Below are 57,671 nucleotides of genomic sequence, written 5' to 3'. Positions count from 1 at the left end.
CAACCTGGGCGCGTTTGCCGTGACCCACGCACTCCATTTCGTGCTCGTGGCTCTGCTGCTCACCGTGCTTTACCGGCTTGTGCGTCGCTTTCCCCCCAAAAGGCACGAGAGGGAGAAGTCTGCGCGCCTACCGGCCCTTTTCTCCGTCATTCAGCTCGTGTTGGCAAGCATCATGATCATTTTGCCGATGGGCTATATCGAGAATTCCCTGCGGTATTATGCGGTGGGCGTAGCACTGTCTTTGATGGGCTTCGCGGCTGATGCGCTGTTGTTCGCGGCGATGAGCCGCTACACTCAGAAACGCCGCGACGATGAGCGCGCGACATTGCTTGAAGAGCAGCTCGACGGCTACCTCGCGCAATGCGGAGAGTTGGTTGAAGACATCGAGCGCACGTTGAAGATGCGCCATGATGTGGGGAATCAGGTGCAGGTGGTGCTCGCGTTGTCGAATCGGGGAAGGTTTCACGAGGCGTATGAGCACCTCGGCCGGGTGAGCGAGATGCTTGCCGGTTCCAGCGCAGGCGAGGAGGTTGTTCGGTCATGAGAAACGCCATAGCGATAGGCGCGCTTCTGCTGATGTGCGCGTTCATGGTGATGCTCGCGCGCAGGCTCCGCGGCATCGCCCCTGCGCGCCTGCTCATCAACCTGCTGTTTCCCTTCAGCCAGCTGTGCATTGCGGCGTTTCTGCTCTACTACGCGATTGCGTACGATCTGCCCCTTTGGATGTTCGTCCTGATCGTAGCCGTGAGCATTCTGTGCGGTCCGGTTGATCTGGTTTTGTTCAAGATGCTGGGGGAGTCGGAGGAGCGCGAGCTGTCGCGCGAGCGCGTACGTCTTCTCGAAGAGCAGCTGCACGCGCAGGAGGATTACCTGCGGCGGCTGTCTGCAGACATCGAGGAGGCCTGCCGCGTACGCGAGGACGTTGCCCGCGAACTGTCGGCTGTGGAAAAGCTGCTGGATCAACGCGAAGCCGAGCAGGCATCGCGCGGGCTGATGAGGGCAGTGGGTCTTATGGACGCAACATGCAAGCGCACGTGCGAGCATCGCGTGGTGGACGCGCTCGTTTCGATGAAGGCCGCCGAATGCGACAAAAATGATATCCGCCTGACGCTCAACCTGGCGGTTGCCGACGATATAGGGCTTTCCAGCGTGGAGTTGTGCGCGGTGTTCTCGAATATGCTGGACAACGCCATCAACGCCTGCGTCAAGGTGCCCGAGGGAGAGCGGTTCGTGGAGCTGAGCGCGCGCGAAAACACGGGGTATTTGGTGGTTCACATGAAGAACAGCTGCGTGACGTCTGAATCGGTTGCCCATCGTGCGCCGCGCAGAAGGGGAGCCGCTCTGCCTCGGCACGGTTGGGGTCTCAGCATCCTTCAGTCCCTCGCCGATCGCCACGATGGCAAACTTGAAACCGCCCAGGCAGCCGGCGTGTTCACTACAACGGTGTTGCTTCGGGTGGATTCTGCGGCAGATGATCAATTATACTTGGGCAGCATCAAAAGCGCATCGTAGTGAAAAGCTCTCGAGAGTTGGAATGTTGTCATGTATCGCTTGCTCATTGTCGAGGATAATCCCGACCATAGGGAGGTTCTCCAAAAATTGGCAGAGTCGCATCCTTGCGCCTCTGAGTTGCGCGTCGATTATGTCGCCGATGCTGCAAGCTTGGAAGCGCGCAGCGCGGATGATCCGATTGACATTTTGCTTATCGACATCGATTTGGGCCCCCATGAACCCAATGGCATCGAAGTAGTCCAAAGCCTCTTTCCTGCGGGAAGCGGGACGCAGGTAGTCTATGTGACGGGCCATCTGGAATTCTGCACACGCGTGTACCGAACCGAGCATGTGTACTTCCTGGCGAAGCCCGTGAGCAAAGACGATTTCGATGATGCGATTGACAAAGCGCTTGCCAAATTGAATGAACTTCGCGCCTTAACGCTCGCCATCCGTTCGGGTGGCATGGTGAAGCTTGTGCGTCCCCATGCCATCGATTTTGTCGAAAGCGACCGACGCAAAGTGCGCATCCATCTGGGTGGCGAGGTTTTGGAAACGTATTCGACGCTCGGCGATTTGGTTGAGCAGCTGCCTGGTTCGTTCGTCCAGTGCCATAAGAGCTTTCTCGTCAACATGGACCGCGTTGTGGAGTCGCGCAAAGATTGCTTTGTCCTGCGTTCCGGCGAGATTGTTCCCATCAGCCAAAAGAGGCGCAAGGCGACCCGCGAAGCCTTCTTTCGCCATTTGGGTAGGCAGTAAAAGAAAATGTCGGAGGATGCGGCTGGCGGGATTTCGCCAGCGTGTTCTTTCATGCGCCCCTTTTCCCTGCGCACTGCTGCCCACAAAGTATCCTCTTATTGTAATGCGAAGAGGCGCAGCGTGCTGGCGACGCCGCTTAGATTTACGTGCCGTTAGTCAGTTTTGACAGGAATGCGATCGGTCGTGACGAACGTCTGCCGCTCCGTGCAGAGGTGTTGCACAATACCCTCGATGCGCGCCTCGCTTTCTCCTTCTGAGCGGTTTTTGCCGGGTGCGCTGGTATCGGCCCCGAGAACCGGGAGGAAAAATGGCTTTGACTCATCTCCCGCCCAGGGGTCTGCGAGATCCATCGCAGAAGGGCTTCGTCCTCGTATCGCGCAGTTTGCGTTCCTCAGTGTTCCGCATCGCCGCGCCAGCTGCAAAACGCGCTGATGCGGCGGCACACTGCGTGAAGGTGACGAGAGGCAGCGAAAAAGCGATACTCCGGCAATTCGATGTTTTGAAACGATTGTCACGGTGCGAAGACGGCTGTTCGGGAGCTCTCGCGGTTCCGCGTCCGCTGCCGGACCTCGTATCGTTCGGGATGGGACATGCAGAATCGGGAAAAGGAACAGCCTTCTTATGGATTGCGACTCCGTGGGTGCGCGGCATGTCTCTCGACCGCCACATGGCGACTGCTGCGTGCGAAAAGCGCGAAAGCCTTCTTGTCGATGCGCTTGAGCTTGCGCTCGCGCTCGCCGAGGCGATCAACGGCCTGAGCCTCATGACGGAGCGCGGGCGAAAACTCGTCCATGGCGACATCAAGCCCTCGAATATCATCGTGTCGACCGGCGGGACCAAGCGGATATCCCTCGTCGATTTCGACACGCTGTTCTTCCAGGGCGATGAAGGGGCGCCCCCTTGCGGAACATACGGTTACTCGGCTCCGGAGATCGTTGCGGCGGAGGAGGAGGGCTGGGCTTGCGGAGGCGATTCTGCCGACGTTTACTCGTTCGGCGTTGTGGCGCACGAGATGCTGACGGGGGCATGGCCCTATCCTTTTCCGGCGGGACTGATAGCCGGTCGATCGCATTGGATATCCTGGTTCAGGCGCTCTTCGATTATTCGGATCGAAGAGCGCCTTCCTCCGGACGTTCACGCTCTTTTGCTTGCATGCCTCGCGCGTGATCCCTGCTCGCGTCCGCGTTGCGACGAGGTGGTCGCCATCCTGAAACGCATGGCGAACCGTTATAGAGACTCGAGCATTCTATGCTCGCGGCGCACTTGCGAGCCCGCGCCGCCTACTCCGGCATCGTCGGCTGAGTCGGCGGCTTGTTTGGAGCCATGGATCGATCCGGAAGTGTTGCGCAACAGCTTGCGCGCGAGTTTGCGCATACTCTAGATGCATGACTTCCAAGAGCAGAGAACGAGAGGCGGGAGAGGGGGTAGCGATGGCGAAGCAGTCAGAGAAAGCGGCTCTCAACTATGCGGTTGGCTGTGAAGGGTGGCGCACGGCCCTGTTCTGCTTCGCCGAGCGAATAAGAGCGCTTTCCCATGGGTGCATCAACCATAAGGTGCTGTATTCGTATGTCGGCTTGAAGGGCCATTACATCAACCATGCCAACCCTTCCATTAGGAAGCGCACGGCGACCATGCTGTCAAGGTTGATCCACTCGCTGCGATACGTCGATGATTTCAAGGAGAGCTGCGTGAAGAACTCCCAGGTGTTCGCAGAAGGAGCCCAGTCCCTTTGCCGTGATTTGGAAAAGGCAGGAATCGATCCAGGAAACGCGATCCGTGAGATTTCATATCCGACCTGGAAAGACGTCAGCTGTGGCTTCGCAAACGAATGGAGGGCTGGGAGAACAGATCTCAACCTCGCGCGCATCAACAACGAGATGCAGCTCTTGTTTTCAGTCTGCGCTATTGGGCAAGGCGACGCTGAAGAGCGCTTGAACATGCTCGTCTCCTCCTACTTCCATCTGCTGACGTTCGGGCATCTTGACGAGGAGCTTGCCCGGAGGCTTGCGGAGGCCACGCCGGACGAGATACCCGATGCTGCGAAAGCGTCAATGCCCTCCGAAGATCGGGCGTGCCTTGTCAAGTACGACGCGAACGCCCCGGGTGTCGTTGCCGACTGGTGGTTGGTCGATTCGATGCAGCCGTTCTTCATCGGGCGCTACACCGACAGCGATGTCATCGAGGGCGATCCCTCCGCCTCTCGGCAGCACTGCCGTATCGTGCGCGATGAAAGATGCTGGCGGCTGGAAGACCTGGGTTCGAAGCACGGCACCCGGGTCGTCCGCGGGAAGGATAACCGCGTCGCCTACGACAGCTTAGCCGAGGGTTCGGGATGCTCGTGCGACCTGCAAGCGGGGGATCGCATCGTGCTCGCCGGAAGCTCGTGGTACTGGTTTGGAATCATGGACGATCGAGGTGAACGATGAGCGGTCCGAAGTCGGGAGAGCTGACGCTCGAGCAGATCATGGCGCAACGGCTGCAAGCGGAAAGGGAGAGGAACGCATCCATCCTCAAGGAAGCGCTGCGCGAGGTTCGCAAGCGGGCGGCGAAGCTGAACGCGCAATGCGCGGATGCGGGAAAGTTCGGACAGCTGGCTTCGGAGGATTGCAGGAAGCTTGTAGCAGAATGCGAGAACCGCCTTGTTGAAACCGCCACTCGCGGCTACCCTGCGCAGCTTGCAGAGGCCCAGGCCTTCAATAGGCGGCTCGAAGCCTCATGCGATCAGGCGATAACGAAGCTTGCCGCAAGCTTGAAGGACATCGAGGGCCGTGTGGGCCGCGATGCCGAAGCGCTCGCCCGGCTCGACAGGCTCGATTCCTTTGCAGAGAAATTCAGTGCAAACGCGTCGGTCAAGCGCTTCGATTTCGGGGAGGCCATCGAGCGCGCCGAGAGGCTCCGCGCCGAAACGTCGTCTGCCAAGAGCGCCAGCGCGCCGAGGGCTGCGCAGATGGCGAGCGCATCTCCGTTTGAAGTGCTCGACGAGGTTCGCAATCTGTTCTCCACCATCTCCGCGCTGTCCATGGACGAGGCGCTCGTCGCTCAGCAAAGGGCGACGCTCCTCGCTTCGGCGCGCGATCTTCGCGCCGCGTTGGAAGAGTATCAACTCGATCATGATCGCATTGTGGCTTTGGAAAACGCTGCTGCAGTGTGCCGCACGATCGCCCGCGGCGCTGCGCGCGCGGCTGACGACATGGGCGACGTTTACACGGAATGCCGGCTGCTCCAAAGAAGGTGCCGCGAGCTCTCGGTCGGTTTCGCGGAGCTGCCTCCGCTGCAGAGTTTCAAGGGCATTGCCGAGGTTCAGCGGTTGGAGGCGGATCTTGCCAAGCGCTATCGAGAGCTGGCGAACGACGCGTATTTCGCCGACGCTCTCGACCGGGTCATGGAAAAGCACGGCTACGGGGTGAAGCGCGCGGTTTGCTTGTCTGAGCAGGCCATTCCAGGCCATGTGCTGTATGCGAACACCGAAAGCGACGTCGGGATCCATGCATACGTCTCGCCGTCCGGCATGGTGATGATGGAGACGGCTTCCATCAGCGGGGCGGTTCTCGACGACGAGGACGGGGTTCAGGTGGAACGAGCGCAGGCGGCTTCGGCTTACGATCGGTTGCGCCTCGTCGACGAGCAGCGTCGTTTCTGCAATGTGTTCGCGGAGTTTGCCGACGACCTGAAGGCTTACGGCATCTGCCTAGCCAAGAAGTCGGACATGCCGCCTTCCGAGGAATGCTCCGTCGTGTTCACGTCGGTCGGGCGCGCGCGTATGCAGGAAGCCGATGAGTTGCAAAGCCGCAAGAAGAAGAGCCGCGCCGATGAGGTGCTCGTCGAGAGGGAGATGAGCTGATATGTGGATCTGCTCGAACTGCGGAATGGCAAACGAAGATGCGTTTGACGTTTGCCCCGCCTGCGCTGCGGGAACTTCCCAAGCCGGGGAGCGCGCGCATGATGCATCTCCGACACCGCTGCCCGACTCCCCAAGAAGCGTCGACGCGGAGTCGTTCGTCGATGGGCGCGCCTCGCAGAGCGCGGGCGACCTCCTCGTGCTTGAGGAGGTACGCACGAGAACCGAGATAGAGATCGGGGGCAGCGGCGGATTTCTCGGCAGGGAGGGTGATTACAAAAACGATCTGTTCAGCCCTAAAGTCTCACGCTTGCATCTTGAAGTGCGGAAGGAACAAGCCGGTTGGTCGATCACTCCGATGAACACCGTCAATTCGACGTATGTGTACAAGAATGGCGAAAGCGCGGAGCTGGTCGAGGGGGTGCCGCATCCCCTCTACGGCGGCGAAACAGTGCGCATGGCCGACATGACGTTCCGCGTCTCATTGAAGAGCGGGGCCGAAGGGGAGGAAGGCGTCTCGGAGGTTTCCCCCGAAGCCGCGCGGGAAGAGTCGCTTCCTGCTTCTGCGGAGGAGCCCCAAGCGATCAGGGACGACGGCCAAATCGAAGGTTGGTTCATCGATTGCCCGCCGGGCGGATGCGGTTGGAGCTTCCAAGTGGCAGGCGAGGCCGCACATCTCTCCGAATGTCCTCGCTGCGCCGACGCGTTCGACAAGCGCAAGATCGCACAGGTCAAACCGTGTTACGGGAAGCGCGACAGACGGGTTGTCGACGATGTTCGTTGATCGCTTGCTCTGCCCTGTGGAAACGCTTGGCCCGGGACGCCGGCTGGTGATGTGGACGAGCGGCTGCTCCAAGCGATGCCCTGGTTGCGCGAATCCCGAGCTTTGGGCGCATCGGCCGGAGCACGAGGTGGAGGTGGAAGGATTCGCCGATTGCGTCGTGCGCACCGCCCGTGCGCAGGGCGTGGATCGGCTGACGTTGACCGGCGGCGATCCGCTGGAGCAGCCGGACGAGCTCCTGCGTTTCCTCGGGATCGTGCGACCGGCGTTCCGCGACATCCTCGTGTACACGGGGTACACGTACGAGGAGGCGCAGGAGAGCTTGGGGGTCGAGCGGATGGGACGCCTCTGCGGGTTGATGGACGCGCTCGTGGACGGACGATACGTCGAAAAGCTCAACGACGGCAGCTGCGCGCTGCGCGGATCCACCAACCAGCGCGTGATGATGTTCAACGAGGAACTTGCCGGCGAGTACGAGCGCTGCCTTGAACAGGGCCGGGCAGTGCAGAACTTCGTGTACGGGGGAAGGGCGATCTCCGTGGGTATCCACGGCGCGCGCGACTAAGAAGGGACGGTTTGAGCGATGCAACTGCCATCATGGGAGCGAGAGCTGCTGAACTTCAAAGGCATCAAAAGCTTATTCGTGCTCGAGAAGAACATCGATGATCTTTATCCCGTTTGCGAGGAGGCGGCAGAGGAGTTGACGCCATCGAGCGCGCGGTTTTTCGACATGCGGCAACTTGCGAAGATGCTGTTCGCCGACTATGAGGCGGGTGGCCGCTATCAGATGGTGTGCTACAACCCCTTCAGTCGTTTCTCCGACCCTTTCCACGACAACCGGCTTGAGCGCTACCTCGCCGCCGCCGAGCGGGCAGCTGCGCAAATACGGATCGAAGACGAGCGCGTGAACGCGTTCTCGGCGGGCGCGGGAGAAGGGGCGCAGCCGAAGGAGAGTGCGCTCGTCCACGACTCGCAGCTGATAAAGGCGTTGTTGACGCGCAACCTCGCGATTGAGCCCGCTGAGGGCGAGGAGCCGATGCCCGCGCAGCCCGTCGCCATCGTCGTGGACATGGCCTCCCGACTGCTCTCTTCGCCGACGAATCTCGACGAGGAGGAGACGGCGTTCTTTTCCAACATGCTCATGGCGGTGACCGACGCGCTGCGCATAGGCGAAAGCCGCAACACGCTCATCCTTCTCGCGAATAACTTGCGCGACCTTCCCGAATGGTTCATCGCGACGAATCCCAACCTGCGCGCCATTGTGGTTCCCTCGCCCGATCGCGAGGCGAGAGACCTCTATGTGCAACACGCGTTCGAGATCACCGATACGTCGGTCGACTCGAACGGGAAGACCGTAGCCGAACGGTTCGTGGACGTCACCGACGGCATGAGCATTCGCGAGCTCGACGAGCTGAGGCGGATGCACGGAAGAAGCAGCGCTCCCGACGCGGAGTTATGCGGGCTCGTCGACGTGTACAAGTTCGGAGTGCGCGAGAACAAGTGGCGGATGATCGCAGACAAACTTGAACGCGATCCCGAGGGCGTCATTAAACGCAGGGTGAAAGGACAGGATCAAGCCGTTAGCGCTGTTATCTCGATCCTCAAGCGTTCCTCGCTCGGCTTGAGCGGGGCCACGCATTCCTCGTCGAGCAAACCCAAGGGTATCCTGTTTCTCAGCGGTCCTACCGGCACCGGCAAAACGGAGATAGTCAAAGCGGTGACCGAGCTTTTGTTCGGCGATGAGCGAAGCTGCATCCGTTTGGACATGTCGGAATATCAAGGCGACAACTCCGATCAAAAGCTGTTCGGCGCACCTCCCGGGTACGTGGGGTACGCGCAGGGAGGCCAGCTCACCAACGCGGTTAAGGCCAACCCGTTCTCCGTGCTGCTCTTCGACGAGATCGAGAAGGCCAATCCCAGCATCATGGACAAGTTCCTCCAAATCCTCGAGGACGGGAGGATGACCGACGGCCAGGGCAACACGGTTTACTTCTCGGAGACGGTGATCTTCTTCACGAGCAACATCGGATTCTCGCAGGAGGTGTTCGACCCCTCAGGTCGGCATGTCGTCGATCATGTGGCCCTCATCGATCCCGATGAGCCGTATGACGCCATGTGCGCCAAGGTGAAGGAATCCATGGATGCCCATTTCAAACCTGAGTTCCTGGGACGCGTGGGCAACAACGTGGTCGTGTTCAACTTCATCGATGACAAGTCGGCGGCGGCGATCGTCGAGCTGAAGATCGAGGCGGTGAATCGCAACATCGAAAAGCAGAACGGCATCATCGTGAACATCGACCCGGCGACGGTCGCCCACTTCGTGCGCCGCTCTCTTTTGCCGGAGATCAAGGAGAAGGGCGGGCGCGGCATCGGAAACCTCATCGAAACGGAGTACTTGAACGTCCTTTCCGACTTCCTGTTCGATGAGCGCTGTCGATGTGGAGACGAGGTGACCCCCGAGGTGGCAGACGGCTCGATACGGTTCCGACGCGAAGGAGGCGACCATGTTTAGGGTGGTGGGGGTGACCGACCGGGGGGCGGTGAAGCTGGTCAACGAGGACCGCGTTGCCATCGATTCCCTCGTGTTGTCCGCAGGCCTGTATGCCTCGTCGTGGGACGCGCCGTTCGGCGTCGCGGTGTTCGACGGCGTGAGCGCGGGTGGCCGCGGATGCGAGGCGGCGGGCATCGCATCCGCTGTGTTCGCAGACCTTTGCGAGGAGTCCTTGGCCCAAGGGTGCCGCCCTGACGGGGAGATCGAGGGCCTTCTGCGTTCGGGCCTCGATGATGCTCATAAGACGATCTGCGCGTACCGAGCCTCACTCGGCTTGCAGCCGCCTCCGGCATCGACCGTTGCCGGCATATACTTCACATGCGAAGGCTCGGCCGTCGTGTTCAACGCCGGAGACTCCCGCGTGTACCGTTACCGCAACGGACTGCTCGTTCAGCTCTCGCACGACCACACGATTATCCAGCGGCTTGTCGATGCGGGCGCATCGGACGAATTGGTCGCGCAGTCGGCTCCTGACGCTCATGTGATCACGAGGGCACTGGGGATGGACGAAGAGTCCGGCATTGTCGAGGTGTCTGGCACTCCGAGCGTATGCCTGGAGGGCGATTTGTTCCTCATCTGCTCGGACGGACTGACCGAGGGGGCCGACTCGGGGCGGATCGAGTTCGTTTTGGCGCAAAACGCCCCTTTGCCGGCAACGGCGCGAACGTTGGTGAACCTCGCCAAGCACAACGGCTCGACCGACAACATCTCGGTCGTGCTCGTGCAGGTGTGCGATGGGGATGCGGGAGGCGAGTGATCTTATGGCTAATGAAACCGTGGCGATGCGCGGCGCAGGAGGCACCGAGGCTGACTTCGGGGGGACGGATCTGCATGCAAAAACCGACAAAGACCTCGTGCTGGTTCCCGAGGAGATAGAATTCATCGATGACGAAGGTCGCCGCTTCGTGCTCGATGGCGCCGATGAGCTGGGAGGCGGAGGCCAGGCAGTTGTTGTGCGCGCTCGTGATGACGAGGGCAACGAGTACGCCGCGAAGGTCATCCCGAAGGCGGTGAAAATTCGGCATCGGAAGAGCTATCTTGCCGTGCTTGCCTTTCTTAGAGAGCAGTCGCAATCGGTGCGGGGAGGTTTCCGATCCTCTCATCTCATGCCCGTCCTGTCGCATGGGGACGTCTCGGCTTCGTTTCTCGGTCGCTCTGATCCGGTTTCGTGCGATGTTGTCATCATGCCGATTTGCCGCTGCCTTGGCGACGAGGTCCATCCGCCATCGTTTTTGAAAGAGCGGGTGATACCTGAGATAGCCGAGGCTCTTCATCTGCTGCACGAGAACCGCATCGTTCACCGCGACGTCAAACCTTCGAACGTATTCGAGCTCGACGGGGTTGTGGTTTTGGGCGACTTCGGGATTTCGACCCTGATGGGCGAAGACGAGCGTGTCGGGAACACGGCAACCGCTCGCATGACCCCAGGTTTTTCTCCCCGCAATCGCTCCATCCTGCCGAGCAACGACTGGTATTCGTTCGGTTACACGATCTGGACTATGTACAACGACAATGTGCACCCGCACAAAGAGCTCATTGAGGCTGATAACCTTGCGGAAGTCGACGCAGGAATGCGCCCGGTGAAGTTCGACCCCAAGTCGTCCGAGGACGCTTCGCTCGGCGATTTGATCTATGGTCTGACGATGGAATACGCGCCAACCCGTCTCGGCTACGACGACGTGCAGGCTTGGCTGAAAGACCCTGGCGGCTTCAGCTTCGTCGACCCTGTGCTCAACAGCGCGCCCAAGCGTCCTTCGTACGTATTCGAAGGGACTGAATGCTTCGACGACGCCACCCTCGCTGACGCATTGGCGGGCAAGTGGGACCAAGCGAAGAGGCATCTATATTCCCACGGGCTCGAAGAGTACTTCAAGAAAATCGACAACTATGACGTGTCCAGTAGGCTGCACGAGATCGTCGAGCAGGATCGCGACACCATCAAGGATCCCGACCTGGGCCTCTCGCGTGCCATCTACCTCATTTCGGGATCGCGACGCGCAATGGTATGGCGCGGGCACGACGTCTCGCTCGCGGCTTTGCGCGCGATGTTCGAGCAGCGCGAATGCTCCGAGCTTGGGGAGTATGACGAGCTGTTGGCCAATGGCTTCCTCCCGTGGACGCTCAAGCAGGAAGACGATGGGGAATCTCAGGAAATGGGCAAAGAGCTGGGCTTGATCGCCGCAGCCGCGTACGATCATCGAGCCTTCGCCCGCAGCCTGTTCCAGCACCTGTTCGCCGGAGGAGGCCCCTCGCGCTATGCCGGCTACGAAGACGCCGACGGGCTCGTGAGTTTCCTCTTGGAAAGCCCCTATCGTTTCTACGAGGCGATCTCCTCGAACCAGCTGTTCGACGATTGCCTTGCGGCGTGCGCGCCGTTCTCCGACGTCGGCAGACTGCTCGACGTGCGCAAGGCGTGCGACGGCTTGGATACGCTCGAACTCGCGTCGCAGCTGCTGGCATTTTTCGAGGGGCAGGTATCCGACGCATCCCTCGTGCGATCGTTCAGTGCGAACTACGGTCCTCAGGCGCCGTGGCTGTGGGTAGCGTCGCACGTCGATCTCTACGAAATAGACGGGGAGGTCGATGAGGGCGGCGTGGCTTCTGCGGCGCTTTTTGGAATCGTCGAAAGCGCTGTGGCAGAAGATGACTCCCTGAGCATCATCAACCAAAAGGGAACGACGGCCCGACACCACGCCGACACGATCAGGTCTTCGATGGACGAGTCGCCGATTCCCTGTCGTTTCGGCATCGTATCGAATAAGCCCATCATACCCCTGGAGCAGGACGCGCTCTTCTGTGCGAGCTTCTATGGCCAGCAAGTTCCGCGCGGTTTCGTCCGCGCGCTCTTGCGGGCCTCGGTTGACGATCTGCCCGCCGCGGGCTGGCCGGACGTCATCATGCTCACCGACGAGGCGCGCGAGTCGGACGCCTTTCTGCCGGCCATCGAGCAGCGCATGAGGCAAACCGTCGAGAAATGCGATCAGGCCGGCGGCTCCGTGAGTTCGTCGGTGTTTCGCGCCCTGGTCGACGTGGCTATGGCGGTCGCGCTGCTCCTTGGGTTGACGGCGTATGCCGGCGTCCTTGAGACGGCTGTCTGGACGGTGTTCTCGTCGTTGACTCCCGGCGACGCAACTGGTGCGGCGACGGGATTCGTCAAGGTCACGGGAAGCGCGGCCTTCGCGTTTTTCGCGTTCGACGCTGTGGCGTCCCTGCAGCGATGCCGATCACTCAACCTGGTCCGCAGAATGAAGCGCTCGTGGACGGGCACGATAGAGGAGGTGCGCTCATGCGTCGACGAGATGAAGGCGGATGCATCTTCGTACGCGAACGAGCTTCGCGACATGGAAAGCTCGCAGAGCCGCTGCTCGCAGAGCCTCGTCTCGCGCGCTGCCGCAGATGAAACGACGGTAGAGCGGATCGCCAACCCGTACTCTTCAACAAGCTATCGATTCGTCTGGTATGCGACGGCGGCATGCGCGTCGGCTCTGACGCTATTCGCCGGCATCGTGCCGCTGTACGCTCTCGTGAATCTTTCGATCGATTCCGGCGTGGTGCTCTTCGTGTCCCTCATCGCAACCGTCGCAGGTTTTTGCTTCGGCGCCTATGCGACGAAGGATTGGGAGGGGGCGTTCACCAACTGGTTCTGGGCAGTGGCGGCGGTTTCCCCGTTGGCGGTCATGCTTGCCCTTGCGCTCTTATTCTTGTTGGTGTCTATGGTCATCGCGATTATCATCGCGGTTTTTGGATTGATTGTGGGCATAGGGGTTCTCTTTGGGTTGTTGAACTCGTAGGAGGTTGATGACATGGCGAACGAAGGCTCGACAAGCAGCTCATCGCTGTTTGCGAGGAGAATTGTGCCATTTGCGGCTGCCGCTGTGGCCGCCTTGCTTTTCTGGTTCCTCTATCCGCTCGCGCCGGGGAAGATAGTGTTCCCGCATGCTTCCGATGAATTCGAGATGGCCTCGCTGGAATGGGCGGGCGCATGGAACCGCATGGGCGCCTCGAGTTCCGACGAGCCCGTCGTTGAAGACGAGGAGCCGGTCGAGGCGCAGGATATGGGTTACATCCTGCCGTCCGACAGCGTGGAGCTGGCAGACGAGGACGTGCAGGGGCTCGATGAATGGACCTGCACGCTCGCCATCAACGAGCTGTACGCGCGCTACGGGCTCGTATTCGGCGATGCGGATATCGACAGCTACTTCGCATTGCAGGAGTGGTATGTGCCCGACTCCTCTATCACTGCCGAGGATATCTCGTTCACCGACGTGGAGCGCCACAACCTGGATGTTTTAGTAGCCTATGCGGAGGCCAACGGATGGAGATAAGGGCTGAAGAAGAATCGCCCCGGTTGTCCTTGCGCGCAAAGCGCCGCCTGGCAGGCGCGGTGTCGCTTGCGGCGATAGCGGCACTTTCCGTCCTCATGTTCGTGTATCGCGACGCCATCGCCTCGTATGCGAATGCGGGATATGTAGCAGTGGGGCTTGTGTGCTTCGCCTTGAACGCCGGCGTGTTCGGCCTGTCCCCCTCCGGGATCGTCGCGGTTCAGGCTTCGTTTTTGTTCGATCCGCTCCTGACGGCCCTCGCGGCGGGGCTGGGGGCTGGTTTGGGGGAGGTCATCAGCTACTTCGCCGGTCGATCGAGCGCCAAGGTGGTGGATGTCAAGCATGCGGATTTCCTTCGCTCGCTGTCCCCGGCGCGTCTGGCCCTCGTATCGTTTGCCGCGTCGTTTCTGTCGGGGAACCTGTCCGACGGAGTGGGCGTGGTGTGCGGCCGTATGGGCAAGCCGCTTGCGTTCTACCTTGCCGGCGCCGTGTCGGCGAAGATCGCGAAAATGGTCGTTTTGGTGTTCGGGGCCCGGTACCTCGCGGATTCGCTCGCCGGGTTCGGCGCTCTGTAGGAGGAGCTTATGGATGTCGGTTCGGCCTTGGGCAGGGTGTTGGATCGCCTCTCGCAAAACGAGGAGGCTACGCGCATGCGGGCCGCAGCGCTCGTCGATTTGGATCGGGACTATCGAAGCGAGCTCGAGCGCATTGACGGGGAGGAAGCTGCCGCGCGTTCGGACGTGGTGGCTCGGCAGGCCGAGTCCCGGGCCGAGGTGAAGGCGAGGCTCAACCGGCTGGAGCGAAGCTATCAAGGCAGGATTCGGGAAGCAGAGCGCGCAGTGCGGGAGGAGTCGCGGCAACTTGAAGCGCTTCGCAACCTGCTCGATGGATTTGAGGCGCGCATCCCCGCCGATCTTGAGGCGGTGCCGGCATGCGCTCCTGAATCTTTGGAAGGAGGTTCCGGGTTCTCTGAGGATGAGGCCGAGTCGCTGCTCGCGATCATGGCCGATAAGTCGCTATTCGCCGGCGCGCGCCGTCTGCTCGGCGGGACCTCTTCGCCCTCTAGAAAAGACGCCTGCGCGCGGTTGAAGGGGATGATCGCCCTTGAGCGCGGCTTGTTGGCGGAAAAACTCTCTCTGTTACGAGAAGAGGATCTCGTGAGCGAACTGCGGCGCGAACTGGCGGAGGAGAGACGGAAGATCGAGGATTCGCCGTGTGGGCCGGAGCCGACGTTCGACGCGTTGCCGTTCGAGATGCGGCGCAGGCACCTCGACGAGACGTACGCTTTCTCCCGTTCGAGAATCATGTCGGGCGCTTCCGGCGAGGAATCTGCGGACGCTGCATTCGAGGCGTGCGTCGAAGACGCCGAAGAGGCCGCGCATGGCCTCGGGTGCCTCAAGGAATCGTGGCGCGGCGACGGGATGCCGCCCGACGCCTTTCCCGAGGAGATCGCCCTCTGCTGGGTCGAGGTTGCCGACGGCTCCCGCTCGCTTTTCGTTCCCTATTCCTTTCCTTTGGAAAATCCCCTGCACTGCTGGATCGAGGCGAAGGAGCGGCGTGCGGAGGTGCTCGGCGGAATCCGTGCCTATCTGGCGACCCTCGTGAGGCGCATGCCGCCGAACGGCGTCCGTGTTTTTTGGTTCGATCCTGTCAGCAAAGGGCGCTCGCTCGGCAATTTGGCGCCCTGGACGCGCCCCGATGCGGATGACGAGGTGCTTGTGAACGTTGCCACGAGCGGGGATGACGCGCGAAGGCTCTTCCATAAGCTCGACGAGCTTATGGGGACGGTTGGCATGGCGGTGGCCGGCGAGGGCAGCGTCTCCCGCCATAATGCGCTGCTCGAGAGCGATCACGTGCCCTACACCGTCGTAGTGGCGCAAGACCTCGATAGCAGGTATTACGGTAGGTCGGAGCTGGATATTCTCGATGCCATCATCGGCAACGCCGATGCGCTCGGCATGCAAGTGATCGCGCTTGTCGATGACATCCCCTGCGATGACGAGGGAAAGGCTTCGTCGCTGCGTGCCGTCAAGGAGCACTGCGCGGTGCTGAGCGACGCGGCCGGCGCTTTGTCGATTGATGTCGCGGAAGGCCGGTTCCCCGTTCGCCTGCTCGACGAGACTGCGATCCCCCGTCGTTTCATCGACGAAGCCCCTGCTCTTTGGCGCGGTCGGGCGTTTGAGGAGGATGCTGTTCAGGAGAAAGGCACGGACGGCTCCCAGGGCATCGTGATCCCGTTCGGAACGACTGATGCGGGGCGTGAGGCATGTCTGGAGTTTGGCGTCGATTACGCTCATGCCATCGTCACGGGCGCGCCGGGAGCGGGTAAATCCGTGTTCCTGCACAACGTGGTGGAGAGCGCCTGTTCGCGCTATTCCCCCGAAGAGCTTACGGTGTGGCTGGTGGATTACAAAAAGACGGAGTTCGGCCTGTACCGCGACCCCCAGTACCGCTTCCCTCATATCTCGTTCATCGGCCTCGACGGCTCGGCTGATTTCGTCGAGGGATTCGTCGGGCTTCTGATGACGGAGTTCATGCGACGCCAGGAGCTGATCCTCGCGGAAGGGACGCGCGGCATCGGCTCCTACAACAGCAAGGTCGTCCCGGAGGCGCGGCTGCCCCGGCTGCTCGTGGTTATCGATGAGTTCCATCGGCAAGCCGATCTGATGCTGAACGATGAGGGCGACACGCGAACAAGCTTCGAGCAGATTTTGCGTGAGTCCCGTGCTTACGGCATGCATATCCTCATAGCCGATCAAACCCTCAGCGGCATGAGCGGGCTCACTGACGCCGCACGCAAGCAGATGGCGGGCAGGGTGCTGTTCAAGTGGAGCGAGCCGTCTGAGGTCGCCGACATGCTCGGCGCCTATTCGGACGTTGCGCAAGAAACGCTGGCGGTGGGGGAGGCGTACGCGAAGGTGCGCGGCGTCAACGTGAGGTGCTCCTGCCGTTTTGTGGGCGAGGATGAGATCGCCGCGTCGGCTGCGCGGCAGCAGGCGCTCTTCGGCGACCATGGATCTCGCTCCTGCCGGTGTTTCGATGCGAACGAGCGGGCGATGCTTCCGCACGAGGCGGATTCCAGGGGAAGGGTCGCGCTGCCGGTGGGGGAGGTTCCCAACTTCTCCGATCCGGAGTTCGGGATCGAGCTGAGAAGCCGCAAAAAGGAGAACGCGTTCATCCTCGATGCAGGCGATGGGCTCGCCTTCGATGTTGCGTCGCTGCTCCTCGTTGGGATGTTCCGGCGGCATGGCACTGCGGGGGCGGTCATCTGCGATCCCGCGCTCGCCGAGGCCGAGGGGTGGGACGCCCGTTGGAACGAGATGGCGCGGTTGATGCCTCTTCGCATACTGCCGTCACCGTCCGAGGTGTGCGAGTATTTCGCGCAAGGCGACCTTGAGAACGTCATGATCGTGCTGCAGGGCTTTGACGAGATGTCCGAGGCGTTCGAGCAGCTGCCCTCTCGAAGCGAAGCGACTGCTCCGCGCAGTGGCGGTCGGGCCGAGCTCGACGCCCTGCTGGCGAGCACGGCGTCTCTAATTGGAGACGAGGGCGCTCATCGGGAGGCGATGGATGCCGAAGGAGCAGCTCATCTGTACGATGCGCGCGAACCGATGCTCCGCGTTCTTCAGCAAGGTGGAGCACGTCGGGTCCATGTGTGCTGGATCGCCGATTCCATCCCTTCTATCCGTTCGGTGTTCTCGGGGATCGACGTGAAGGGCGATGATTTCGACACCCTCTTCGCGCATCGCTTCGCAGGCAAATGCAGTAGGCGCGATTCGTACGACTTAGGCATGGGATCGAAAGCCCACTCGATACCTGCAGACGAGCGGGAGTTCAAAATGGTGTACGCGGATAGGGCTGAGAACGCGGTGCTGTTCAAGCCGTACGCAACCGATTGGTAGAAAGGAGAGGCATATGGGAGAGCGGATAATCGAGGCCGACCCGGGCACTTTGAAGGAGGTCGCGCGGTTGCTCGAAGGAACTTACGAATATGTGATCGACCGAACGAATGACATCGCGAAGGATTGGCTAGCCCTTTCCGGGGAGTTCCGAGACACCGATGCCGCGCATATGGGATCGTCGTTTCAGGTCATCTTGAAGGAATTAAAAGGCTCGCTGCCTCTCGGAGTGGAGGCTGCCAACCTTCTTCGCAACTACGCGGATTGGCTTGAGACGAAATAACAGGAAAGGGGATCCCTTATGGAGACGTTCGTTGATCTCGATGCGCTCGAGCACTTCGACAATAAGCTGCACACGTATATCGACGAGATGCGCGGTTTGTTGGACGGCACGAGCAGTCGCGTCAAGGCCGCTTCGCTGTCCACGCGCGACGCGGCCGTGAGCGGCGCCGTCATGGATGTCGAGGATTCGTTCAAGCGGATCGTCGACGAGCTGAACAACCTTGACGCCTTCTCGAAGAGCATCGGACAAAAGGTGCTCAAATACCGCAAAGCCGAGAGCATGGGCAAGAAGAGGTGATGAAGGAAGGTAGTTACGATGTTGGTGTCCGACACCATCGTGGCCAGCAACAAGGTGTGCGCCGACCAGGGCATGGACGGCCTGGCTTACGCATGGGCGGAGCTCGAGTTCGGCGGCGACGCGCTGCTCGCGGTGGAAGAGCCCGAGCCCGAGGCCGCGCCCGCGCCGCCAGCGTGCGACGTGGACTACGCGGTGTGGGGCGTCGAGCTCGCCGACGGTGCCGTGCGCGAGTTCGACTCCGCAGCCGGGAGGTTCCTCGCATAGGCCCGGTTTCCGCGCCGAAACGCTTTCGCAACGCCCGCGCCCGGCCGCGGGCGTTGCCGTTTCCGGGAGGGACAATGCCCGGACATGAACATTCCGCCGGGCGCATGCAGGCTCGGCTCGCGTCGAAAGGAACCGCCATGCCCGCGTCCATCCATCCTCCCGTCCAACTGCACCTGGTCCTCGACGAGCGCAGCTACGAAGAAGGCGGCAGCCTCGAGATGGCGCGCCGCTTCACGGCCATCGCGCCCACCGAGGTGGTGCGCGCGAGCAAAGGCTCGCAGCGGGCGAACGTGCTGCGCTTCGACGTGGGCGACGACGTGGTCACGGGCGAGGGCGAGCTCGATCCGCTGTGGCGCGACGCGCTCGCCACCTGGCTGGACGAGGAGTTCGCCGAGACGAGCGCGATCGTGGCCCGCGAGAACGACGCGCGCGCGAGGGGAGGCCAGCAGATGGTGCCGTTCACCTGGGCCGAGGTGAAGTTCGGCGCGGGGCCGGTCATCGCCATCCGCATGAAGGACTCCGCCATCCCGCCCGAGGCGGCCGGGTTCGTGGCGCGCGCCCGCACGCTGCTGGCGTCGAACGCGTTCGGCGGCGACCCCATCGCGGCAATCCGCATCCCCGCCTGCGTGAGCATCGCCGCGCAGCGCGCCGATGCCGGCCAGGACGTCTCCGGCGAGGAGCGGGAGCGCAGGATCGCCGCGGTGGGCGAGAAGGAGCGCGGGTCGTCGTCGGCTTCTGACATCGTGGAGGCCGCGGAACTGGCGGCCGGCATGGACGACGAGCCCGCGAGCGGCGCCGCGGCGGCCGACCCCGACGAGCAGAACGCCTGGGCCGGCGCGGCCATGGAGCAGGACGGCCCCTCGCGCCGCGAGCTGGACGAGGCCATCGCCGAGGCCGAGGCGGCGCTGCGCCGCGGCGACGACCCGACCGACGCCGCATCCGAGGAGCGCGACGCCCGGCCGAGCGGCATCGTGGAGTCCGTGCGCACCGATGTGCCCGACCAGCGGGTGGTCGGCAGCGAGGAGCGCCCCCGCCCGCTGCCGGACGACCCCGCGCGCCGCGCGTCCGACCCCGCGAGCGACGCCTGCGCGCTCGCCGACGAGGACGTTCCCGACAGCCTGGACTACCGCATCTGGAACGTGGCCTACGCCGACGGCACGTCGGTGCGCTACGACTCGGTGCTCGGCGAGGCGCTGCTCGACTAGCGCGGGCGCGCCTACAGGAACAGCTCCGGCTCCCGGCGGGCGGTGAAGTGGCCCTCCAGCCTCGCGCGGATCATGTTCGAGAAGTCGTCGTCGAAGAACTTGGCGTCTTCGGGGCAGCTCTTGACGCACGCGTTGCAGCGGATGCAGCCCGCGTCCACAACCGCGGGGTCGTCGGCATGGATGACGCCCATCGGGCAGCGCGCGATGCACGCGCCGCAGGCCGTGCACGCGTCGGTGGTCTGCGGGCGGATGTCCATGGCGGCGGGATGCTCCTTGTAGGGTCGGTTTCCCCTGATGGCGGGCGTGGCGGCGGCCCCGCTCGCGATACGCGCGGCGGCCTTGCGTCCGAAGCGCTCGGCGACGGCGAGGTCGTCTGTATCCGGGCGGCCCGTCGCCACCTTGCGGGTCGACGAATGCTCGGCCACGAACGCGCCGGCCGCCGCCACGCGGAAGCCCTGCGCGGCCAGGAGGTCGGCCGCTTCCACGAGCGCGTCGTCGAAGTCGCGGTTGCCGTACACGCCTGCGATGACGGCCGTCGCGCCGTCGCCCTCCCAGCGGGCGACCTCGTTCGCCACGAGCACGGGAACGCGCCCCGCGTACACGGGGAACCCGAACACGAGCACGTCGCCGGTGCCGCACTCCACGCACGTGGGACGTGCGGCGGGCAGCGTGAAGTCCACGGTCGCGGTCGCCGCGCCGAGCTCTGCGGCAACCGCGCCTCCCACGGTTTCCGCAAGGCGCCTCGTGGAGCGCGTGGGGCTGAAGCAGGCGACGACGACGTTGGGCATGGCAGGGTTCCTTTCGATTCGCGGCTGCTCTGATGATACCGCAAGCAGTACCCGGCTGACCTCGCGTTTCTTCAAAATACGACGCTGCGTCGGATGGCGTGTCGGCAAGCGGGAGCTATGATGGGCGCAAAACGACCCGTCTGAGGAGGATCTGCCATGCCCCGCATCACCCTGCCCGCCTACACGCCGCGCTACGTGCCCAACGGCCGCGAGGTCGCCGTCATCGAGACGTCGCGCGGCGCCGTCCGCGTGCGCCTCATGGGCAAGGACGCGCCCGTCACCGTGGGCAACTTCGTCGAGCTCGCCGCGCGCGGGTTCTACGACAACCTGAAGTTCCATGCCCGCAAGCCCGGCTCGCTCGTGGTGGGCGGGTGCCCGACCACGCGCACGCTCGGGCCGGCGCAGGTGGAGGCCGCCGCGCGCGGCGTCATCCGCGGCATCCATCCCGGCACGGGCGACGCGCGCTACACCATCGTCGACGAGTGGGAGGCCAACCCGGGCAACCGCCATGTGCGCGGGAGCCTCTGCCTGGCGCACAAGTCGGAGCCGAACTCCGGCAGCTGCCAGTTCTACTTCTCGCTGGCCGAGCAGCCCGAGTTCGACGACAAGTTCACCGTGTTCGGCCAGACGGTGGAGGGGTTGGACGTGATCGACCGCCTGTCCGTAGGCGACGCGATCAAGAGCGTCCGCATCGAGGGCGCGGACGAGGAGGCCCTGGCCGAGGCCGTCTCGCACGAGACGCCGCGCCCGAAGTCGCCCAAAGAGGCCCTCGAGGAGATCGAGCGCGCCCGCGCCGAACGCAAGGAAGAGCCGGTCGAAGCGTAAGGTTGGGGAGTGACAAAGGGGCGCCCTGCCGTTAGGCTTCGTAGCTTTCCACGAGGTCGATGAGCTCTTGCTGCTTGTGGACGTCGAGCTTGCGGTAGATGTTCTCGATGTGCGTGCGGGCGGTGCCCTTGGCTATCTGCAGGTCGCGGGCGATGATGGAGAGCGTGCGGCCGTACGCCAAGAGCACGATGACCTCGCTCTCGCGCGGCGTCAGGCCGTAGTCCTCGGCCACGCACGCGCAGTGCCGCTCGAGCCGCCCGACGCCGGCCTCGGAGGCGGGCTCGTCGAGCCGTGCCTCGGCCTCGCGCTCCTTGCGGCCCGTGCGCACCGAATCCGACAGCTGCGCCACCACGCCTTCGGGCAGCACCATGAACGCCACCACCACCAGGCACAGCGTCGCCAGCATGGCCACCACCGTGATCTGCACGTCGCCGCTGGCCACGAGCGAGTCGATCACCCCGCCCGCGAGGTTGCCCAGCGCCATGCCGGCGAACATGAACGCCACGCCCAGCCCGAAGATGTGCAGCGCGTGCTCGCCCCGCCGCCGCGCCACGTCCACGAACAGCACCCAGGTGAGGATGTCGAAGAACTCGTATCCCACGTTGATGAGCAGAAGCGACACGGCCGCGTGCGTGTCGAAGAACAGCGCGATGGCCACGAACCCCGCCACCATCAGGGGCAGCGACAGACGGTAGGTGAGCGTGGCGTTGAAGCGGTCGCGCAGCCGGGCCACGATGAGCAGAAACGCCACGCCCACCACGATGAGCGAGAAGATGGCGCTGCCGCCGAAGAAGGCGAAGGGGTCGTCGTCGGCGGGCACCACATCGAAGAGGCGGCACAGAAACGAGAACGTCATGATGGAGAACATGAGCTTGCCCACGCCGAGGCCCACCACGGCGGTGCGCTTCTCGCCGTCTCCGCAGGCCTCCTCGCCGGGCGACGCCGCCGCGCCGGCGTCCGCGGCGGGCATCCTCTGCAGATCCTTCCACGTGAGACCCGTGCGGTTGGCCTCGAACAGCAGCAGCGCGAACGACAGCAGCGGGATGATGGCGAACCCGATGAAGCTCGTGTTGTCGGTGGCGAGCCCCGCCACGAGAGCCGTGACGATGGCGGCCGCCGGCGAGGCGAGCGCGGCGAACACGGTGGAGTGGCGCGCGAAGCGGTCGCCCCAGAGCACCTGCAAGGGACCGGCTCCCACGCCGCCCGCCGCGAAGCCGACGGCTATGAGGGGCTCGCTGTCCAGCCAGATGGCGAGGGGGATGAGGACGCCGCTCGCCAGCAGGGCGACGGGCGTGAGCCGAAACAGCGCCACCCGCGCCTTGGCGCTGCGCGATCCGTTGCGGTTCACCACGAACGACACGGCGAGCGCCGTGATGGCCCCGAACGCGAGGTACATCCAGTTGAGCGACGCGGTGGCGCCCGCCACGAGCGGCGCGCCCAGGCAGAAGATGATCCACGTCCGGCAGAGGCCGAACCCTATGACGATGAGCAGGAAGTCGAGTATGAGCGTGTCGCGCGGGCGGCCCGCGTCCGCGCCCTCCTGGGCGGCCCTGGGTTCCTCCTCGCTTGCGGTGCGGTAAGGCATGTGCATCTCTCCCCGTCGTCTGCGCCGCAGGCGCGTCTGCGCGCCTCTCCCGAGCGGCGATGTATCTCGTGCGTATGATAGGCGATTTCGCGCGCGGAGCGTATCGGATGGACGATCCGATACGCATACGACCAGGAAAATCCTATCGATCGTCAGACGAATGCGGCGAAATCCGACCGGCCGTCAGATGCGCGCCCCCGCGCCGCGGCGTAGGGTGCTCGGTGCACGGACGGATGCTTCCAAGGAGGGGCATCCCTGCCGGGAGAGAGGCAGGGGCCGCGCCTGCGGGCGGCGGCTCGTTCATCGGAGAAGGAGGAAGGAACACTATGAGCAAAGGCATGGAAGGCGGAGTCTCCCGCCGTTCGTTCCTGAAGGGCGCGGGCGTCGCCGCGGCCGCCGTGGCGGGCTCCGCCGCGCTGGCCGGCTGCGCATCGGGCGGCACCTCGGGCGCGGCCAACACCGACTGGATGCCGGCGAGCTGGGACTACGAGTGCGACCTGCTCGTCATCGGCTACGGCGGCGCGGGCATGTGGGCGTCGCTCATCGGCGCCGACGAGTGCGGCCAGCAGGTCATCGTGCTGGAGAAGGCCCCCGAGCGCGGCGGCGGGAACAGCTCCATCAACAACGGCGAGTGGACCATCGTCGAAGAGAAGGAGAAGGACCGCTTCAAGAAGTACATCAAGGCCTTCACGCACGGAAAGACCCCCGAGCCCATGATCGACGCGTGGGTGGAGGAGTGCGCCCGCAACACCGAGTACGCCGACAAGTACGGCATGACCTACGAGGTGTCCGAGGTGGCCCTGGCCGGCGCCATCCCCGAGTACCACTTCCTCGACGACAACGCCTACGAGGGCTCCTGCAAGCTGTCCTCGGTGGACGGCTTCGGCATGCTGTCGTTCCACGAGCTGGACTCCAAGCGCGAGGAGCTGGGCGTGCAGGTCATCTTCGACTGCCATGACGAGCGCCTCATCCAGAACCCCGAGACCAAGGAGATCGTCGGCGCGTACACGATGATCGGCTCCGAGGAGAAGACGGTCAAGGCGCGCAAGGGCGTCATCCTCACGCTCGGCGGCTTCGAGTTCAACGAGGACCTCAAGAACGAGTACCTCAAGTGCTACCCCTTCAAGTTCGAGGGCTGGCAGTACAACACCGGCGACGGCATCAAGATGGTCGAGGACGTGGGGGCGAAGCTGTGGCACATGGACATGGCCATCTCCATGTACTCCATGTGGACGCGCGACCCCGAGAACGACTTCTCCATCCTGTACTTCATGCCCGGCTTCAGCTACTTCAACGTGAACCGCCTGGGCAAGCGCTACGTGAACGAGAACAACATGGGCTCGCCGCACAACGGCTGGCACACGCTGCTGCACTTCGACGACGCCATCGACGACTTCGACCGCATTCCCAGCTGGTGCATCTTCGACCAGAGCTGCTTCAGCGCCGGCAAGCTGTCCACGAGCCAGGGCGACTTCTTCGAGTGCGGCAACTTCGCCTCCGACCTGCCCGATTCGGTGCGCGCGTGGGACGGCTGGAGCCAGGACAACATGCCCGAGCTCGAGAAGGGCTGGATCCTCAAGGGCGACACCATCGAGGACCTCGCCAAGCAGATCAAGGACTTCGACCACTGGATGGATCCCGCCTCGCTCAAGGCCACGTTCGAGGAGTACCAGAAGTTCTGCGAGCAGGGCCGCGACGAGCGCTTCGACCGCGCCGCCGAGACGATGATCCCGCTCGATCAGGGCCCGTACTACGCCATCTCCATCTACCCCGGCTCGTGCTCCACGCTGGGCGGCCCGATGAAGAACGAGCACGGCCAGGTGCTCGACCCGCAGCGCAACCCCATCCCGCGCCTGTACGCGGCCGGCTGCTTCGGCAACTTCCAGAGCCACAGCTACGGCATCACCGGCGGCAACAACGCCGAGAACCAGGTGTGGGGCCGCATCAGCGCCCGCCACGCCTCGGGCCTCGAGGCTTGGGACGCCGCGCAGAAGTAGCGCGCGCCCGCTTGTTGACGATCGGCCGCCGCCCGACTCCCCATGGGCGGCGGCTCGATCCCTCCCCGCGGCCCGCCGCCTCCCCGCAGCGGGCCGCACCCGCAACCGAGATCAGATAGGAGAAGCGCATGACCTCTCAAGCACGCACCGCCGATCGGCGCCTCGTCGTGCTCGCCGTCTTCGGCGCCGTCCTCGCGCTCACGGCCGCGCTGTGGTCGCTCGCCGGCTGCGCGCCGCAAGAGGCTGCCGACGCGCCCGCGCCCCAGGGCCAGGAGCAGAAGGACGCCGCCGGCTCCGGCGCGTCCGCCATGGACGGCCAGCCCGTCAACTGGACGATGGACAGCGACTGCGCGATGTGCCACACGAGCGAGGCCGCGTCCGAGACCGACGCCGCCTGCCCGCAGGGTACGGCGCACAAGGCCGAGGGCGTGACCTGTGCCCAGTGCCACACCGACGAGCAGGCGCTTTCGACCGCGCACGCCGATGTGAAGTTCGGCGACAAGCCGGCTGCGAAGCCTTCTGTGATCACCGTCGACCCCGCCACCTGCGAGTCGTGCCACGGCACGCTGGAGGAGGTGGCCGCCAAGACGGCCGACTCCACGGCGCTCACCGACGACAAGGGCACCACGGTGAACCCGCACGAGCGTCCCGCCGGCGAGAAGCACGAGGCGAACCCCGCCACCTGCACCGACTGCCACAACAACCACTCGAAGGACCTGCCCAAGGACGCGATGAAGTACTGCGCCCAGTGCCACCACCGCGGCACGTTCGAGTGCGGCACCTGCCACGAGATTCGCGACCGCTAGGCGCTCGCGACCGACGACCGACGACAACCCGCTCGGGGCGGGAACCCTCCCTCCCTTCCGCCCCGAGAATTTCCCTTCCGAACGGCCCGGCGCCCTCCCTCGCCCGGGCCGTTCGGCGTTGTTGGGGGCGGCAGGGCGGCGGTGCACAGAAATTGCGCCTGTGCGAGCTGTTAGCTGAAACTAACCGTGTTGCAGGTGCATCGGCGCGCGGAAAAGGCCTAGTCGTGCGTTTTCGCTTCTCGCCGTGAACGAGTTTACTAAGTCTAACAGCTCGCACAGACGTCAATTTTGTGCATTGTCATCCTGAGCGGAGGGTGCCAGCACCCCCCCCCGTCATCCTGAGCGAAGCGAACGAAGTGAGCGGAGTCGAAGGATCCCCGCGCGGTGCCAACCGGGGCGCTTCCGGCTATACTGGCAGCGATGCGTCGGCGCGAAAGGAGGAGGCCGGATGGTCCGCGAGGTGCGCTATTTCGAGTACGGGGGCGAGGAGACGTCCTGGCTGGCCGCGCGCGATCCGCGGATGGCCGAGGTCATCGCGGCGGTGGGGCCTATCCGTCGCGAGGTGCACCCGGACCTGTTCGCCGCGCTCGTGAACTCCATCGTGGGGCAGCAGATTTCGACGAAGGCGCAGGCCACCATCTGGCGGCGCGTCGTGGACGCGCTCGGCGACGTGACGCCCGAGCGCATTGACGCGCTCTCCGACGGCGAGCTGCAGGCGTTCGGCCTGTCGTTTCGCAAGGTGGGCTACATCAAGGGCGCGGCCGCGCGCGTGCTTTCGGGCGAGCTCGACCTGGACGGCATCGCCCAGCTGCCCGACGACGAGGTGCGCCGAGAGCTTTCGGCGCTGCCCGGCATCGGCGTGTGGACGGCCGAGATGCTCATGACGTTCTCGCTGCAGCGCCCCGACATCATGAGCTACGGCGACCTGGCCATCCAGCGCGGCCTGCGCATGCTGCACCACCATCGCCGCATCACGCCCGAGCTGTTCGCGAAGTACCGCCGCCGCTACTCGCCGTACGGCACCGTGGCCAGCCTGTATCTGTGGGAGGTGGCCGGCGGCGCGGTGCCGGGCCTGCGCGATTGGGCGCCGAAGCCGAAGCCTAAGAAGAAGTAGGGGAGTCCTGGCGCGCGCCGCGCGAAAACGGCTATACTGGTGCGTTGCAAGGGGGTAGACGAGAAAGAGGGTGAAGTCATGGCGAACATGACGAATTTCTTCGGTCTGCTCGAACAACTGCAGAGCGCCGACATCACGGTCCACCAGAACCGCTGCGCCGTCGTGCGCAACCGCAACGCGACGTGCATGAAATGCGCCGAGGTCTGCACGTCCGGCTGCATCTCCTACGACGACAACGAGCTGATCATCGCACCCGAGAGGTGCATCGGCTGCGGCACCTGCGCCACCGTGTGCCCCACCTGCGCGCTCGAGGCGCACCGGCCGAACGACGCCGAGCTCCTGCACTCGTGTTTGGCTGCGGCGAAGGCAGCCGACGGCGAGGTGATCGTCGCGTGCGAGCAGATTTTGGCGGCGGCCGAAGGCCTGTTCGACCCTGATAAGGTGGTGGGCGTCACGTGCCTCGGGCGCGTGGAGGAGAGCCTGCTGGTCACGCTGGCCGTGGCAGGCGTGAAGCACGTGAGCCTCGTGCAGGCCAAATGCGAGGAATGCGAGCACAGCACCGGCTTCCGCATGGCCGAGCTGGTGCGCGACACGGCCAACACGCTGCTCGAGACGTGGAAGAGCGGCATGCGCGTGGACCTGGCCAAGAAGTTCCCGTCCGTGGCGCGCCTCGCTGCGGAGGGGAAGGGTTACGACGCGAGCCGCCGCGGGTTCTTCGCCAGCGTGAAGGACGAGGCCAAGACGGCCGCGGCGGTCACCGCCGACTACGCCGTGAAGGACGCGCTGGGGGTGGAGGACGCGCCCGAGCCCAAGTACGTGAAGGTGATGGCCGACGGCACGCTTCCGCATTTCGTGCCCGACCGGCGCGAGCGGCTGCTGGACGGCCTGGCCGCGCTCGGCGAGCCCGAGGACGTGATGATCGACACCAGGCTGTGGGGCCACGTGATCATCGATCCCGAGAAGTGCAGCTCGTGCCAGATGTGCGCGACGTTCTGCCCGACCGGGGCCATCTCGAAGTTCAAGGACGACGACGGCACGTTCGGCGTGCAGCACGCGCCGGCCGACTGCGTGAAGTGCCGCTGCTGCACCGACATCTGCCCCGAGGGCGCGCTCGAGCTGTCCGAGGAGGTGTTCGCGGTCGACCTCCTGTCCGGTGCCGTCGAGCGCTACGAGATGAAGCCCATGAAGAACCCTCCGGGCAACCCCCACCAGATCTGGCATTCCATGAAGGACCTCCTCGGCTGCGACCAAGTGTACGAGCGGTAGAGGCGCGAGAAGTGTCCCAAATGGGGACTGTCCCCATTTGGGACACTGGCCCGCAGGGGCCACGAGCACGGTTTCGGGGCCCTCTGCCAGAAAAATACGCGCAATGGACGGATTGATGGCGATGCGGTAGCACTTCGACCTGGGGTTTCCCTTCGCACCCTTGTGGGAGCGCCCGCAAGGGTGCGTTCTGTCCCGCAGATTCGTCCATTGCTCAACTTTTTTTCAGCATGCGGCATAAACAGCACTTCAAGCACGAATGCCTCACGTATCTGTGCTAGAGGGAGGTCGTCCGCGGGCGCATGTCTTCGATGATGGCCTCGGCCACCTCATGGGCGTGCGGGGCGGGCTCCTCTGCCGCCTTCGACCTGAGGGCCTCGGGGATGGCGTCGCTCAGGCCGGCGAGCGCGTCGAAGACGATCCCTTCGGGCATCTCCAGGTCGCCGGCGAACAGCCGCCAGTCCTCGCGCGTGATCTCGTCGAGCTCGCGAGTGTCGCCGATCGAGATGCCCATGACCCGCGAGTATCCCAAAACGGTGGTGGACACGAGATCGTACGCCGGCGCCAGGGCGCGCCTCTTCCAGTCGGGCGAGTAGAGCAGCGAGTAGTTCTTCAGATGGTTGTCGCAGTTGCCGATGAGGTAGTCGAACGCAATCTGGCGCGCGAACTCCGTCTTGTCGCGGATGAGGTCAGACGAGCAGCGGTTCAAAACGCGGTTGGCGATCGCGGCGTAGTTGTCGGTGAACTCGAGCTCGTACTTGCCGTACGAGGGGAATCCGGCGGCCTGGCAGAAGTCCTCTTGATGCAGGCGGATGGGCGCGCTCGCGTCGTCGGCGACCGCACGGTCGAATCGCCGCACGGCGAGAAGGGGCCTCTTCCCGGGAATGACGAAGGTCTCCGCGGCGCTCAGGCCGCAAGCGCGCGCCGCCTCCATGCACAGGTGCTCGTTGACGGCGAGATGCGGATGCCGCTCGTCAGGGATCTTGACGATGTGGGTCGACGGGGCGGTGCCGAGCGGCGCGAGCCAGTTGTCGCGAGGGTTGTCCCCTGCATGGCACAGCCCTATCTTCGCCTGCGCTCCGGCAAGCGACAGCCTGGTCAGCTCCATCTCCAACGTGGCGGCGTAAGCCGGGGCGGCGAGAAGCTCCTCGAAGCGCTCGAAAGCGAAGGGCTCGTACGCAGGTGCGAAGTCCTCCGGACACGCGTCGGGCGTGCGGAACATGAGCGCGCCGACGCATTCGCAATTGAGCCGTGCGAGCATGCTGAGCCAGTCGGAGGGCGACACGCCCAGGCGGTGGGAGAGCTCTTGGCGCGTGTGGCCCTCGGGGACGATGCCCTCGAAGAACCCTTCGTGCTCGTGCGGCAGGAAAGGCTCGCTTCGCAGGGGGAGCGAGAACGACAGGGGATCGGGATGCGCGCTTGCCAGGTACTGCGGATCGTACGCGAACGTCGTCTCCCGTCCCTCGCGTTCAAGGGCGCCGGTTTTCTCGAATTCGCCGTTGAAGAAGCGGAAGACTTCGAGGGCGTCCATGCTAGCCCCTTTCGATCGCGGCGAGGTCGAGTCCGATGCTGTTCATGATGCGGAGCACCTGGCCGATGCCCGCGCCGCTCTTCCCGCGTTCCAGCTCGCTCACGAAGCGCACGCTGCACCGGTTGAACGCGGCCACCTGGCCCTGCGTGTAGCCGAGCTTCTTCCGGCGCGCGCGGATGGCGCGCCCGAGCTCCTCCGGGTCGTACACGACGCTTCCTTGGTCGAAGGCCATGGCACCTCCTTTCATGCGAATTTTCCCTATTGGGAATATAGCAGCTGAGTCTGTCGAAATTTTCCCCATTGGGATATTGCCAGCGAATCGACACAAAATTATCCTGATAGGGAAAATCTACTCCTCTGCGCTCCTCCGCAGCGCGATCCTGTACCGCAGTCAGGGTTTCCGACCGTGCGGGCTCCCCGTCACCGACCCTCGCGGAACCGGCGGGCCTCTTCCTCCAGCTCCTCGACGAACCGCGCGATCGCCTGGCTGCGCGGCTCCTGCCGATACACCGCGTAGAACGGGAAGCACGCGTCCTCGTCGTCGAACGGCAGCACGCGATGGTCGTCGGTGAGGGGCTGCTGCTGTTGCAGCGAGCGCTCCACCACCAGCAGGTTGTCGGCGATGTCGAGCGTGGGGAAGTCCTGCACCGACTGCAGGAACACGGGCCGGTAGATGGGCTGAGCGCCCTTGCTGGCGAACAGCTTGCGCGCGATCTTCGCCCCGGCGATGGCGTACACCCCGTCGGGCGAGAGCAGCTTCTGCTTGTCGAGGTCGCCCACCTGCAGGGACGCGCGGTCGGCGAGGGGATGGTCCTTCATCATGATGGCCACGAGCGGGTCGTCGAACAGGTGCAGCGCCGCGAGGCCCTCCGGCGGCTCGGCGCCGTGCTCCATCATGGTGAACGCGACGTCGAGCGTGCCGTTCTCCACCAGCTCGACGAAGGGGCGCTGGCGGCTGTTGTCGTAGCGCACGCCGAGGGGCGAGCCGTTTTCGCGCTGACGGTTGAGGATGGCGTTGACGATGCGCACGAGGTGCGGATTGCGGTACAGTCCTCCCACGGTGATCGGCGGATCCTTCTTCAACTCGGCGATGCGCTCGAGGGTGCGGTCGTGCGCGTCGATGATGTCGAGCGCCCCCTCGAACAGCGCCTGCCCCTCCTGCGTGAGCCGCACCTGCGCGCTCGAGCGCACAAGCAGCTCGGCGCCGCATTCACGCTCCAGAGCCAGCACGTGCTTGCTCAGCGTGGACTGAGCGGTGTTGAGGTTGCGCGACGCCTCGCTGTAGTTGAGGCAGTAGACCAGCTCCACGAACTCCTTCAGATACGAGATGTGCATACCGCTATTCCCCCTCGGAATACTCAGCTGCAATCAAATCGATTGAGCATGCCCCCCGCGCTCCGTACGATGACCCCCGAGGAACGTTCCGCACATAGTACCGCAAAAGGAATCGTTGATCCAAACGGAGGAGGGATTATGGGGCATTTGAAGTGCACGCGCCGCACCTTCATGAAGTGCGCCGCCGTCACGGGGGCCGCGCTGGGCTTGTCGACGACGGCCGCCGCTTCGGCGTTCGCTGAAAGCGCGTCAGCGCCGGCGGGCGAGGTGCGCAAGGTGAGGAGCCACTGCCGCGCGTGCGGCAAGATGGAGTGTGGCACCTGGGTGTGGGTGCAGGACGGCCGCGTGATCGACATCACGGGCGACGAGAGCGCCATCACGAGCCGTGGCAACCTGTGCGCGAAGGGGAAGTCCGCCGCCCAGGCGCTCTACCACCCCGAGCGCCTGCGCTACCCGATGAAGCGCACGAACCCCAAGGGCGAAGATCCCGGCTGGGTGCGCATCAGCTGGGACGAGGCCATCGAGGCCGGCGCCAAGGGGTTCCAGGAGCTCATCGACAAGTACGGCGGGCCGTCCATCAAGTCGCTGCACGGCACGAGCCGCATCACCAGCTACGGCTCCATGATGTTCGGCTACTACGTGGGCAGCCCCAATGGCGGCTGCACGGCGGGCCAGGTGTGCAAGGGCCCGCGCACCGAGGCGGGGGCGCTCACGTGCTTCCCGGCGCACTGGATCTCGCTCAACGACGGCGTGGAGGTGTTCTTCCAGTGGGGCACCAACCAGGAGATATCCAACTACGACAACGCGAACCGCGTGACGGTGGACGCCCAGGTGAACGCCCGCACGTCCATCTGCGTGGGGCCGCGCCTGCAGAACCTCGGCAAGGAGGCCGACATCCGGGTGCACCTGCGGCCGGGAACCGACGACGCCTTCGGCATGGCGCTGCTCAACGTCATCGTGAACGAGATGGAGAGCTATGACCAGCTGTTCGTGAAGAAGTGGACGAACGGCCCCTTCCTGTACGTGCAGGAGCTGGAGCCGAGCGGCTTCTCGTGGACGGCCCATCTGGACAACCAGGGCTATCCGCTGAACATCCGCACGCGCCTGCTGAAGGAGTCGGACGTGCGCGAGGGCGGCAGCCCCAAGCGCTTCATGGTGTGGGACAAGAAGAACGAGCGGTTGACCTGGTTCGATTCCGAGACGGCGCTGTGGGAGGGCGAGACCTCCTACGCCAAGCCCACCGAGATCGTGAAGCACGGCGAGGGCTACCTGGTGGAGGACAACGGCTTCGCCATCGACATCGACCCCGCGATCGACGGCACGTACGAGGTGCAGCTCAAAGACGGCCGCACGGTTTCCGCGACGCCGACGTTCGAGCTGTTCAGCCAGCGCATCGCCGAATGGGACGTCGAGAAGACGGCCGAGCACTGCTGGGTCGAGCCCGACGTCATCCGCGCGGTGGCGGAGGAGTACGGCTGCAAGCTCATGCAGGGCGGCATCCAGTACCAGCTGGCGCTCGAGCACGCGGGCAACGCGGTGCAGGCCACGCGTATCCCGCTCATCTTGTCGGCGCTCATGGGCAACCTCGACACGCCGGGCGGCAACCGCGGCGGCGAGACGGTGCACTACCTGTACAACATCTTCATCAACTACGCGACGCCCTTCGGCGCGCCCATGCAGGCGCCCGAGCTGCGCGCCCGCGTGGCGGGCGGCGACAAGTTCCCGCTCATCCCGTTCTTCCAGACCATCGGCGGCGCGGCGTTCCACCACGACCAGACGAGCGCCACCGACATGGTCCTCACGGGCAAGCCGTACCCCATCCGCGGCATGATCTCGTCCACCGGGACGCACCACCATTCGGGCAACGCGACCAAGAACTGGGAGGCGTTCAAGTCTCTCGACTTCTACTGGGCGGCCGAGCTGTGGTTCGCGCCCACGGTGGAGCTGGCCGACATCCTCGTGCCGGCGGCGCACTTCCTGGAAATCGACAACCTGCGCATCTCGCAGGGCGCGGAAAGCGGGTTCGGCGCCCAGGTGGCCGCGGTGAAGCCGCTCGCCGAGGCCCGGTGGGACACGCCGCAGATCATCCAGATCCTCAAGAAGATGGGCATCCCCTGGTGGCCGGCCTCGGCCGAGACAGCGCCGCCGTTCTGGCCGAAGGAGTGGCTGTCCACCCAGTGGCCCGACGAGAAGCAGGTGAACGAGCTGGCCATCCTGCATTCCACGCACGGCATGCAGATACCCGGGCCTGAGGGCGACAAGCTCGAGTTCAAGGACTGGGACGACTTCATGCGGCAGTACCAGGAGCATGGGCAGTGGGATCTGCGCAAGGTGAGCCCCATCGGCTACTTCCGCCGCCATCTGCTGGGATACATGCGCAAGGACGGCCTGCCGGGCTTCGAGACGCCCACGACGCGCTTCGAGCTGTTCTCCACCATCCTGGAGTCGTACCATCCCGGCGAGGAGCTGCCGGTGGTGCGCGAGCCGCTTGAGAGCCCGTACTCCACGCCCGACGTACATACGGAGTACCCGATCATCCTCACCACCGGGCGGCGCATTCCCGTGTTCTTCCACAGCGAGGGGCGTCAGCAGCCCTACTGCCGCGAGCAGGCGGTGGTGCCGACGTTCCAGATCAACCCGGAGACGGCGGCCGAGCTGGGCATCGAGCAGGGCGATTGGTGCTGGATCGAGTCGCGCCGCGGCAAGGTGCGCCAGGTGGCCGATCTGTTCTACGGCATCGCGCCCGGCGTGGCGGAGGCCGACCACGGCTGGTGGTTCCCCGAGCTGCCCGCGCCGAGCCACGGCTGGGAGCTGTCGAACATCAACGCGCTCGTGGACGACCAGGCGCAAGACCCCATCAGCGGCGCGACGACGCTGCGCGCCTATCTGGTGAAGATATACAAGGCCACGCCCGAGAACTGCCTGGGCGGCGTGGTGGTGCCGTGCGCGGTGGAGGACGGGACGCCGATCATCGCCGAGCCCGACGATCCGCGCCTGAAGAAGTGGATGCCCGTGAAGGCCGAGGAGGAGGTGTAGCATGACCCAGTACGCAATCGCCACCGACTTGAACCGATGCGTGTCTTGTTTGGCCTGTTCGGTGTCGTGCAAGATCGTGAACGGCATAGCGCCCGGCGCGTTTTGGAACAAGGTGCTGCGCATCGGGCCGAACCCTATTCCGGGCGGCTCGGGGAAGTTTCCCGACGTGGAGATGTACTATCTGCCCGTCACCTGCCAGCACTGCGAGGATCCCGAGTGCGTGAAGGTATGTCCGACGGGGGCGTCCATGAAGCTTGAGGACGGTACGGTGCAGGTGGACAAATCGAAATGCATCGGCTGCCAGTTCTGCGCGATGAGCTGCCCCTACGGTGTACGGTACCTCAACGAGGAGGAGCGCGTGGTGGAGAAGTGCACGCTGTGCGAGCAGAAGATCGCGCAGGGCGAGCTGCCGGAATGCGTGCGCCAATGCGGCGGCCGCGCGCGGTTCTTCGGCGACTTGGAGCAGGGCGTGGAGACGTTCGTGGGGCCGCCGGCGCGCGAGGGCGAGCCGTTCCAGCCCATCACGGCGACGAGTAGGCCGTGGGATGCGTCCGAGGTGCATCACCTGCCCGACGTGGGGAACAAGCCGTCGTACGTGTACATTTTGCGAGGTCGCGAGTGGAAGGGAGGGGGAGAGTAATGGAATTGCAGTGGCCTTTGATCGCGTTCACCACACTGGTGGCGTGGAGCGCGGGATTGTTCGGGACGCAGGCGCTGATGGCGCTGCGCGGTGCGGGGAAGAAGTCGCAGATGACGGCTTGGGTGGCATCGGCGGTGCTGCTGGCCGTCGGCGGCGTGGCGGTGTTCTTCCACTTGGAGCATTGGGAGAGGATCTTCAACGGGTTCGGGCACTTGACCTCCGGGATAACGCAGGAGCTCATCGCCATCGTGGTGCTGGCCGTGGTCGCGGTGGCGTACCTGGTCATGATGCGGAAGTCCGACGACGGGGCGAGCGTGCCGAAGTGGCTGGCCGGCGTCTCGATCGCCGTGTGCGCGGTGCTCGTGGCCGTGATGGCGCACAGTTACACCATGGCCGCCAGGCCGGCGTGGGACAGCGTGCTCTGGATCCTCTACGTGATCGGCAACGCCTGCGTGCTCGGCCCCGCGACGATGGCCGTCATCATGGCGGCGAAGGGCGACGACGTCAAGCCCATCGGCCTCCCGGCCCTGATCGGCGCGGCCCTCGCGGCCGTCGCGGCAGTCGCCTTCGCCGCCTTCCTCCAGGCGAGCGGCGGCTCCTTCGCCGAGGTCGGCTTCTACTTCGACCCGACGCACCCGACGAAGGCCATGGCCGACGCCGCCGCCACCGTCGGAGGCCAAGCGCCCCTGCTCTGGGGCGGTGCCGTGGTCGTCGGCGCGATCGTCCCCCTGGTCGCCGCCTTCATGGGCAAGAAGTCCGCCAACTGGAAGCTCTGGGGCTCCGTCGCGGTGGTCGCCGCCCTGATCGGCGCGGTCTGCCTCCGCGTGGCCTTCTACAACCTGGGCCTCTCGGTCTTTATGTTCTACTAGGACTAGCCGGCCCCGCCGTCCCCGCGGCGGTGGGGCCCTCCGAGGGCCCGAGATGTTTCACATGAAACATTGAGCATTCTCGTAGCCCCAAAAGGCATCTGTCCCCAATTGGAACATTGCGCCGATCGGAGCCCCCTGCGGGCGCGGTTCGTCTCCCCAACCCCCTTGCAGACGGACGAGCCGCCCCCGCAGGGGGCTCCGCGCGCGTTTTCAAGGGTTCCTTGCAAGGAAACGGACGAATCGATACTAATGAAGTATCATATTGACCTGGGATTTCTCTCATGTGCCCTCGCACAGGTGCCCACAAAGCGCGGTTTTGCCCCGCTGATTCATGCATTGCTCAAATCATTTTGCAGCAAGGGGGCAAGCAGCGTTTCCGGCATGGACGCTTCACATGAAAAATTATCCCAAAAGAAAAACTCACTCCTCCGCGTCCTCCACCAGGTCGATGAGTTCTTGCTGGGTGTGGATGTCCATCTTCTTGTAGATGTGGCGCATGTGGGTGCGCGCGGTGCCCTCGGAGATGTAGAGCTGCTCCTGGATGTAGGCGGCGTTGCGGCCCTTCGCCAGCAGGAACAGAACCTCCGTCTCCTTCTTCGACAGCAGGTAGCGGTTGGCCACCAGCTCGCACTTGCGCTTGAAGCGCCCCGCGCGCGCCTTCTCGGGTGACGCCTCCTCGGCGGCGCGCTCACGCGATGCGTCCTGCTCGCCTGCGGGGTTGTCCGATTCGCCCACCACGAGGGCGCGGATCTCGCTTCCGCGCGGCAGCGCCCCGAAGCCCCCGACGACGCACGCGAGCACGACGACGAGCGTGCTCGCCGGATCGACGGCGGGATCGAGCTGGGGGATGGCGGCGGAGGCCGCGATGCCCAAAAGCGCCCCCAACGCGAGCGCCCCGCGCCCGAACCCGAACACGACGAACGCGGTCAGGCGGAACCGCTGCGTGATGTCGGCGTAGCTCACCCACATGGCCCCTTCGAACAGCAGGTAGCACAGAAGCAATGCGAAGGTGGTGAAAGGGGTCGCGTCGGCGACGAAGTGGACCGCAACGAGCGCCACCGCGATGAGCGGCAGAAGCGTGCGGAACATGAAGTTGAGGTGCTGTCGCTGCGTGAGCATGACGGCGATCATGAGTGCGCACGCGACGAGCGCGGCCGCCCCGATGCAGGCGATCTGCGTCCCCAGGCCTCCCACCAGGTGCATGTCGGCGATGGCCTGCACGCGCACGTTCCCCAGCGCGAACCCGAATAGGAGGCTCGGCGCGCACAGGCGCAGCGCGAACGGGGCCTTGCGCACCTTGAGCGTGATGGCGGCGAACTCCAGCTTGTCGATGAGCACGGTGCTGCACCGGTAAAGGCACCAGCACTCGAGGAACGGGATGAGCGCCGCGGCCACCGCTCCCAGCGGGTGCAGCGCGTCGAGGTTCGACACGAGGGCGTACAGCGCGATGCCCGCCACCAGCGAGAGCGCCGTGCTGGTGACGATGGTGGCGATGTCGCACTGCCCGAACGACACACCGTAGCTCATCAAGAGGATGGCCGAGCCGACGCCGGTGGCCGCGCCTCCCGCAACGAGCGCGGCGATTCCCGCCGCCGACTCGACGCCGGCCAGGCACATGAGCAGCGTCCCCGCGCAGGCGAGCGACGCGCCGAGGAACCGGATGCTCTTGCGCCGCCGCTGCGTGGCGAACAGCCTCCGGAACGCGCGCGAGAGCACGCCGTACGAGAACAGCGTCGTCACGAAGAACACGAGGGAGGCCGGGTGGAACAGCGTCGCCGTGGCCGCGGGGTCGGCGGCGTTCCAGAAGAACAGCTGCTGGCCGTTGAACATGGTGAGGTACACCCATGCCCAGTGCGACCCGAAGCCTGCGATAAGCGGCAGCGACAGCTTGCCGAGCGAGAACCCCTCGTCCTCGCGCACCTCCACCTTGAGACGCGGCAGTTTCACTTCCATGCTGGATCCGTCCCTCCCCGGCGAGCCCCTTCGTCGTCCATCATACTGCATCGCCTGCGCTCGCGGTCGCGTCGCAGCGCATTCGATCGCCTCGCCGAAGCGTGTTTCCTGGGGTTTCGCGAAAAATCATAGCCTCGGTATGATGCCGCGTGAGCCCCAATTCCGCAAAAATCATAGCCGTGCTGGGACGCCTATGACCCCGCCGCCCCCTAGGATGGCCCCACCGCTTCGCACCGGAAGCGGATGAGGAGAAAGGAAGGTGGGGATCAATGGCTCAGCTTACGCTCACGCGCCGCAGCTTCATGAAGACGATGGCGGTCACCGGCGCCGCCGCGACGCTCGTCACGTCCGCCCAGCCCCTGCAGGCGCTCGCCGAGGGCGTCGACGCCAGCGCGGGCGAGGTCAAGCGCGTCCGCTCGTGCTGCCGCGCGTGCGGCAAGGTGGAATGCGGCGTGTGGGTCACCGTGCGTGACGGCAAGGTCATCAAGGTGGAGGGCGACGAGTCCGCGCCGCAGAGCCGCGGGCACTGCTGCAGCAAGTCGCAGTCGTCCATGCAGGCGCTCTACCATCCCGATCGCCTGCGCTTCCCCGTGAAGCGCACGAACCCCAAGGGCGAGGACGATCCGGGCTGGGTGCGCATCACGCTGGACGAGGCGTTCGAGCTGTGCGGCGAGAAGCTGCAGGAAGTGAAGGACAAGTACGGCGGGCAGTCCATCTTCGTGATGTGCGGCACGTCGCGCGTGTGGTCGCTCGGGCCCTACCAGGGCATGAAGCAGCTGTTCGGCACGCCCAACGCGCATCTGGCCTACCAGGTGTGCAAGGGCCCGCGCCACTTCGGCGGCATCATGACCGACGAGATGGGCTCGCCGTGGATGGAGGTGGAGGCCGAGCCGAGCGTGTACGTGCAGTGGGGCACGGCCTGCGAGTACTCCAACTACGACTCCACGAACCGCACGGTCACCGACGTGGCCTCCCGCGCCGAGAAGCACATCATCGTCGACCCGCGCGTCACGCCGCTGGGCAAGGAGGCCGACATCTGGCTGCCCCTGCGCCCCGGCACCGACGGCGCGCTGGCGCTGTCGTGGCTCAACTGGATCATCGAGAACGAGGCCTACGACGACACCATGGTGCGTCGCTGGTCGAACGCGTCGTTTTTGTTCGTCGAGGACAAGCCGTGGCTCACGGAAGGCTGGCTCGTGGAGGGCAACGGCGGCATCGAGATGAAGACGCGCCTGCTCACCGAGGCCGACCTCGTGGAGGGCGGCAAGCACCAGCGCTTCATGGTGTGGGACGAGGCCAACGAGCGCCTCACCTACTGGGACGCCGAGGCGGGCAAGTGGGAGGGCGAGGAGCACAAGATCCCCACCACCGGCACGTGGATCGAGCACCCGTACAAGCTCCTCGTGGCCGACGCGTGGCTGCCCGACCAGTCCGCGTTCGCCGATCCGGCCACCGAGCCCGACCGCTTCCCCGAGGGTTCCGAGGCGTGCAATCCCAAGGGCCTGCCCAAGCAGCCCGCGCTGTTCCCCGGCGAGGTCGAGGTCACCCTGCGCGACGGCTCCGTGCGCACGGCGCGCAGCGTGTGGGATGCGTTCCACGACCTGACGAGCGAGTACACGATGGCGAGGGCCGAGGAGATCACCGGCGTGCCCGCGGCGAAGAACGAGGAGGCCGTCCGCGCCTGGACGACCCGCGTGAACCCGCTGCACGGCAACGGCGGCATCCACTTCCAGCTGGCCACCGACCAGAACGGCAACTCCATCCAGAACGTGCGCGCCCTGCAGATCATGAGCTGCATCACCGGCAACGCCGACGAGCCCGCCGGCAACCGCGGCTCCTCGAAAGCCCAGTTCGACGGCAACCCCGGCCGCTCCAACATGCAGGCCGGCGCGCCCTACGGCGACGCCGCCAAAACGTGGGAGGGCCGCGACGTCGACCTCGAGGGCCTGGCCGCGAAGATGCAGGACTTCGTGCAGTATCTCATCGACAACGACTCGCCCCTGGCCGAGCGCTACGGCAACAAGGTGCCCTCGCACGAGGAGGCCGTCGTCATCGCCAAGCGCATGGGCGGCGCGTTCCGCGCCTCGCAGGTGTGGCCGAACCCGACCACCGTGTTCGAGCGCCAGGCGGGCGAGGTGGACGCCGAGCGCTTCCCGCTGAACCGCTACTGGGCGCGCTGGGCCGACGCGAACGCCATCTGGGACGGCTGCCTCGACAACGACGTGCCCTACCAGCTGCACGCGGGCGTGTGCCAGTCGGGCGACTTCATGAACATGGCCAATATCGACGTGGCGTGGGAGGCGCTCAAGCAGCTCGATTTCTTCACCGACATCAACCTGTGGTTCTGCCCGAACAACGGCAACGCCGACGTCATCTTCCCGTGCTACCACTGGCTGGAAGTGGACACGACGCGCGTGAGCCAGGGCGCGGGCGGCTTCTTCGGCTGCGGATGCGCCGCCGTCGAGGCGCCGGGCGAGTGCATTTACGATCCTGACTGGAACGTCGGGATGTACAAGGCCATGGGCGTGCCGTGGAACACGAAGGACGAGACGGCCACGCCGTCGCCCCTGCTCAACTTCGGCGAGAAGACCGACTACCGCTGGCCCGACCAGAGCCGCGTGCTCAAGGACAACGTCGACCAATGGAAGACGGCCGAGTTCCCCGACGGCCCCACCTGGGAGCAGGCGAAGGAGCACTTCCAGAAGAACGGCTGGATGGACTGCCGCGAGTGGCATCCCGAGCGCTGGGGCACCTACCGCCGCCATGAGATGGGCTGGCGCAGGCAGCAGGGCGGCTTCAACCTGTTCCCCCTCGTGGACGACCATCCGGGCTTCATGACTCCGTCGGGCCTGATCGAGATCTGGTCGCTCACCTGCGAGGCGTACCTGGGCGACGAGGACAAGTTCCCCGTCTACCGCGAGCCGGTGGACTCGCCGGTGACGACGCCCGAGTACTTCGACGCTTCGAAGGCGGGGGAGATCGACGAGGCCAAGCTGCGCAACAGGGACTACCCGGCCAGTCTGCAGGAGCACCCGGACGCCGCCTTCCTCATGACCACGGGCGCGCGCCAGCCGGTGTACTTCCACAGCGAGCATCGGCAGCTGCCGTGGTGCCGCGAGCTCTGGCCGGCCCCGCGCCTGGAGATGAACCCCAACGACGCGGCGCGCCTGGGCCTTTCGCAGGGCGACTGGGTGTGGATCGAGAGCCCGTGGGGCAAGGTGCGCGAGGTGCTCGACCTGTATTACGGCATCAGCCCCGGCGTGGTGAACGCGAACCACGCGTGGTGGTATCCCGAGATGGACACCGCGAGCCACGGGTTCGAGCTGGTGAACATCAACTGCGTCATGAACCCCCGCGGCCAGGACGTGGTGTGCGGCGCGGCGACGATGCGCTCGGTGCCGGTGCTCGTGTACAAGGCGACGCCCGAGAACTCGCCGTTCGGCAACCCGGTGCCGTGCGATCCGCAGGGCAACCCGGCGGTGTGCGACGCGGGCGACCCGCGGCTGAAGGAATGGATGGGCACGGGCCTGCGCGCCCGCGTCCAAGGAGAAGACGCGTGGATGGGAGAGGGGGCGTAAGGCCATGACGCAGTACGCGATAATCACCGACCTGAACCGCTGCGTTGGCTGCCTGGCCTGCACGGTTGCGTGCAAGGCGGTCAACGGCGTGGACATCGGGTCGTTCTGGATCAAGACGCTCCGCATCGGGCCGAACCCGAAGGCGGGCGGAAGCGGCGACTGGCCGGACGTGGAGATGTACTTCCTTCCCATCCAATGCCAGCACTGCGCCGACCCCGAGTGCGTGAAGGTGTGCCCGACAGGGGCCTCGCAGAAGATGGCCGACGGCACCGTGCAGATCGACAAGTCCAAGTGCATCGGCTGCCAATTCTGCGCGATGAGCTGCCCCTACAACGTGCGCTACCTCAACGAGGAGGAGCGCGTGGTGGAGAAGTGCACCCTCTGCGAGCAGAAGGTGGCGCAGGGCGAGCTGCCCCAGTGCGTGGCGCAGTGCGGCTCGCGGGCACGGTTCTTCGGCGACTTGGAGCAGGGCGTGGACTCGTTCGAGGGTCCGGCCCATCCCGACGCGCTGTCGTGCGGCTACGACGACATGCAGGCGACGCGCGTGACGCTGAAGGAGTACGTGGAGCCCTACACCGAGGCGGACATCCATCGCCTGCCCGACGTGGGCAACGGGCCCGAGCTCATGTACATCCTGCGCGATCGAGAGTGGAAGGGAGGCGGTGAGTGATGGAATTGCAGTGGCCTTTGATTGTGTTCACCACGCTGGTGGCGTGGAGCGCGGGGCTCTTTGCGAGCCAGAGCTTGATGGCGCTGGTGGGTGCCGGCAAGAAGTCGCAGATGGCGGCGTGGGTGGCGAGCGCCGTGCTGCTGGCCGTGGGCGGCGTGGCGGTGTTCTTCCACTTGGAGCACTGGGAGAGGATCTTCAACGGGTTCGGGCATTTGACGAGCGGGATAACCCAGGAGCTGATAGCCATCGTGGCGCTTGCCGTCGTGGCTGTGGTGTACCTGGTGATGATGCGGAAGTCTCCTGACGGCGCGAGCGTGCCGAAGTGGCTGGCCGGCGTGTCGATCGCGGTGTGCGTGGTGCTCGTCGCGGTGATGGCGCACTCGTACACCATGGCTGCTCGTCCGGCGTGGGATAGCGTGCTCTGGATCCTCTACGTCCTCGGCAACGCCTGCGTCCTCGGACCGTGCACGATGGCCGTCATCATGGCCGTGCGCGGCGACGACGTGACACCGATCGCGCTGCCGGCCCTCATCGGTGCCGCCATAGCCGCCGTGACCGCCGTGGCTTTCGCCGCCTTCCTCCAGGCCTCCGGCGGCTCCTTCGCCGAGGTGGGCTTCTACTTCGACCCGACGCATCCGACGAAGGCCATGGCCGACGCCGCAGGCGTGGTCGCCGCCCAGGCCCCGCTCCTCTGGGCCGGCGCGGTAGCCGTCGGCGGCATCGTCCCCCTGGCCGCCGCCCTCCTCGGCCGCAAGTCCGCCAACTGGAAGCTCTGGGGCTCCGTCGCCGTCATCGCCGCCCTGATCGGCGCGGTCTGCCTGAGAGTCGCCTTCTACAACCTGGGCCTCAGCGTCTTCATGTTCTACTAGCGTTGAAAATGGCATAAAAGGGGACAGTCCCCTTTTATGCCAAAATCCCTCGGTGTCCCAAATGGGGACTGTCCCCATTTGGGACATCCGGAGCCCCCTGCGGGCGCGGTTCGTCTCCCCCAACTCCCTTGCAGACGACGAGCCGCCCCCGCAGGGGGCTCCGGGCGCGTTTTCGGGGCCTCTTGCGAAAAAAATGCGCGCAATGGACGGATTGATGCTGCTGAGGTGGCATTTCGACCTGGGGGTTTCCCTTGCGCGCCCTCGCGAAGACGTCCTTAAAGCGGCGTTTCGCCCTGCAGAATCGTCCATTGGGCGCAAAAATTCAGCCGAGAGTCCGTAAAGTCCTACTCCCGCTGTGGCACACGCCATAATCCGACCCGGGTAAACGACGCGTGGTCGCCCGTGCTGCCTGTGCTGCAGCCCCGGGGACGAGCCCTGCGTTCGTGGGTTTTTGACAAATGAGAGCGAATAGCTGGCATCGAGGTGAAGGCGCGATACAATTCAGCTCAAACAAGAGCGAGCGAAAGGACCGCATATGGAACGCGACGTGGCATGGAGGAAGTACGACGAGGCCGACCTCGAGGCGCTCGAGCAGCTGGCCGCCGAGTACATCGACTTCATCTCGGACAACAAGACGGAGCGCGAGTGCGCCGCGGCGGCCATCGCGCAGGCCGAGGAGCACGGCTACCGTCCGCTCGACGAGGCGGTGCGCGACGGACGCGCGCTCGCGGCCGGCGACAAGGTGTGGGCGCTCGCGCACGGCAAGGCGCTCATCCTGGCGCACATCGGGAGGCGGCCGCTCGCGGAGGGGCTGAACATCCTCGGCGCGCACATCGACTCGCCGCGGCTCGACCTCAAGCAGAACCCGTTTTCCGAGGCCAACGGCCTGGCGCACTTGGACACGCACTACTACGGCGGCATCAAGGCCTACCAGTGGGTCACGTTGCCGCTCGCGCTGCACGGCGTGGTGGCCAAGACCGACGGCACCGTGGTGGAGGTGAACGTGGGCGACGACGAGGGCGACCCCGTGTTCTGCGTCACCGACCTGCTCATCCACCTGGCGAACAAGCAGATGGGCAAGAAGGCGAGCGAGGTCGTGGAAGGCGAGGACCTGGACATCCTCGTGGGCAACCGTCCGCTGGTCACCGCCGAGGGCGACGCCGAAGCCGACGCGGAGAAAGACCCCGTGAAGGCCTTCGCGCTCAAGCTGCTGGCCGACAAGTACGGCATCTCCGAGGAGGACTTCCTCTCGGCCGAGATCGAGGCCGTGCCCGCCGGACGCGCCCGCGAGCTGGGCTTCGACCGCAGCATGGTGATCGGCTACGGCCAGGACGACCGCGTGTGCGCCTACACCTCGCTCGCGGCGCAGCTGGCGCTCAACGACGCGCCGGAGAAGACGGCGGTGTGCGTGCTCGTGGACAAGGAGGAGATCGGCAGCGTGGGTGCCACGGGCATGGCGTCGCAGTTCTTCGAGAACACGATGGCCGAGATCATGGAGCTGGCCGGCGAGGGCGGCCCGCTGCCGCTGCGCCGCGCGCTGGCCGCGTCGAGCATGCTGTCCTCCGACGTGTCCGCCGGCTTCGACCCCGCCTACGCGAGCGTCTTCGAGGCGAAGAACAGCGCGTATCTGGGCCGCGGCCTGGTGTTCAACAAGTACACGGGCTCGCGCGGCAAGAGCGGCAGCAACGACGCCTCCGCCGAGTACGTCGCGCGCATCCGCCGCGTCATGGACGACGCCGGCGTGTCGTTCCAGACCGCCGAGCTCGGCCGCGTCGACGCGGGCGGCGGCGGGACCATCGCCTACATCCCCGCGAAGTACGGCATGGACGTCATCGACTCCGGCGTGGCCGTGCTGTCGATGCATTCGCCGTGGGAGGTCACCAGCAAGGCCGACATCTACGAGGCCTTCAAAGGCTACGAGGCGTTCCTGAGGAACGCGTAAGCCGAACGGGCGCGGCCGGCCCACCCGGGTCGGCCGCGCTGGAGGGCATTGTCGGCCGAAACACACGCCACAGCGCCCTGAAGCGTGTGTTTCGGTCGACAATCGGGATGGGAGAGCGCCACTGCCCGTCTCCTTGTTGGCGTGGCGGCCGGTTTCCGTTACACTGCTCGCATTTGACCATGCGCGCCTGCGGCGGCAAGCTGCGGGCGCTTTGCATATAAAGCGAGGACAATCGATGGCTCGAGAGAAATTCGGATCCCGGCTGGGATTCATCCTGATCAGTGCCGGGTGCGCCATTGGGCTCGGGAACGTGTGGCGTTTCCCCTACGTCGCGGGCAAGTACGGCGGCGCGGCGTTCGTGCTCATGTACCTGCTGTTCCTGGCGGTGTTCGCGCTGCCCATCCTGGTGATGGAGCTCTCGGTGGGGCGCGCCAGCCAAAAAGGCGTCGCGCGCAGCTTCGACGAGCTGGAGCCGGCGGGCGCGAAATGGCACCGCTTCAAGTGGATCGCGCTGGCGGGCAACTACCTGCTCATGATGTTCTACACCACGGTGGCCGGCTGGATGATCGCATTCATGCTGTTCAGCGGCGCGGGAACGTTCGAGGGGCTGGATGCGCGCGGCGTGGAGGGCGTGTACGGCGGCTTGCTTGCCGACCCGTGGCTGATGACGGCGCTTATGCTGGCCGTGGTGCTGATCGGCGTGCTCGTGACGCGCGCCGGCCTGAAGAACGGCGTGGAGCGCATCACGAAGGTGATGATGGTCGCGCTGTTCGCCGTGCTCGGGGTGCTCGTGGTGCGCGCGGTCACGCTGCCGGGGGCGGGCGAGGGGCTCGCGTTCTACCTCATGCCCGACTTCGGGAAGCTCTTCGCGGGCGGGTGGAGCACGTTCGCCGACGCCGTGTTCGCGGCCATGGGCCAGGCGTTCTTCACCGTGTCGGTGGGCGTGGGCTCGATGTCCATCTTCGGCAGCTACATCGACAAGCGCTACCGCCTCACGGGCGAGGCGCTGCGCATCGCCGGGCTCGACACGCTCGTAGCTATCATGGCGGGCCTCATCATCTTTCCCGCATGCTTCGCGTTCGGCGTCGAGCCGGGAAGCGGTCCGGGGCTCGTGTTCATCACGCTGCCGAGCGTGTTCTCGCAGATGCCGTTCGGCCAGCTGTGGGGCACGCTGTTCTTCCTGTTCATGAGCTTCGCGGCGCTCTCCACGGTCATTGCGGTGTTCGAGAACATCATGAGCTTCGGCATGGACGAGTGGGGCTGGTCGCGCCATAAGTCGTGCCTGGTGAACGGCGTGGCGCTGGCGGCGCTCTCGCTGCCGTGCGTGCTGGGGTTCAACGTGTGGGCGGGCGTGGAGGTGCCGGGCATCGGCAACATCCAGGCTATCGAGGACTTCCTCATGTCGAATAACGTGCTGCCGCTGGGCGCGCTCGTGTTCCTGCTGTTCTGCACCACGCGCCGCGGCTGGGGCTGGGACGCGTTCCTGCGCGAGGCCGACTCGGGCGAGGGCGCGCGCTTCCCCCGCTGGGCCCGCGGCTACGTGCGCTTCGCCCTGCCCGTGCTCATCGTGGCCGTGTTCGCGGCCGGCTACGTCCCCATCGTGCGCACCTGGCTGGGCATGGGGTAGGGGTTTCTGGCTGGATTCTGCTCTTTTCTCTTCATCTTGTGGTTAGAATCGGTTAGAATAGATGAGAAACGATTCGAATCAGGTAGAATCAGGTAGAATCAGGTAGAAGGCGGCGAAAGGAACGACATGCACGAAGGGCCCGCTCTGGAATACAAGAGGCAATGGACCGACGGCATCAAAAAGACCATCGTCGCCTTCGCCAACAGCGAGGGCGGGACGCTGCTCGTGGGCGTCGATGACGAGGGCAACACGGTCGGCGTCGACGATTGCGACCAGTGCATCGTCAAGATCATGCAGTCGGCGGGCAACGCCATCAAGCCGGACGTCACCCTCTTCGTGCATGCGCAGGTGGAGGAGCGGGAGGGAAAGCCCATTGTGCGCGTCGAAGTTCGGCGCGGCACGGCGCGTCCCTACTACCTGGCTGAAAAGGGGATCCGTCCTGAAGGTGTGTACGTGAGGCAGGGAGCTCTCTCCGCGCCCGCGTCGGAGGCCGCCATTCTGGCCATGATAAAAGAAGCGGCGGGCGACTCGTACGAGAACGAGCGCTCGCTTGTCCAGGATCTCACGTTCGAGGAGGCGGCTCGGGCGTTCGGTGATGCCGGCGTGCCGTTCGAGGTCCATCATATGCGGACGCTCGGCCTGATCGACGAGGACGGCCTGTTCACGAACCTCGCCCTGCTCCTGTCCGACCAGTGTCCGGCCACCGTGAAGGCCGCCGTGTTCCAAGGCGCGGTCAAAGCCACGTTCTTGGACCGTTTCGAATTCGAAGGCTCTCTTTTCCGCCAGTTCAGAGAGGTGCTGAGCTTCGTCGACCGCTACAACGCCACGCGCTCGGAGATAGGCCCCGACATGCGGCGCATCGACATGCGCGATTATCCCGAGGTCGCCGTGCGCGAGGCGCTGCTCAACATGTTCGTCCATCGGGAATACGCGGTGCCCGGTCCGGCGCTGGTGAGCGTGTTCGACGACCGCGCCGAGTTCCTCAACATCGGGGGCCTGCGCCCGGGTATTTCGGAAAACGATATGAAGACCGGCGTCTCCGTGAGCCGCAATCCCCGTTTGGCGAACGTGCTGTACCGTCTCAAGTGGGTCGAGGCGTACGGCACAGGCGTGCAGAAGATCATGGGCAGCTACGAGGGCTCGCGCCAAGCCCCTCGCTTCGACGTGAGCGACAACGCGCTCAAGGTGACGCTGCCGTCGATGCGCGACGACCGGCATGCGCCTGAAGAGCTTGTCGAGCCGACTGGCCCCTTCTTCGGCGCGACGTCCGCTTCGCCCGATCGGTCGGTCTCCCGCATCGAGTACGCCGTCGTTCAGCTGGCGAAGGAGCGCGGCGAGATCACGCGCAAGGAAGTGGAGGAGGAGCTCGGCACCTCGCAGTCGGCGACCGTCCGGCTTCTCTCCCGTCTGCAGGAACGGGGACTGCTCTTCCGCGTCGGCAAAGGAAAAAACACGGTGTACCTGGCATGAAATGGGCTGCCAGCGGCACTGCTCTCCGGGGCGGGAAAGGCTCCCTGTCCCAGTCGCCTAGGGCATGCTTCTCCCGCTGGTTTTCTCCCGCACCTTGATGCTGATGGCGTTCGCCGGGCAAGCCTCCACGCATGCGCCGCACTTGGAGCATTCGGGAATGCGCGCGCTGTGGGGATCGACCTGCTCAGGGCACGCCTCCACGCACGCGCGGCAGTCTATGCCGGACGTGCGCAGGCACGCTTCGCGACGGACGCGGGGTCGCAGCGTGCGGTTCGCGACGGCGAGAAGCGAGACGAGCGCGCTCACGGGGCAGATCTTCGCACACCATTTCCGTAGGAACACCACTTCGACCAGCAAGATAGCCGGGAAAATCAGCAGGCCCCACGACGTCTCGTTGAATCGGAGCAGATGCCAGAGCCCAATGAACGTGGCGAACGTGAGGCCGATGGGGCACACGAGGCAGAACACCGGGAAGCCGAACACTGCGGTCGCGCCCAACGCACCAAGCAGCGAGGCGTGTCGGGTGTCGAAGCGCACGCCGTCTCGCTTCCCGCCGACGGGCTGGAGCACGCACGTGGTGCAGCCGTGACACCCTTCGCGCCCCGTTTCGCCCTCGCGCTTGCACGCATCATCGCGCAAAACCTTCTTCTTGGGCCTGATGAGGCGCTCGAGCCACGGAGCGGGGCACATCCACGCGCAGAACGCCTTGCCGACGAGCGCCACGGCAAGCGCCATGCCCGCCAATAGAAGCACGGGGTGCAGCACGACCTCCTTCGAGCCGATCATGGTTTCGAGCGCTCCGAGCGGGCAGAGCGCCGCGACGGCGTCGATGCCGAACGACGAGGGCGTGCCCGTGCCGGTGCGGAAGACGAGGCCGGCCGCTACGAGCGCGACGACGCTCGCGAAAACGAGGGCGCGCGCCCGCCGGAAGGGGAAGCGCCCGGAAGGCTTCGGCGGTTCGTCCGAAGGGGTGGGATGATCGTTTTCTCGCATGGCTATCCCTCGCTCCTCTCCACGTTGATGCCTCGCCGCACGCCTCCGGCGAAGGATCGGTACGCGTTCGACGGGCAGCGGTTCTCGCAGATGCCGCAGCCGTTGCAGCGGGCGACGTCCACCACGGGGCGGCCCGACGAGTCCGCGGTCAATGCCTCGTAGGGACATGCGTCCACGCAGATGCGGCAGCTGCCCTGTATCCAGGCGATGCAGCGTTCCTGATCCACGATGGCTGTACCGATGCGGTTGACCTCCTCGTCCACGCCCGCCAAAGCGCCGGTGGGGCACACGTCCTCGCAGCGTCCGCAGAAGTCGCAGATGCCGCGATGGAAGTCCATGATGGGCGTGCGCCAGCTCAGCAGGCCGTCTTCCAGCACGCCGGTGCGGATGCACCCTTGCGGGCACGCGGAGCGGCACCGATCGCATTTCAGGCAGAGCGCTTGGAAGAGCCCTTCGTCCTCCGCGCTCGGCGGCCGCAGCGGGGCGTCGCCGCCGTCAAGCGCCTGGGCGGTTCCGCCGACGGCGAAGCTCGCAGCGACGAGCGCGCCGCCGGCGAGAAACGATCTGCGGGTGAGTGAGGTGTGCATGGCGATGCTCCTTGAAACGGAAGCGGGGGATGGGAGGTGCTCGAAGCTGGCGGCGAGGCGCTACCAGGGAGGGGGGAGGGGGCAGCGCCCCGCCGCCAGCTTGGAAGCCTGGAAGGCGCCGTCGAGGCGGCGCCTTCCAGGGAGGCTAGATCAGCCCGAAGAAGTCGTACAGGCCCGCGCCGACGACCCACATGGCGCAGCGGAACGCCACCGAGCCGGCGATCGCGACGACAAGGGCGACCGCCCCCCAGGTCAGCGCCTTATCGACTTTCTTCCAGGCGAAGGCTCCGCACGCGGCGGGCAGAGCGCCGCCGCACACCGCCGCCGCTACGAGCAGCGTGCCTTCTCCAGCGAAGGCGCCCGAAGCGGCCCCGTACGCGATCACGGCGACGAGCGACACCGCGCCGGCGACAAGCGTCGTCAGTCCGGCGAACGACAGCGCCTTGTCGTCCGCTTTCTGGACGGCGATGAGCGCCAGGTAGGCGGAGGCTCCCGAGGCGGCTGCCGTGCTCAGGTAGCCGAGCGGCAGCAGCTCGGTGTTCCAGGCGGCGATGGCAGACATGAGGTAGCTCTGACCGGCCATGAACGACATGAGCACCCCCAGAGCCATGCCGATGGCGGCGACCGCCTTGAGCGCTCCGCCGTCGATGCCGCGCTTCACCATGACGGCGAAGGCCGCGATGACGATGGCGAGCAGGCCCACGAGCACGGCCTCGGTGAAGATGCCCGACGTGGGGTGCTGCAGCGCGCCCAGCATGCGATCGGGATGGGACAGGTGCGTGACGGAGGCGAGGCCGCCCACCGCCAGCAACGCGAACGAGGCGACGGCGCCGACGAGCGCGCCTTTGTCGGTCTTGCGCGTGAAGACGTTGAGGCAGACGAAGAAGAACAGCCAGCCGCCCAACCCGGTGAGGGCGGTGAAGAGCACGAGGGACCATTGGATATCCATTAGTCGATCTCCTCCTTCCATTCGGCGTACTTCGGCGACAGGATGTAGGCCGTCTGCGGCGCGTTGCCCACGTCCTTCAGGCGATGCACGGCGTCCGCATCCGCAGCGGCGAGCGCCTTCGAGGCGTCGGAGCTCGGATCGTCCAGGTCGCCGTAGAAGCGAGCCGATCCGCAGCACGCGGCCACGCACTTCGGCTGCTCGCCGATGCTGGTTAGCTGGCCGCAGAGCGTGCACTTCTCAACGACGCTCTCCGAGGGGCTCCACGAGCGCACCCCGTAGGGGCAGGCCATCATGCAGTACTTGCAGCCGATGCACTTCTCCTTATCCACCAGCACCACGTTCGTTTCGGGGTCGCGGTACGACGCGCCCGTGGGGCACACGTGGGTGCACGGCGAGTCGGCGCACTGCTGGCACATGACGGGCAGGAAGTACTGCTGCAGGCGCGGGTAGTCCCCGAACGGGCCCACCTGCACCACCTTGCTCCAGAACGAGCCCAGCTCCACCTCGTTCTCGTTCTTGCAGGCGATCTCGCAGCCGTGGCAGCCGATGCAGCGGTCGAGGTCGACGACGATAGCGTAATGCGACATTATGCGGCACCTCCTCCGGTGTTCTCAGACGGTTGCGGCAGCCAAGGGGCGAAGTCGGTCGGCTCATACCAGATGCCTTCGGGGCGTTCGGCCTTCTCGATCTTCACGTTGATGCCGCGCAGGGTGTAGGTTCCGAACTCGGGGTTGTAATAGCCCGTGTTCTTCGTAAGCACGTTCATGTTGCTGGTCGTCCAGCTCTTGCGAGGATCGGCGCCCGCCTCGAGGAACTCGGGGTTCCAGAACCGCTCCATGTAGGCGCTGCCCTTCGCGATGCCCTCGGTGACGCGGGCCACGCCGAAGATGCCGTCCTTGACGAGCGCCTGCCCTTCGGAGGTGAGCTCCTCGCCCGTGTCCAGGTTGCAAAACACGTCCAGGCCGTCGGTGCGGGGCGACTTCACGTTCACCCAGTCGCCGTCCGCGATGCCGTGCTCGGCGGCGTACTCGGGGCTGATCCATACCTCAGGTGCGGGGTAGATCTCGCGGATATAGGGGTTGTTGCGCAGCGTGCCGTGGTGGAAGTGGGGGATGCGGCCTTCCGTGAGCACGAGCGGGTAGTCGTCGCCGTACTGCTGGATGTCCTCCGACTCCCGGTAGTAGGGCATGGGCTCGTACTCGACGGAAGCGGGCGGCATCTCGAACTTCTCGGTGCCGTGGCGGCCGATGTAGATCATCGTGTCGCCGTAGGGACCGCACTTGAGCGGGTTGTCCTTGATATCGCCCGCGGCGCAGCGGCCGAAGCCGGCGTAGGTCTTCCCGTCGCGCGCGAGGCCCTTGTACGTTTGCTCGTAGGGGGCGTTCCAGTACTCTTCGGGCTCGACGTCGTTGTAAGGGGCCTTCGCCACCAGCTCGTCCCAGGTCATGCCGGCGTTGGACGCCACGAACTCGTAGTACTCCTCCATGGTGTTCCAGTACGTCGGCGTCATGCCGCACGCCTCGGGGTCGAACGCCTTCTGCATGCCCTCGTGCCCGCGTTCGGCCAACGCCTTGGCCAGCATGGACCAGATGAACGTCTCGTCGATGCACTCGAACAGGTTCGTCACCGGCTGGCGGAGCAGCACGGTGTACAGCCGGCCCTGGAGAAACGCCGTCTCCAGCCATTCCGCCGTGGGCAGCAGGAGGTCGGCCGCCTCGGTGCTGAACGACGTGGGGTACATGTACATGTGCACGATAAGGTCGAGCTTGGGGAACGCGTCCACCCACGATGCGGAGTTGCCCAGCATGGCCATCTTGTTGCCCGAGCGCTCGATCCAGATGTGCGGCTGGTAAGGCTCGCCGGTGAGGATGGCGTTCAGGATGGTGGGGATGTGGCTGTGCATCCATCCGCCCAGCCCCTTGTGCTCCACGTAGCCCAGGCGGTTCGCGACGTTCTCGGGCGTTTGGAACTGATAGGGCGCGTCGCCCATGAAGCCGGTGGGGAACACGGTGGACTCCGCCGAATGCGGGAAGTTGTTGGCGGGGCTGCCGGGCTTGTCGATGTATCCCATCATGCAGTCGAGCGCCGCCGCGCCGATGGCAGCCTGCGTGGACTGCGGGTATTGGTCGGTTGCCACGCCCAGGCTGATGCCGCCGGATTCGCACTCGGCGTACAGCTTGATAGCCTCCTCAAGGTCGGCCGCGTCCACCATGCACACCTCGGCCACGTGCCCGAGCGTGAACTCGTCGGCCTGCTCCTTGTAGGCCTCGAACGCGGTTTTTGCTTTGATGACGGTGCCGTCAGCCAGCGTCACGTCGTAGGAGCCGAAGAGGGCGGGGTGGTAGGAGTCTTCGTTGTCGGGGGCCAGCGCGAAGGCCTTCGTCACTTGGCCGGTCTTCTCGTCGAAGTACACGTAGCCCTCGTTCTCGGCCGTGACGTCGTCGAACACCTTGCTCGCGCGCAGCAGCGCCCCGGCGGGATCGTTCGGATCAACCAAAAACGGCAGGTTGGTCCACTTCGCGCAGAACTCCTCGTCGTAGAGCTTGTGCTCGATGAGGTAGCGCACCCAGCCCAGCATCATGGCGACATCGGTGCCCGGTCGGATGGGTAGCCACACGTCGGCGCGCGCCGCATCGGGCGTGAAGCGCGGATCGATCACGACGGTCTTCGTGCCGGCTGCGCGCAGCTCCACCACGGCGCGGCCGGCCGACGAGGGCGCGTGCTGCGCGGGACCGGTGCCCCACATGACGTACGTGTCGATGGACACCTTCGGGTTGTAGAGCTCGGCGCACCCCGAGTCGGCGATGGATGTGTCGCCGGTACCATTGATGAGCGGCATGGTGTAGTTGCGCGGCAGGTAGCACTGGGCGCAGCCCGGTTCGAACACGTTGCCCGCGCCCCAGAAGTTGCGGAAGCGCGGCGGGCTGAAGAACTGCGGATTGCCGCCGCCTCCCGTGGAGCACAGCAGGCCTTCGAGGCCCGTCTTCGCCTTCATGTCCATGAGCGCGTCGGCGATGGTGTCGATCGCTTCCTCCCAGGTGATGCGCTCCCACTCGTTGCCGCCTCGTTCGCCCACGCGCTTCATGGGGTACTTGTTGCGGTTGGGATGGTAGAGCGCCTGGATGCCCGACAGGCCCTTGGGGCACACGCGTCCCTCGGACATAGGGTCGGCCGGATCGCCCTCAAGCTTCACCACGCGCCCGTTTCGCACGTGCGCGATGATGCCGCAGTTGGAAATGCAGGCGCGGCACGACGTGTGCACGAGTTTGACCTCGTCCTCTGCGTAGGCCTTGTCGCTTTCCACCAGGTTGCTCACCGTGGCGACGCCGCTTCCGAGCGCGGCCGCTCCCGCGGCGAGCGCCGATGCCTTCATGAAGCTGCGCCTGGTGAGGTTGGTTGCTGACATAGTCCCTCCTTCTTGTTCTCTGGGTTCGTCTCGTTATATGGCGAACGGGGTTCCGCCCGCCTGTCAAACCGCTGCGAGGGTGCGCTTCCCCGCAGCGGTGGTGACCCATGCTCCGTCCCAGACCAATCCGCCCGCCTCCTCCAGTCGATCGACGAAGTAGGAGGGATGCAGCCTCTGTCCCGCGCTCAGTCGGCTGGGGGCCAGGGCGGGATCGTCCGCGAGCAGCGAGTTGATCTCGTCGAGCGTGCGCGGCTCGGTGCAGAAGCCGAGCACCCGCGCGTACGCTTCGCGTCGGGAGGGCGTCCGGTTGACAATCGCCGCCACCCGGCGTTCGGGGGCGAGCAGGTCGCGCGCCGCCCGCCCTGCCGCCGTGGCGACCAGGCGATACTCCGCGACAAGGTCCTCGATGGCGTCGTCGTCGAGCCCCGCGGCCCGCAGCTCCTCGGCGCGCTCGTCGTCGATGATGCGGCCGTCCTCGTCGTAAGCGAGGAGCGAGAGCCCGCCCGCGGCGACGAGGTTGCGCAGGAGCGCGTAAGGAGTTTGGAGAGCTGAGGCGGCCTCGGGCTGATCCGCCAGATGAGCCTCGGCGTCGCCGTGCGCGCGCTCTTCGGAGCAGAATGCGAGCGCCTTGTAGAGCAACTCGCGATGGCGCGGATGGTTGAAAAGGCAATTGGCCACGGAAGCGACTTCTTCCTCGGTCGGCGCGTCGGCGCGCCCGTCTCTGTTCGTCAAGGTGTCCCCCTTCGCCGTTTTCTCGACGAGGCCACCCTACGAGCGCTCGACGTGCGGCGCATCGTCACCTGCGTTCTAAATCAAGGATGGGGAGAGCGCGCTCTAGTCAATCGGTGACTAGTCCGAGCCTGGCCGCACGGCAAGATAGAGCGAAACGTTCGATGCGCCTCTTGCCCGCGCCAGCCTAGAATGGGGCGACCGCAGACGAGAGAAGGGACGGGGAACATGGATGATCGCATCGTGGCGAACGAGAGGCGAGGGGCGTCGGGGCTGGATGAGGGCATGCGCCTGTCGCTTGCGCAAGAGGCCGAAGCACGGGCGGCGTTTTACCGGATGCTGTCGTCGCTGTACTTCAAGGAGCTCGACCAGGAGGGGATTGACCGCTTGGCCGAGGCCGACCTGACGGGCACGGGCATCGATGACGAGCTCATGCAGCAAGGATACGCCGACCTGGCGGCAAGCCTGAGGCATCGAGACGGCGGCACGCGCCAGGAGCTTGCGGCCGACTTCGCCGGCGCCATCCTGGCCGCGGGATCCTATGAGGAGCGGCGCGCCACGCCCTACGAGAGCGTGTTCATGTCCGAGACGGGGCTGCTCATGCAGGAGGCGCGCGACGATGTGTACCGGCGTTTCTGCGAGGCGCGGGTGGCCGTGGACGAGGGGCTGCGCACGCCGGAGGATCATTTGAGCTTCGAGTTCGAGTTCATGGCCGCCCAGGCCGACCGATTGGCCCAGGCCCTGCGATCCGGCCGGGCCGAAGACGCCGCCGAGGCCCTGCGGATGCAGCGCTCGTTCCATCTCGATCATCTGCTGAACTGGATCGATGCCTTTTGCGATTGCTTGGACGCGTGCGCCCGCACGCGCTTCTACCGCGGCGTCTCCAAGCTGACGCGCGGTTTCGTGCGCCTGGACGAGGGCCTCATGCGCGAAGCGTCCGAGGTCTTGTGCTAGGATAGCTTCGTCGGGAGAGGGAACGCGGCTGGGGGCCGCGTGCTGGTCGGAGGGGCTTATGACGGATACCGGTGGGCCGAGGGGCGCGTTGGCCGGGCTGCTTGCACTGCTCGACGACGCGTTGCCGCTTTTGAAGTACTTCGGGTTCGCGTTCTGGGTCGCCTGGTTCGGGGTGGCCTACACGAGCTCCGTCTGGGTTGAGAACGTGGAGGAGACGGCCTGGGTTGTGTCCGACATGTTCTTCGCTTCGACGGCGGCCCATGCCCTCATCCTGCTTGCTTTCGCCGCCTTCGCGAAACGCGTGGCTGTGCTGGCCAGCCGGCCATGGTTCGTGCTGGCGGGAGGCATCGCGGCTTCGTGCGGGTGCGTGCTTGTGATAGCGGCGGGGCCGGAGTACCTGTATTCGCAGGCGGCGTTCTATGCGGGCAGCGTGCTCACCGGCGTCGGCACGGCCGCGCTCAGCCTGAACGCAGGCCTCTTGCTGTGCGCGATCCGTCCCCGGCAGGCGCTGCGCATCATCCTGCAGTGCGAGTTGCTCGCGGCCCTCATGCAGTTCATGGTGCTGGGGCTTCCGGGACCTGTGGATGCGGCGTGCTTCGTGGCGCTGCCGCTGCTTTCGGCAGCCTGCTTCGTCGTCGGGTGCCTCAAGCGCGTCGTGCCCGCCGTTCAGGAGAGTCAGCGTCTCAAGCCCGTCAAATCGTTCGGGCGGTTCCTCGTGGTCGTGGGCATTTTGAGCGTCGCGGCGAATTTCAGCCGGGGAACGCATCAGATGTCTGTGTCGCCCACTCAGCTGGCGGTCGACGGCAGCATCACCGCGTTCGCCACGGTCGTCCTCTTCGCAGCGGTCGCCGTGGTCGTCGCCGTGAGGGCGGCCGACCTCAACTTCGGGCACCTGTTCTACCCAATGGCGCTCGCGCTCATCTTCTCGCTGCTCGTGTCGTATTTCTTCCCCGACACCGCGGCTGCGGCCGTGGTGCTGTCCGGCGTCGCCTTCCAGCTGTTCGATGCGGTCATGTGGTATATGTTCTCGTACGTGGTATACCAGTCGAAAGCTTCGGCCATCCTCGTGGTGTGCCTCGGCCGCGCCGTCATCGCCGCGGGAGTGACCGTCGGCAACGCCTTGGGCGCGCTCGGCGCCGATTGGAGGATGGGGGATGCGCCTCTTTCCGCCGTCGTGTTCGTGCTGCTGTTCGCCGCGGCCGTCGCCGTGTTCTTCATATTCCCCGAGAAGCAGGTCGATCGCATGCTCCTGCCGATTCCCGACGAGGACGAGCCCGGGGCCTCCCCGATGGAGGAGGGCGACGACGAGGCGGAGCGCGCGGCGGCTGATGGCGATGGCGACGGCCCGTCGCGCAAGGGCCGTTGGAAGCGGCTCTGCCTCCAGCTGGGCGACGAGGCCCAACTCACCGAGCGTGAGAAGGAGGTCTTCGTGCTGCTGGCCCGCGGTTTCGGTTCGCAGTCCATCTCGGATGAGCTCACGGTGTCGCTGTACACGACGCGGGCCCACACGCGCAACATCTACGCGAAGCTCGGCGTCCATTCCCGGCAAGAGCTCGCCGAGCGCGTGCGGGAGTACGTTCGAAGTCGAAGCTGAGCGTCCTGATAGGGTATCAGCTCGATTGCGGGCGTTCCCTGCGCGCCCCGCCCCCTGCGCATGTTTTTCTCCATAATCCCTGGGAATCCTCGCGTTCCCGGGCCGCGCGTGGCTATAATAGCGAGCAACACCTGAGTAACGGGTGCGTGACGGCCCGCCTGCTATGCGAGCCCGCCGCGCACCGCGCACCGCCGACCGCAGATGGAGGAGTTCATGGCCTACTATTTCGACGAGCCGTCCCGCACGTTCAACGAGTATCTGCTCGTGCCGGGGTATTCGTCGTCCCAGTGCATTCCCGCCGACGTCAGCCTGAAGACGCCGCTCGTGAAATACAAGCGCGGCGAAGAGCCCACCATCTCGCTGAACATCCCCATGGTATCGGCCATCATGCAGGCCGTGTCCGACGACGGCATGGCCATCGCGCTGGCCACCGAGGGCGGCCTGTCGTTCGTGTTCGGCTCGCAGACCGTCGAGAAGCAGGCGGCCATGGTGGCGCGCGTGAAGGACTACAAGGCCGGGTTCGTGGAGAGCGACGCCAACCTCTCGCCCGAGATGACGCTGGCCGACGTGGTGGCGCTCAAGGAGAAGCACGGCCACTCCACCATGCCCGTCACGGCCGACGGCTCGGCGCACGGCAGGCTCGTGGGCATCGTGACCGGGCGCGACTACCGCCTGTCGCGCATGTCGATGGACGAGAAGGTGTCCAGCTTCATGACGCCGCGCGAGAGCCTGATCGTGGCGCCGGCCGACACCAGCCTGAAGGTGGCCAACGACATCATCTGGGACAACAAGCTGAACTCGCTGCCCGTGGTGGACGATGACGACAACCTCATGTACATGGTGTTCCGCAAGGACTACGACTCGCACAAGT

Annotated in this window: 47 protein-coding genes (2 of these 47 cut by a window edge); 35 read left to right on the top strand and 12 right to left on the bottom strand. The window is 65.2% G+C overall.

Going from position 1 to position 57,671, the window contains the following annotated elements; all coding sequences use genetic code 11:
- The 18 genes from FX134_RS08085 to FX134_RS08000 all read left to right on the top strand — a co-directional run.
- Window positions 1–544, top strand: partial view of a hypothetical protein gene (locus FX134_RS08085; RefSeq protein WP_080800220.1) — the 3' portion only. It extends 350 nt beyond the left edge of the window; the window shows 544 of its 894 coding nt (coding positions 351–894); its start codon lies beyond the left edge, outside the window; it ends in the stop codon at window positions 542–544.
- Window positions 541–1,512 (top strand): ATP-binding protein, encoded by a 972-nt coding sequence (locus FX134_RS08080; RefSeq protein WP_080800217.1) that lies wholly within the window; start codon window positions 541–543, stop codon window positions 1,510–1,512. The genes FX134_RS08085 and FX134_RS08080 overlap by 4 nt, the downstream gene beginning before the upstream one ends.
- Before the next feature lie 30 nt (window positions 1,513–1,542).
- Window positions 1,543–2,250 carry a LytR/AlgR family response regulator transcription factor gene (locus FX134_RS08075; protein ID WP_080800214.1) on the top strand — a complete coding sequence of 236 codons (708 nt, stop codon included), beginning with the start codon at window positions 1,543–1,545 and terminating at the stop codon, window positions 2,248–2,250.
- Between the two features lie 313 nt (window positions 2,251–2,563).
- Window positions 2,564–3,631 (top strand): protein kinase domain-containing protein, encoded by a 1,068-nt coding sequence (locus FX134_RS08070; RefSeq protein WP_172623427.1) that lies wholly within the window; start codon window positions 2,564–2,566, stop codon window positions 3,629–3,631.
- 49 nt (window positions 3,632–3,680) lie between these two features.
- A complete protein-coding gene (locus tag FX134_RS08065) occupies window positions 3,681–4,676 on the top strand; it encodes an FHA domain-containing protein (RefSeq protein ID WP_172623426.1) in 996 nt (331 codons plus the stop codon).
- Window positions 4,673–6,091 (top strand): hypothetical protein, encoded by a 1,419-nt coding sequence (locus FX134_RS08060; protein ID WP_080800205.1) that lies wholly within the window; start codon window positions 4,673–4,675, stop codon window positions 6,089–6,091. Before FX134_RS08065 ends, FX134_RS08060 begins: the two co-directional genes overlap by 4 nt.
- A gap of 1 nt (window position 6,092) precedes the next feature.
- Complete coding sequence (locus FX134_RS08055; protein ID WP_080800202.1) at window positions 6,093–6,872, top strand: FHA domain-containing protein; 780 nt, start codon at window positions 6,093–6,095, stop codon at window positions 6,870–6,872.
- Window positions 6,862–7,434 carry a 4Fe-4S single cluster domain-containing protein gene (locus FX134_RS08050; RefSeq protein WP_080800200.1) on the top strand — a complete coding sequence of 191 codons (573 nt, stop codon included), beginning with the start codon at window positions 6,862–6,864 and terminating at the stop codon, window positions 7,432–7,434. Before FX134_RS08055 ends, FX134_RS08050 begins: the two co-directional genes overlap by 11 nt.
- 78 nt (window positions 7,435–7,512) lie before the next feature.
- Window positions 7,513–9,381: an AAA family ATPase gene (locus FX134_RS08045; protein ID WP_172623424.1), complete on the top strand. Its 1,869-nt coding sequence runs from the start codon at window positions 7,513–7,515 to the stop codon at window positions 9,379–9,381.
- Window positions 9,374–10,177 (top strand): PP2C family protein-serine/threonine phosphatase, encoded by an 804-nt coding sequence (locus FX134_RS08040; RefSeq protein ID WP_080800194.1) that lies wholly within the window; start codon window positions 9,374–9,376, stop codon window positions 10,175–10,177. Before FX134_RS08045 ends, FX134_RS08040 begins: the two co-directional genes overlap by 8 nt.
- Window positions 10,178–10,181: 4 nt before the next feature.
- Entirely contained in the window at window positions 10,182–13,211 is a 3,030-nt protein-coding gene (locus tag FX134_RS08035) for a protein kinase family protein (RefSeq protein WP_172623423.1), read from the top strand.
- A 12-nt stretch (window positions 13,212–13,223) separates the two neighbouring features.
- Window positions 13,224–13,745, top strand: a complete 522-nt coding sequence (locus tag FX134_RS08030; RefSeq protein WP_080800189.1) for a YARHG domain-containing protein — start codon at window positions 13,224–13,226, stop codon at window positions 13,743–13,745.
- A 23-nt stretch (window positions 13,746–13,768) separates the two neighbouring features.
- The gene (locus FX134_RS08025) at window positions 13,769–14,317 is read left to right on the top strand and encodes a VTT domain-containing protein (RefSeq protein ID WP_143412167.1); all 549 of its coding nucleotides are present in this window, start codon (window positions 13,769–13,771) and stop codon (window positions 14,315–14,317) included.
- 9 nt (window positions 14,318–14,326) lie between these two features.
- A complete protein-coding gene (locus tag FX134_RS08020; RefSeq protein ID WP_080800184.1) occupies window positions 14,327–17,644 on the top strand; it encodes an FtsK/SpoIIIE domain-containing protein in 3,318 nt (1,105 codons plus the stop codon).
- 13 nt (window positions 17,645–17,657) lie between these two features.
- Window positions 17,658–17,924: a hypothetical protein gene (locus FX134_RS08015; RefSeq protein WP_080800181.1), complete on the top strand. Its 267-nt coding sequence runs from the start codon at window positions 17,658–17,660 to the stop codon at window positions 17,922–17,924.
- Window positions 17,925–17,942: 18 nt separating this feature from the next.
- Window positions 17,943–18,221 (top strand): hypothetical protein, encoded by a 279-nt coding sequence (locus FX134_RS08010; RefSeq protein ID WP_080800178.1) that lies wholly within the window; start codon window positions 17,943–17,945, stop codon window positions 18,219–18,221.
- A gap of 18 nt (window positions 18,222–18,239) precedes the next feature.
- The gene (locus FX134_RS08005; protein ID WP_080800175.1) at window positions 18,240–18,485 is read left to right on the top strand and encodes a hypothetical protein; all 246 of its coding nucleotides are present in this window, start codon (window positions 18,240–18,242) and stop codon (window positions 18,483–18,485) included.
- A gap of 137 nt (window positions 18,486–18,622) precedes the next feature.
- Window positions 18,623–19,690 carry a hypothetical protein gene (locus FX134_RS08000; RefSeq protein WP_080800172.1) on the top strand — a complete coding sequence of 356 codons (1,068 nt, stop codon included), beginning with the start codon at window positions 18,623–18,625 and terminating at the stop codon, window positions 19,688–19,690.
- Window positions 19,691–19,701: 11 nt separating this feature from the next.
- On the opposite strand, the gene FX134_RS07995 is transcribed toward FX134_RS08000, so the two are convergent.
- Window positions 19,702–20,478: a 4Fe-4S dicluster domain-containing protein gene (locus FX134_RS07995; protein WP_080800169.1), complete on the bottom strand. Its 777-nt coding sequence runs from the start codon at window positions 20,476–20,478 to the stop codon at window positions 19,702–19,704.
- 156 nt (window positions 20,479–20,634) lie between these two features.
- On the opposite strand from FX134_RS07995, the gene FX134_RS07990 reads away from it, so the two are divergent.
- Window positions 20,635–21,303, top strand: coding sequence for a peptidylprolyl isomerase (locus FX134_RS07990; RefSeq protein WP_080800166.1), 669 nt, complete (start codon window positions 20,635–20,637; stop codon window positions 21,301–21,303).
- A gap of 31 nt (window positions 21,304–21,334) precedes the next feature.
- Here FX134_RS07990 and FX134_RS07985 read toward each other — a convergent pair whose 3' ends face one another.
- Window positions 21,335–22,888: a LuxR C-terminal-related transcriptional regulator gene (locus tag FX134_RS07985; protein WP_232050874.1), complete on the bottom strand. Its 1,554-nt coding sequence runs from the start codon at window positions 22,886–22,888 to the stop codon at window positions 21,335–21,337.
- Between the two features lie 326 nt (window positions 22,889–23,214).
- Between FX134_RS07985 and FX134_RS07980 the strand changes: the two genes are divergently transcribed.
- The 4 genes from FX134_RS07980 to FX134_RS07965 all read left to right on the top strand — a co-directional run bounded on the left by FX134_RS07980 (window position 23,215) and on the right by FX134_RS07965 (window position 28,071).
- Window positions 23,215–24,885, top strand: a complete 1,671-nt coding sequence (locus tag FX134_RS07980) for an FAD-dependent oxidoreductase (protein ID WP_080800158.1) — start codon at window positions 23,215–23,217, stop codon at window positions 24,883–24,885.
- 128 nt (window positions 24,886–25,013) lie between these two features.
- On the top strand, window positions 25,014–25,691 hold the full coding sequence (locus FX134_RS07975; RefSeq protein WP_080800155.1) for a cytochrome c3 family protein: 678 nt from the start codon (window positions 25,014–25,016) through the stop codon (window positions 25,689–25,691).
- 448 nt (window positions 25,692–26,139) lie between these two features.
- Window positions 26,140–26,805 carry a DNA-3-methyladenine glycosylase family protein gene (locus tag FX134_RS07970; RefSeq protein WP_080800152.1) on the top strand — a complete coding sequence of 222 codons (666 nt, stop codon included), beginning with the start codon at window positions 26,140–26,142 and terminating at the stop codon, window positions 26,803–26,805.
- 78 nt (window positions 26,806–26,883) lie between these two features.
- A complete protein-coding gene (locus tag FX134_RS07965; RefSeq protein ID WP_080800149.1) occupies window positions 26,884–28,071 on the top strand; it encodes a 4Fe-4S binding protein in 1,188 nt (395 codons plus the stop codon).
- A gap of 274 nt (window positions 28,072–28,345) precedes the next feature.
- Here the strand turns inward: FX134_RS07965 and FX134_RS07960 are convergent, their stop codons facing one another.
- From FX134_RS07960 to FX134_RS07950, 3 genes are all read right to left on the bottom strand, one after another.
- The gene (locus FX134_RS07960) at window positions 28,346–29,599 is read right to left on the bottom strand and encodes a HipA domain-containing protein (protein WP_080800146.1); all 1,254 of its coding nucleotides are present in this window, start codon (window positions 29,597–29,599) and stop codon (window positions 28,346–28,348) included.
- A 1-nt stretch (window position 29,600) separates the two neighbouring features.
- Entirely contained in the window at window positions 29,601–29,831 is a 231-nt protein-coding gene (locus FX134_RS07955; RefSeq protein WP_080800143.1) for a helix-turn-helix domain-containing protein, read from the bottom strand.
- A 188-nt stretch (window positions 29,832–30,019) separates the two neighbouring features.
- Entirely contained in the window at window positions 30,020–30,934 is a 915-nt protein-coding gene (locus FX134_RS07950) for a LysR family transcriptional regulator (RefSeq protein WP_080800140.1), read from the bottom strand.
- Between the two features lie 138 nt (window positions 30,935–31,072).
- Between FX134_RS07950 and FX134_RS07945 the strand changes: the two genes are divergently transcribed.
- From FX134_RS07945 to FX134_RS07935, 3 genes are read left to right on the top strand one after another with little or no spacing between them, the layout of a single operon-like run.
- Window positions 31,073–33,970, top strand: a complete 2,898-nt coding sequence (locus FX134_RS07945) for a molybdopterin-containing oxidoreductase family protein (protein ID WP_172623422.1) — start codon at window positions 31,073–31,075, stop codon at window positions 33,968–33,970.
- Window position 33,971: 1 nt separating this feature from the next.
- Window positions 33,972–34,610, top strand: coding sequence for a 4Fe-4S dicluster domain-containing protein (locus FX134_RS07940; protein ID WP_080800135.1), 639 nt, complete (start codon window positions 33,972–33,974; stop codon window positions 34,608–34,610).
- Window positions 34,610–35,479 (top strand): dimethyl sulfoxide reductase anchor subunit family protein, encoded by an 870-nt coding sequence (locus FX134_RS07935; RefSeq protein ID WP_080800131.1) that lies wholly within the window; start codon window positions 34,610–34,612, stop codon window positions 35,477–35,479. Before FX134_RS07940 ends, FX134_RS07935 begins: the two co-directional genes overlap by 1 nt.
- Before the next feature lie 420 nt (window positions 35,480–35,899).
- Here the strand turns inward: FX134_RS07935 and FX134_RS07930 are convergent, their stop codons facing one another.
- Window positions 35,900–37,432 (bottom strand): helix-turn-helix transcriptional regulator, encoded by a 1,533-nt coding sequence (locus FX134_RS07930; protein ID WP_143412166.1) that lies wholly within the window; start codon window positions 37,430–37,432, stop codon window positions 35,900–35,902.
- A 269-nt stretch (window positions 37,433–37,701) separates the two neighbouring features.
- Between FX134_RS07930 and FX134_RS07925 the strand changes: the two genes are divergently transcribed.
- From FX134_RS07925 to FX134_RS07900, 6 genes are all read left to right on the top strand, one after another.
- Window positions 37,702–41,010, top strand: coding sequence for a molybdopterin-containing oxidoreductase family protein (locus FX134_RS07925; RefSeq protein WP_080800125.1), 3,309 nt, complete (start codon window positions 37,702–37,704; stop codon window positions 41,008–41,010).
- A 4-nt stretch (window positions 41,011–41,014) separates the two neighbouring features.
- Window positions 41,015–41,680 (top strand): 4Fe-4S dicluster domain-containing protein, encoded by a 666-nt coding sequence (locus FX134_RS07920; RefSeq protein WP_080800122.1) that lies wholly within the window; start codon window positions 41,015–41,017, stop codon window positions 41,678–41,680.
- The gene (locus FX134_RS07915) at window positions 41,680–42,549 is read left to right on the top strand and encodes a dimethyl sulfoxide reductase anchor subunit family protein (RefSeq protein WP_080800119.1); all 870 of its coding nucleotides are present in this window, start codon (window positions 41,680–41,682) and stop codon (window positions 42,547–42,549) included. The genes FX134_RS07920 and FX134_RS07915 overlap by 1 nt, the downstream gene beginning before the upstream one ends.
- A 535-nt stretch (window positions 42,550–43,084) precedes the next feature.
- On the top strand, window positions 43,085–44,491 hold the full coding sequence (locus FX134_RS07910; RefSeq protein ID WP_080800117.1) for an aminopeptidase: 1,407 nt from the start codon (window positions 43,085–43,087) through the stop codon (window positions 44,489–44,491).
- A 235-nt stretch (window positions 44,492–44,726) separates the two neighbouring features.
- Window positions 44,727–46,118, top strand: a complete 1,392-nt coding sequence (locus FX134_RS07905; protein WP_080800114.1) for a sodium-dependent transporter — start codon at window positions 44,727–44,729, stop codon at window positions 46,116–46,118.
- A 126-nt stretch (window positions 46,119–46,244) separates the two neighbouring features.
- Entirely contained in the window at window positions 46,245–47,588 is a 1,344-nt protein-coding gene (locus FX134_RS07900; protein WP_080800111.1) for an RNA-binding domain-containing protein, read from the top strand.
- Between the two features lie 57 nt (window positions 47,589–47,645).
- Here FX134_RS07900 and FX134_RS07895 read toward each other — a convergent pair whose 3' ends face one another.
- The 6 genes from FX134_RS07895 to FX134_RS07870 form a co-directional block, all read right to left on the bottom strand.
- Window positions 47,646–48,581, bottom strand: coding sequence for a 4Fe-4S binding protein (locus tag FX134_RS07895; RefSeq protein WP_080800108.1), 936 nt, complete (start codon window positions 48,579–48,581; stop codon window positions 47,646–47,648).
- A 2-nt stretch (window positions 48,582–48,583) separates the two neighbouring features.
- Window positions 48,584–49,168 carry a 4Fe-4S dicluster domain-containing protein gene (locus tag FX134_RS07890; RefSeq protein WP_080800106.1) on the bottom strand — a complete coding sequence of 195 codons (585 nt, stop codon included), beginning with the start codon at window positions 49,166–49,168 and terminating at the stop codon, window positions 48,584–48,586.
- Window positions 49,169–49,313: 145 nt separating this feature from the next.
- Window positions 49,314–50,117, bottom strand: a complete 804-nt coding sequence (locus FX134_RS07885) for a DmsC/YnfH family molybdoenzyme membrane anchor subunit (RefSeq protein ID WP_172623421.1) — start codon at window positions 50,115–50,117, stop codon at window positions 49,314–49,316.
- Complete coding sequence (locus FX134_RS07880; RefSeq protein WP_080800102.1) at window positions 50,117–50,704, bottom strand: 4Fe-4S dicluster domain-containing protein; 588 nt, start codon at window positions 50,702–50,704, stop codon at window positions 50,117–50,119. Before FX134_RS07880 ends, FX134_RS07885 begins: the two co-directional genes overlap by 1 nt.
- Window positions 50,704–53,523, bottom strand: a complete 2,820-nt coding sequence (locus FX134_RS07875) for a molybdopterin-containing oxidoreductase family protein (protein WP_080800099.1) — start codon at window positions 53,521–53,523, stop codon at window positions 50,704–50,706. Before FX134_RS07875 ends, FX134_RS07880 begins: the two co-directional genes overlap by 1 nt.
- A gap of 63 nt (window positions 53,524–53,586) precedes the next feature.
- Complete coding sequence (locus FX134_RS07870; RefSeq protein WP_080800097.1) at window positions 53,587–54,255, bottom strand: hypothetical protein; 669 nt, start codon at window positions 54,253–54,255, stop codon at window positions 53,587–53,589.
- A gap of 225 nt (window positions 54,256–54,480) precedes the next feature.
- Between FX134_RS07870 and FX134_RS07865 the strand changes: the two genes are divergently transcribed.
- The 3 genes from FX134_RS07865 to FX134_RS07855 form a co-directional block, all read left to right on the top strand.
- Window positions 54,481–55,206: a TorD/DmsD family molecular chaperone gene (locus FX134_RS07865; protein ID WP_172623420.1), complete on the top strand. Its 726-nt coding sequence runs from the start codon at window positions 54,481–54,483 to the stop codon at window positions 55,204–55,206.
- A gap of 58 nt (window positions 55,207–55,264) precedes the next feature.
- Window positions 55,265–56,800: a helix-turn-helix transcriptional regulator gene (locus tag FX134_RS07860; protein ID WP_087881550.1), complete on the top strand. Its 1,536-nt coding sequence runs from the start codon at window positions 55,265–55,267 to the stop codon at window positions 56,798–56,800.
- Between the two features lie 213 nt (window positions 56,801–57,013).
- Window positions 57,014–57,671, top strand: partial view of an IMP dehydrogenase gene (locus FX134_RS07855; RefSeq protein WP_080800089.1) — the 5' end (the start) only. The gene runs 863 nt beyond the window's last position; 658 of the gene's 1,521 nt are visible here — the first part of the coding sequence; the start codon lies at window positions 57,014–57,016; the stop codon falls past the right edge of the window.

Origin of the sequence: Arabiibacter massiliensis (genome assembly GCF_902386925.1) — a bacterium.
GTDB lineage: Bacteria > Actinomycetota > Coriobacteriia > Coriobacteriales > Eggerthellaceae > Arabiibacter > Arabiibacter massiliensis.
The sequence above is the reverse complement of the archived record's forward strand: the minus strand, read 5'-3'. Positions and strand labels throughout refer to the sequence as shown.

Bases quoted from the DNA above. Each gene is read 5' to 3' on its own strand.
- FX134_RS07875 (WP_080800099.1), bottom strand. From the start codon at position 53,523: ATGTCAGCAACCAACCTCACCAGGCGCAGCTTCATGAAGGCATCGGCG.
- FX134_RS07905 (WP_080800114.1), top strand. From the start codon at position 44,727: ATGGCTCGAGAGAAATTCGGATCCCGGCTGGGATTCATCCTGATCAGT.
- FX134_RS08015 (WP_080800181.1), top strand. From the start codon at position 17,658: ATGGGAGAGCGGATAATCGAGGCCGACCCGGGCACTTTGAAGGAGGTC.
- FX134_RS07960 (WP_080800146.1), bottom strand. From the start codon at position 29,599: ATGGACGCCCTCGAAGTCTTCCGCTTCTTCAACGGCGAATTCGAGAAA.
- FX134_RS08010 (WP_080800178.1), top strand. From the start codon at position 17,943: ATGGAGACGTTCGTTGATCTCGATGCGCTCGAGCACTTCGACAATAAG.
- FX134_RS07910 (WP_080800117.1), top strand. From the start codon at position 43,085: ATGGAACGCGACGTGGCATGGAGGAAGTACGACGAGGCCGACCTCGAG.
- FX134_RS07920 (WP_080800122.1), top strand. From the start codon at position 41,015: ATGACGCAGTACGCGATAATCACCGACCTGAACCGCTGCGTTGGCTGC.
- FX134_RS07995 (WP_080800169.1), bottom strand. From the start codon at position 20,478: ATGCCCAACGTCGTCGTCGCCTGCTTCAGCCCCACGCGCTCCACGAGG.
- FX134_RS07915 (WP_080800119.1), top strand. From the start codon at position 41,680: ATGGAATTGCAGTGGCCTTTGATTGTGTTCACCACGCTGGTGGCGTGG.
- FX134_RS07890 (WP_080800106.1), bottom strand. From the start codon at position 49,168: ATGCACACCTCACTCACCCGCAGATCGTTTCTCGCCGGCGGCGCGCTC.
- FX134_RS07895 (WP_080800108.1), bottom strand. From the start codon at position 48,581: ATGCGAGAAAACGATCATCCCACCCCTTCGGACGAACCGCCGAAGCCT.
- FX134_RS08065 (WP_172623426.1), top strand. From the start codon at position 3,681: ATGGCGAAGCAGTCAGAGAAAGCGGCTCTCAACTATGCGGTTGGCTGT.
- FX134_RS07865 (WP_172623420.1), top strand. From the start codon at position 54,481: ATGGATGATCGCATCGTGGCGAACGAGAGGCGAGGGGCGTCGGGGCTG.
- FX134_RS07950 (WP_080800140.1), bottom strand. From the start codon at position 30,934: ATGCACATCTCGTATCTGAAGGAGTTCGTGGAGCTGGTCTACTGCCTC.
- FX134_RS07935 (WP_080800131.1), top strand. From the start codon at position 34,610: ATGGAATTGCAGTGGCCTTTGATCGCGTTCACCACACTGGTGGCGTGG.
- FX134_RS07925 (WP_080800125.1), top strand. From the start codon at position 37,702: ATGGCTCAGCTTACGCTCACGCGCCGCAGCTTCATGAAGACGATGGCG.
- FX134_RS07965 (WP_080800149.1), top strand. From the start codon at position 26,884: ATGGCGAACATGACGAATTTCTTCGGTCTGCTCGAACAACTGCAGAGC.
- FX134_RS08035 (WP_172623423.1), top strand. From the start codon at position 10,182: ATGGCTAATGAAACCGTGGCGATGCGCGGCGCAGGAGGCACCGAGGCT.
- FX134_RS07930 (WP_143412166.1), bottom strand. From the start codon at position 37,432: ATGGAAGTGAAACTGCCGCGTCTCAAGGTGGAGGTGCGCGAGGACGAG.
- FX134_RS07970 (WP_080800152.1), top strand. From the start codon at position 26,140: ATGGTCCGCGAGGTGCGCTATTTCGAGTACGGGGGCGAGGAGACGTCC.
- FX134_RS07940 (WP_080800135.1), top strand. From the start codon at position 33,972: ATGACCCAGTACGCAATCGCCACCGACTTGAACCGATGCGTGTCTTGT.
- FX134_RS08030 (WP_080800189.1), top strand. From the start codon at position 13,224: ATGGCGAACGAAGGCTCGACAAGCAGCTCATCGCTGTTTGCGAGGAGA.
- FX134_RS07885 (WP_172623421.1), bottom strand. From the start codon at position 50,117: ATGGATATCCAATGGTCCCTCGTGCTCTTCACCGCCCTCACCGGGTTG.
- FX134_RS08050 (WP_080800200.1), top strand. From the start codon at position 6,862: ATGTTCGTTGATCGCTTGCTCTGCCCTGTGGAAACGCTTGGCCCGGGA.
- FX134_RS07945 (WP_172623422.1), top strand. From the start codon at position 31,073: ATGGGGCATTTGAAGTGCACGCGCCGCACCTTCATGAAGTGCGCCGCC.
- FX134_RS07955 (WP_080800143.1), bottom strand. From the start codon at position 29,831: ATGGCCTTCGACCAAGGAAGCGTCGTGTACGACCCGGAGGAGCTCGGG.
- FX134_RS08040 (WP_080800194.1), top strand. From the start codon at position 9,374: ATGTTTAGGGTGGTGGGGGTGACCGACCGGGGGGCGGTGAAGCTGGTC.
- FX134_RS07990 (WP_080800166.1), top strand. From the start codon at position 20,635: ATGCCCCGCATCACCCTGCCCGCCTACACGCCGCGCTACGTGCCCAAC.
- FX134_RS07860 (WP_087881550.1), top strand. From the start codon at position 55,265: ATGACGGATACCGGTGGGCCGAGGGGCGCGTTGGCCGGGCTGCTTGCA.
- FX134_RS08080 (WP_080800217.1), top strand. From the start codon at position 541: ATGAGAAACGCCATAGCGATAGGCGCGCTTCTGCTGATGTGCGCGTTC.
- FX134_RS08020 (WP_080800184.1), top strand. From the start codon at position 14,327: ATGGATGTCGGTTCGGCCTTGGGCAGGGTGTTGGATCGCCTCTCGCAA.
- FX134_RS07900 (WP_080800111.1), top strand. From the start codon at position 46,245: ATGCACGAAGGGCCCGCTCTGGAATACAAGAGGCAATGGACCGACGGC.
- FX134_RS07880 (WP_080800102.1), bottom strand. From the start codon at position 50,704: ATGTCGCATTACGCTATCGTCGTCGACCTCGACCGCTGCATCGGCTGC.
- FX134_RS08055 (WP_080800202.1), top strand. From the start codon at position 6,093: ATGTGGATCTGCTCGAACTGCGGAATGGCAAACGAAGATGCGTTTGAC.
- FX134_RS08005 (WP_080800175.1), top strand. From the start codon at position 18,240: ATGTTGGTGTCCGACACCATCGTGGCCAGCAACAAGGTGTGCGCCGAC.
- FX134_RS08060 (WP_080800205.1), top strand. From the start codon at position 4,673: ATGAGCGGTCCGAAGTCGGGAGAGCTGACGCTCGAGCAGATCATGGCG.
- FX134_RS08075 (WP_080800214.1), top strand. From the start codon at position 1,543: ATGTATCGCTTGCTCATTGTCGAGGATAATCCCGACCATAGGGAGGTT.
- FX134_RS07975 (WP_080800155.1), top strand. From the start codon at position 25,014: ATGACCTCTCAAGCACGCACCGCCGATCGGCGCCTCGTCGTGCTCGCC.
- FX134_RS08000 (WP_080800172.1), top strand. From the start codon at position 18,623: ATGCCCGCGTCCATCCATCCTCCCGTCCAACTGCACCTGGTCCTCGAC.
- FX134_RS07985 (WP_232050874.1), bottom strand. From the start codon at position 22,888: ATGCCTTACCGCACCGCAAGCGAGGAGGAACCCAGGGCCGCCCAGGAG.
- FX134_RS07980 (WP_080800158.1), top strand. From the start codon at position 23,215: ATGAGCAAAGGCATGGAAGGCGGAGTCTCCCGCCGTTCGTTCCTGAAG.